49 protein-coding genes are annotated in these 52,203 nt (G+C 60.7%); 18 read left to right on the plus strand and 31 right to left on the minus strand.

Annotated features, from left to right (window positions below; translation table 11 throughout):
• The first annotated feature begins 537 nt into the window (after positions 1-537).
• From EKN06_RS15245 to EKN06_RS15255, 3 genes are all read left to right on the plus strand, one after another.
• Positions 538-2,904 (plus strand): TonB-dependent receptor, encoded by a 2,367-nt coding sequence (locus EKN06_RS15245; protein ID WP_127613766.1) that lies wholly within the window; start codon positions 538-540, stop codon positions 2,902-2,904.
• 132 nt (positions 2,905-3,036) lie between these two features.
• Positions 3,037-4,464, plus strand: coding sequence for an aromatic ring-hydroxylating oxygenase subunit alpha (locus tag EKN06_RS15250; RefSeq protein ID WP_127613767.1), 1,428 nt, complete (start codon positions 3,037-3,039; stop codon positions 4,462-4,464).
• Between the two features lie 611 nt (positions 4,465-5,075).
• Positions 5,076-5,777 (plus strand): IS6 family transposase, encoded by a 702-nt coding sequence (locus tag EKN06_RS15255; RefSeq protein ID WP_127613768.1) that lies wholly within the window; start codon positions 5,076-5,078, stop codon positions 5,775-5,777.
• A 163-nt stretch (positions 5,778-5,940) separates the two neighbouring features.
• Here EKN06_RS15255 and EKN06_RS15260 read toward each other — a convergent pair whose 3' ends face one another.
• The 8 genes from EKN06_RS15260 to EKN06_RS15295 form a co-directional block, all read right to left on the minus strand.
• Positions 5,941-6,912: a quinone oxidoreductase family protein gene (locus tag EKN06_RS15260; protein ID WP_127613769.1), complete on the minus strand. Its 972-nt coding sequence runs from the start codon at positions 6,910-6,912 to the stop codon at positions 5,941-5,943.
• 43 nt (positions 6,913-6,955) lie between these two features.
• Positions 6,956-7,624: a glutathione S-transferase family protein gene (locus EKN06_RS15265; protein WP_127613770.1), complete on the minus strand. Its 669-nt coding sequence runs from the start codon at positions 7,622-7,624 to the stop codon at positions 6,956-6,958.
• Between the two features lie 19 nt (positions 7,625-7,643).
• Positions 7,644-8,429, minus strand: a complete 786-nt coding sequence (locus tag EKN06_RS15270; RefSeq protein ID WP_127613771.1) for an SDR family NAD(P)-dependent oxidoreductase — start codon at positions 8,427-8,429, stop codon at positions 7,644-7,646.
• The gene (locus EKN06_RS15275; protein WP_164844109.1) at positions 8,426-9,178 is read right to left on the minus strand and encodes an SDR family NAD(P)-dependent oxidoreductase; all 753 of its coding nucleotides are present in this window, start codon (positions 9,176-9,178) and stop codon (positions 8,426-8,428) included. Before EKN06_RS15275 ends, EKN06_RS15270 begins: the two co-directional genes overlap by 4 nt.
• The gene (locus EKN06_RS15280) at positions 9,175-9,663 is read right to left on the minus strand and encodes a VOC family protein (RefSeq protein WP_205693930.1); all 489 of its coding nucleotides are present in this window, start codon (positions 9,661-9,663) and stop codon (positions 9,175-9,177) included. The genes EKN06_RS15275 and EKN06_RS15280 overlap by 4 nt, the downstream gene beginning before the upstream one ends.
• A gap of 279 nt (positions 9,664-9,942) precedes the next feature.
• The gene (locus EKN06_RS15285) at positions 9,943-10,725 is read right to left on the minus strand and encodes a ThuA domain-containing protein (protein WP_127613774.1); all 783 of its coding nucleotides are present in this window, start codon (positions 10,723-10,725) and stop codon (positions 9,943-9,945) included.
• 5 nt (positions 10,726-10,730) lie between these two features.
• A complete protein-coding gene (locus tag EKN06_RS15290) occupies positions 10,731-12,098 on the minus strand; it encodes an aromatic ring-hydroxylating oxygenase subunit alpha (protein ID WP_164844110.1) in 1,368 nt (455 codons plus the stop codon).
• A 16-nt stretch (positions 12,099-12,114) separates the two neighbouring features.
• Positions 12,115-14,265 carry a TonB-dependent receptor gene (locus EKN06_RS15295; RefSeq protein WP_164844111.1) on the minus strand — a complete coding sequence of 717 codons (2,151 nt, stop codon included), beginning with the start codon at positions 14,263-14,265 and terminating at the stop codon, positions 12,115-12,117.
• A gap of 242 nt (positions 14,266-14,507) precedes the next feature.
• Between EKN06_RS15295 and EKN06_RS15300 the strand changes: the two genes are divergently transcribed.
• Both EKN06_RS15300 and EKN06_RS15305 read left to right on the plus strand, forming a co-directional pair.
• The gene (locus EKN06_RS15300; RefSeq protein WP_164844112.1) at positions 14,508-15,140 is read left to right on the plus strand and encodes a TetR/AcrR family transcriptional regulator; all 633 of its coding nucleotides are present in this window, start codon (positions 14,508-14,510) and stop codon (positions 15,138-15,140) included.
• Positions 15,141-15,327: 187 nt separating this feature from the next.
• Positions 15,328-16,029, plus strand: coding sequence for an IS6 family transposase (locus EKN06_RS15305; protein ID WP_127613778.1), 702 nt, complete (start codon positions 15,328-15,330; stop codon positions 16,027-16,029).
• 33 nt (positions 16,030-16,062) lie between these two features.
• Here EKN06_RS15305 and EKN06_RS15310 read toward each other — a convergent pair whose 3' ends face one another.
• The 3 genes from EKN06_RS15310 to EKN06_RS15320 form a co-directional block, all read right to left on the minus strand.
• A complete protein-coding gene (locus tag EKN06_RS15310) occupies positions 16,063-16,722 on the minus strand; it encodes a DEAD/DEAH box helicase (protein WP_240655074.1) in 660 nt (219 codons plus the stop codon).
• 179 nt (positions 16,723-16,901) lie between these two features.
• Positions 16,902-17,642 (minus strand): glutathione S-transferase family protein, encoded by a 741-nt coding sequence (locus EKN06_RS15315; RefSeq protein WP_127613779.1) that lies wholly within the window; start codon positions 17,640-17,642, stop codon positions 16,902-16,904.
• A 23-nt stretch (positions 17,643-17,665) separates the two neighbouring features.
• Complete coding sequence (locus EKN06_RS15320) at positions 17,666-18,433, minus strand: hypothetical protein (RefSeq protein ID WP_127613780.1); 768 nt, start codon at positions 18,431-18,433, stop codon at positions 17,666-17,668.
• Between the two features lie 502 nt (positions 18,434-18,935).
• On the opposite strand from EKN06_RS15320, the gene EKN06_RS16215 reads away from it, so the two are divergent.
• Both EKN06_RS16215 and EKN06_RS15330 read left to right on the plus strand, forming a co-directional pair.
• Positions 18,936-19,058 carry a DDE-type integrase/transposase/recombinase gene (locus tag EKN06_RS16215; protein WP_420810802.1) on the plus strand — a complete coding sequence of 41 codons (123 nt, stop codon included), beginning with the start codon at positions 18,936-18,938 and terminating at the stop codon, positions 19,056-19,058.
• A 17-nt stretch (positions 19,059-19,075) separates the two neighbouring features.
• Positions 19,076-19,894, plus strand: coding sequence for an enoyl-CoA hydratase/isomerase family protein (locus EKN06_RS15330; protein WP_127613781.1), 819 nt, complete (start codon positions 19,076-19,078; stop codon positions 19,892-19,894).
• Here the strand turns inward: EKN06_RS15330 and EKN06_RS15335 are convergent.
• The 6 genes from EKN06_RS15335 to EKN06_RS15360 form a co-directional block, all read right to left on the minus strand.
• Positions 19,891-20,913 carry an alcohol dehydrogenase catalytic domain-containing protein gene (locus EKN06_RS15335; RefSeq protein ID WP_127613782.1) on the minus strand — a complete coding sequence of 341 codons (1,023 nt, stop codon included), beginning with the start codon at positions 20,911-20,913 and terminating at the stop codon, positions 19,891-19,893. The two genes, EKN06_RS15330 and EKN06_RS15335, sit on opposite strands and share 4 nt — an antisense overlap.
• 396 nt (positions 20,914-21,309) lie before the next feature.
• Positions 21,310-22,026, minus strand: coding sequence for an IS6 family transposase (locus tag EKN06_RS15340; protein WP_127613783.1), 717 nt, complete (start codon positions 22,024-22,026; stop codon positions 21,310-21,312).
• A 117-nt stretch (positions 22,027-22,143) separates the two neighbouring features.
• Complete coding sequence (locus EKN06_RS15345) at positions 22,144-22,860, minus strand: IS6 family transposase (protein WP_127613784.1); 717 nt, start codon at positions 22,858-22,860, stop codon at positions 22,144-22,146.
• Positions 22,861-23,492: 632 nt separating this feature from the next.
• Complete coding sequence (locus EKN06_RS15350) at positions 23,493-24,200, minus strand: IS6 family transposase (RefSeq protein ID WP_127613785.1); 708 nt, start codon at positions 24,198-24,200, stop codon at positions 23,493-23,495.
• 154 nt (positions 24,201-24,354) lie between these two features.
• Positions 24,355-25,323, minus strand: a complete 969-nt coding sequence (locus tag EKN06_RS15355; RefSeq protein WP_127613786.1) for an asparaginase — start codon at positions 25,321-25,323, stop codon at positions 24,355-24,357.
• Positions 25,320-26,579, minus strand: coding sequence for an MFS transporter (locus EKN06_RS15360; RefSeq protein ID WP_127613787.1), 1,260 nt, complete (start codon positions 26,577-26,579; stop codon positions 25,320-25,322). The genes EKN06_RS15355 and EKN06_RS15360 overlap by 4 nt, the downstream gene beginning before the upstream one ends.
• Positions 26,580-26,877: 298 nt before the next feature.
• On the opposite strand from EKN06_RS15360, the gene EKN06_RS15365 reads away from it, so the two are divergent.
• Positions 26,878-29,247, plus strand: coding sequence for a TonB-dependent receptor (locus EKN06_RS15365; protein ID WP_164844113.1), 2,370 nt, complete (start codon positions 26,878-26,880; stop codon positions 29,245-29,247).
• 305 nt (positions 29,248-29,552) lie between these two features.
• Here EKN06_RS15365 and EKN06_RS15370 read toward each other — a convergent pair whose 3' ends face one another.
• Positions 29,553-30,596 (minus strand): nuclear transport factor 2 family protein, encoded by a 1,044-nt coding sequence (locus tag EKN06_RS15370; protein ID WP_127613789.1) that lies wholly within the window; start codon positions 30,594-30,596, stop codon positions 29,553-29,555.
• A 58-nt stretch (positions 30,597-30,654) separates the two neighbouring features.
• Entirely contained in the window at positions 30,655-31,710 is a 1,056-nt protein-coding gene (locus EKN06_RS15375; protein ID WP_127613790.1) for a LacI family DNA-binding transcriptional regulator, read from the minus strand.
• Positions 31,711-31,840: 130 nt separating this feature from the next.
• On the opposite strand from EKN06_RS15375, the gene EKN06_RS15380 reads away from it, so the two are divergent.
• From EKN06_RS15380 to otnC, 5 genes are read left to right on the plus strand one after another with little or no spacing between them, the layout of a single operon-like run.
• A complete protein-coding gene (locus EKN06_RS15380; protein ID WP_127613791.1) occupies positions 31,841-32,962 on the plus strand; it encodes a cupin domain-containing protein in 1,122 nt (373 codons plus the stop codon).
• Between the two features lies 1 nt (position 32,963).
• A complete protein-coding gene (locus EKN06_RS15385; RefSeq protein ID WP_127613792.1) occupies positions 32,964-33,722 on the plus strand; it encodes an HpcH/HpaI aldolase family protein in 759 nt (252 codons plus the stop codon).
• The gene (locus EKN06_RS15390) at positions 33,719-34,411 is read left to right on the plus strand and encodes an alpha/beta fold hydrolase (RefSeq protein ID WP_127613793.1); all 693 of its coding nucleotides are present in this window, start codon (positions 33,719-33,721) and stop codon (positions 34,409-34,411) included. The genes EKN06_RS15385 and EKN06_RS15390 overlap by 4 nt, the downstream gene beginning before the upstream one ends.
• Positions 34,408-35,637, plus strand: coding sequence for a 3-oxo-tetronate kinase (gene otnK, locus EKN06_RS15395; RefSeq protein ID WP_127613794.1), 1,230 nt, complete (start codon positions 34,408-34,410; stop codon positions 35,635-35,637). Before EKN06_RS15390 ends, otnK begins: the two co-directional genes overlap by 4 nt.
• A complete protein-coding gene (gene otnC, locus EKN06_RS15400; protein ID WP_127613795.1) occupies positions 35,634-36,257 on the plus strand; it encodes a 3-oxo-tetronate 4-phosphate decarboxylase in 624 nt (207 codons plus the stop codon). The genes otnK and otnC overlap by 4 nt, the downstream gene beginning before the upstream one ends.
• Here the strand turns inward: otnC and EKN06_RS15405 are convergent.
• Genes EKN06_RS15405 through EKN06_RS15430 form a run of 6 tightly spaced genes read right to left on the minus strand, consistent with a single transcriptional unit; the run spans position 36,247 to position 43,015 of the window.
• Positions 36,247-37,143, minus strand: coding sequence for a bifunctional 5,10-methylenetetrahydrofolate dehydrogenase/5,10-methenyltetrahydrofolate cyclohydrolase (locus EKN06_RS15405; RefSeq protein ID WP_127613796.1), 897 nt, complete (start codon positions 37,141-37,143; stop codon positions 36,247-36,249). The two genes, otnC and EKN06_RS15405, sit on opposite strands and share 11 nt — an antisense overlap.
• 4 nt (positions 37,144-37,147) lie before the next feature.
• Positions 37,148-37,999, minus strand: a complete 852-nt coding sequence (gene purU, locus EKN06_RS15410; RefSeq protein WP_127613797.1) for a formyltetrahydrofolate deformylase — start codon at positions 37,997-37,999, stop codon at positions 37,148-37,150.
• Positions 38,000-38,031: 32 nt separating this feature from the next.
• On the minus strand, positions 38,032-38,562 hold the full coding sequence (locus tag EKN06_RS15415) for an aminomethyltransferase family protein (RefSeq protein WP_127613798.1): 531 nt from the start codon (positions 38,560-38,562) through the stop codon (positions 38,032-38,034).
• Between the two features lie 4 nt (positions 38,563-38,566).
• On the minus strand, positions 38,567-41,488 hold the full coding sequence (locus EKN06_RS15420; RefSeq protein WP_127613799.1) for a sarcosine oxidase subunit alpha family protein: 2,922 nt from the start codon (positions 41,486-41,488) through the stop codon (positions 38,567-38,569).
• The gene (locus EKN06_RS15425; protein WP_127613800.1) at positions 41,485-41,745 is read right to left on the minus strand and encodes a sarcosine oxidase subunit delta; all 261 of its coding nucleotides are present in this window, start codon (positions 41,743-41,745) and stop codon (positions 41,485-41,487) included. The genes EKN06_RS15420 and EKN06_RS15425 overlap by 4 nt, the downstream gene beginning before the upstream one ends.
• A gap of 10 nt (positions 41,746-41,755) precedes the next feature.
• Positions 41,756-43,015, minus strand: a complete 1,260-nt coding sequence (locus tag EKN06_RS15430; RefSeq protein WP_127613801.1) for a sarcosine oxidase subunit beta family protein — start codon at positions 43,013-43,015, stop codon at positions 41,756-41,758.
• Positions 43,016-43,122: 107 nt separating this feature from the next.
• Here EKN06_RS15430 and EKN06_RS15435 point away from each other — a divergent pair, with 107 nt between their 5' ends.
• Entirely contained in the window at positions 43,123-44,046 is a 924-nt protein-coding gene (locus tag EKN06_RS15435; RefSeq protein ID WP_240655077.1) for a GlxA family transcriptional regulator, read from the plus strand.
• Between the two features lie 108 nt (positions 44,047-44,154).
• Here the strand turns inward: EKN06_RS15435 and EKN06_RS15440 are convergent, their stop codons facing one another.
• A complete protein-coding gene (locus tag EKN06_RS15440) occupies positions 44,155-45,663 on the minus strand; it encodes a winged helix-turn-helix domain-containing tetratricopeptide repeat protein (protein WP_164844114.1) in 1,509 nt (502 codons plus the stop codon).
• A 12-nt stretch (positions 45,664-45,675) separates the two neighbouring features.
• On the opposite strand from EKN06_RS15440, the gene EKN06_RS16110 reads away from it, so the two are divergent.
• Together EKN06_RS16110 and EKN06_RS15445 are read left to right on the plus strand one after the other, a co-directional pair.
• On the plus strand, positions 45,676-45,798 hold the full coding sequence (locus tag EKN06_RS16110) for a hypothetical protein (RefSeq protein WP_276317293.1): 123 nt from the start codon (positions 45,676-45,678) through the stop codon (positions 45,796-45,798).
• A 120-nt stretch (positions 45,799-45,918) separates the two neighbouring features.
• Positions 45,919-46,143: a tautomerase family protein gene (locus EKN06_RS15445; protein ID WP_127613803.1), complete on the plus strand. Its 225-nt coding sequence runs from the start codon at positions 45,919-45,921 to the stop codon at positions 46,141-46,143.
• 340 nt (positions 46,144-46,483) lie between these two features.
• On the opposite strand, the gene EKN06_RS15450 is transcribed toward EKN06_RS15445, so the two are convergent.
• The 3 genes from EKN06_RS15450 to EKN06_RS15460 are packed head-to-tail and all read right to left on the minus strand — an operon-like array spanning position 46,484 to position 49,327.
• On the minus strand, positions 46,484-47,158 hold the full coding sequence (locus EKN06_RS15450) for a type II CBASS E2 protein (protein ID WP_127613804.1): 675 nt from the start codon (positions 47,156-47,158) through the stop codon (positions 46,484-46,486).
• Positions 47,155-48,294, minus strand: coding sequence for a nucleotidyltransferase domain-containing protein (locus EKN06_RS15455; RefSeq protein ID WP_127613805.1), 1,140 nt, complete (start codon positions 48,292-48,294; stop codon positions 47,155-47,157). The genes EKN06_RS15450 and EKN06_RS15455 overlap by 4 nt, the downstream gene beginning before the upstream one ends.
• Position 48,295: 1 nt before the next feature.
• Positions 48,296-49,327 (minus strand): CBASS cGAMP-activated phospholipase, encoded by a 1,032-nt coding sequence (locus EKN06_RS15460; RefSeq protein ID WP_127613806.1) that lies wholly within the window; start codon positions 49,325-49,327, stop codon positions 48,296-48,298.
• 119 nt (positions 49,328-49,446) lie between these two features.
• Between EKN06_RS15460 and EKN06_RS15465 the strand changes: the two genes are divergently transcribed.
• Together EKN06_RS15465 and EKN06_RS15470 are read left to right on the plus strand one after the other, a co-directional pair.
• Complete coding sequence (locus tag EKN06_RS15465) at positions 49,447-49,761, plus strand: helix-turn-helix domain-containing protein (protein ID WP_127613807.1); 315 nt, start codon at positions 49,447-49,449, stop codon at positions 49,759-49,761.
• Positions 49,758-50,600, plus strand: a complete 843-nt coding sequence (locus EKN06_RS15470) for an ImmA/IrrE family metallo-endopeptidase (RefSeq protein WP_127613808.1) — start codon at positions 49,758-49,760, stop codon at positions 50,598-50,600. The genes EKN06_RS15465 and EKN06_RS15470 overlap by 4 nt, the downstream gene beginning before the upstream one ends.
• 363 nt (positions 50,601-50,963) lie before the next feature.
• Here EKN06_RS15470 and EKN06_RS15475 read toward each other — a convergent pair whose 3' ends face one another.
• The gene (locus EKN06_RS15475; RefSeq protein ID WP_127613809.1) at positions 50,964-51,512 is read right to left on the minus strand and encodes a DUF5681 domain-containing protein; all 549 of its coding nucleotides are present in this window, start codon (positions 51,510-51,512) and stop codon (positions 50,964-50,966) included.
• The gene (locus EKN06_RS15480; protein ID WP_127613810.1) at positions 51,509-52,036 is read right to left on the minus strand and encodes a DUF5681 domain-containing protein; all 528 of its coding nucleotides are present in this window, start codon (positions 52,034-52,036) and stop codon (positions 51,509-51,511) included. The genes EKN06_RS15475 and EKN06_RS15480 overlap by 4 nt, the downstream gene beginning before the upstream one ends.
• Positions 52,037-52,203 lie beyond the last annotated feature (167 nt).

Consider the following 52,203-nt stretch of genomic DNA (forward strand, 5'->3'; position numbering starts at 1 on the left):
GCCAAACCGTCCCTGTCGGGACGCGGACAGGATCATTCCGCTATTGAAGCTGCACTTGCTATTTATCTCAGCAAAGTGCGTACAATACATTGGAAGATCTGGCCCACGAAGACCTATCCTGCGGCGGGCATGTCTCGACCGAGTAAACGACCATGTCCCGACAAACGGCATCGCCGGCGCTATCGAAACAGAAGGCGCTAACGACAACCTCGTTCACAACGCCAACTACGATGACGCCATCGTAGATCGAATTAAGGTGCCTCAAATCATCCTTGACCGGGCCACGATTAAACGACCGCACCCGACAGATCACATCAGCAACTCAATTTACCCCTTGCAGCGCAGGGGCCATCCAAAGATGACACTACCCCTACAACCTATTTACTCGGCGGCACCCTTGGCACAGCTCTGCCACACCTGTGATGTGTTATAGTTTGCAAGCTCCACAACCTGGCTCAAAACAGGCAACGTTTCCGCTTTTTGCAGATTGGCAGTTGAGACAATTCGCAGCGGCGTCAAGGGGAGGAAAATAACGACATGACTAGGCACGCTATCCGTTTGCTTTGCGGACTTTCGATCTGGGCGATGGCAACGCCCCACGCGCTGGCGGAGGACGCTCAGGATCCCGGGAGCGATCCGCAAGCAGTTGATACCTCCCTTGCGCCAGAGCAACGCTCTTTCAACGAGATCATCGTTACCGCTCAGAAGCGCACCGAAAACATCCAGGACGTCCCGATCTCGATCGCTGCGATTGGCAGCGAGACGATCGCCGACCTAAACGCCTCCACCATTCAGGGGCTTGAAGGCGCGATTCCCAACGTCGAGATAGGCACCTTCTCGAACACGCCTAACACCGCCGTATTCACGATCCGCGGCATCGGCGTGATCGAGCCCGATCCCTATGCCGGCAACACCGTGGGCATCGTCGTCGATGGCCAGCCCCAGTTCTTCTCGACCGGCGCGCTGCTCGACTTGTACGACGTCGAACGGATCGAAGTCTTGCGCGGTCCGCAAGGCACGCTGTTCGGTGCCAACACCACCGGTGGCGTCATCAACATCCTCAACAACCGACCTACAGACGAGTGGGGCGGCCGGTTCGACCTGGGCTACGGGAACTACGACCAGATTCAGGTAGGCGGCGTGATCAACGCACCGCTCGGCGAATCCCTGTCCGCGCGCTTCGCTGTCAATCATAACGAACGGGACGGTCATGTTTACAACGTTATCGACGGGTCCGACATGGGGCATCGCAGCGTCACGCTCTATCGGGGTATGTTGCGTTTCCAGAACGGGAACTTCGATGCTACGCTGATGGGCCAGTACGACCGCTCGCGCAACGGCTCTCCCATCGTGGTCGCCGGCAACGTGCCGAGCGATGTCGAGTTCGTGCCCGAAGGGTTCCTCGACATGTATGGCTCGCCCTGCCTGCCCGCGGGCAGCCGGTGCTCGGCGCCCGACACCTACTTCTCGGCGCAGGATGGCGGCATCCTCAATGACACGCCCGACCAGAGCGACATGAACAACTACCGCGCCGGGCTGGACATGAAGTTGACCAATACCGCGCTGGGCGACCTTACCTCGATCACCGCATATCGCGAGTTCGACCTGTTCGAATTTACCGACCAGGACGGTTCGCCCGTGTTCCTGATCGACACGCGGCGCGGCACCGAAGGCTGGCAGTTCAGTCAGGAACTGCGGACCGACTTTGATCTGGGCGGTATAGATTTCACCGTGGGCGGCTTCTATATGAAGACGCATTACGAACATTATCAGGACCTCCGCATCGACTTCGCCGGCGGGGTCAGCTACGATCTCGAAACCGGCGAAATCACCAAGGGCCTGCCCGGGCTGTTCCAGAAGAACATCCAGGACCAGGACAACCACTCACTTAGTTTCTTCGCTCAAAGCTACTTCGACCTGACCGAGCGCCTTCGCGCGCAGGCCGGCATCCGCTACACCTATGAAAAGACGAAGATGCTGGCATCGACCGCGACGAGTCTGTCGACGACCGGGGTCACTACGTTCGACGGCACCGCGCCCGATGGCACTCCGAACATCGCGCTCGGCACGGCGGCCCCGCCGCTGGGCGTTGAAAGTTGGAACAATATCGGGTGGAAGTTGGGCCTCGATTACGAGGTCGCCGATGACGTCATGCTCTACACCTACTGGGCCCGAGGCTTCAAATCTGGCGGGTTCACGGGACGCATCGGCATTCCGCAGGATCTTGGCCCCTACGATCCGGAAGAAGTCGATACCTTCGAGATCGGCGTCAAGGGCGACTTCTTCGGCGGAATCGCCCGAGTCAACGTCGCGGCCTTCTACACCGACTATCGCGACATGCAGTTGGCCCAGATCTATTTTATCGGATCGGGAGAAGACCTGATCCAGGGGAATACTATCATCAATGCGGCCAGTTCCTCGATCAAGGGCGTGGAAGCCGAACTTTCCCTGCTTGCAACGGAAGGTCTCATTCTCAACGGTGCGTTTGCTTATCTCGATGCGCAATACGAGAATTTCGATTTCCTGTTGCCCAGCGGCGAAGTTGTCGACTTGTCCGGCGAACGCCTCCAAAACGCTCCGAAATGGTCGACGAATGCGGGCTTTACCTACGAATTTGCTCTGAGGCCGAACGTCGAGGCGCGCCTGGGTGCGAACTATGCCTACAGCTCGGAGAAACAGTTGACCTCGATTCTCGACACGCCCCGGGCCCGCATGCAGCCGACGCACCTCGTCAATGCCAACGCCTCGATCAAGTTCGATGATGCCTATACGCTCGGCGTGTGGGCCACGAACCTGTTCGATGAACGTTACATCGCCTCGGTTTTCGATGCTCCGGGGACACTCGGCCTGACCAACTATGCGCCGCCCCGCATGTATGGCGTGAAGTTCTCGGCCGAATGGTGATGTCCGGCGCCGCCCTCTTTGTCGGGGGCGGCGCCATTAAGCAGGTAGCCGGCGGGGACGAGCCAGGCCTGTCGATATGGCGCAACAGCGATATCGGCCCGTTGTTGGCCAAGAACTTGGAGAAAAGGTGACATGACCAGCGCGGTTGTCGACCACGGTCTGCCGAGGGCCGATACGCCGCCCGGAAGGGCCCGTTGTCCCGGCCTCAACGTGCAGGAGATCGTCCAGAAGGACCTGATGCCTCCGCCGCCGGTGCTGTCGTTCGAGGAACACGAATACCTCGGTAGCGAGGACATCTCGCTCGATCGCTACTACGACCCGGACGTGTTCGCGCGCGAAGTTGAGAAAATCTGGAAGCGCACTTGGCAATGGGTCTGCCGCGAGGAGCACATTCCCGAACCCGGCGACTTCTACACTTACAAAGTCGCCCATCTTTCCTTCCTGGTCGTGCGCCAGAAGGACATGAGCGTAAAGGCGTTCGCCAACAGCTGTCTGCACCGGGCAACCAAGTTCAAGCGCGGCGAAGGGATGGGAAGCGGCGCCGAGATCCGGTGCCCGTATCACGGGTGGACCTGGGACAATGACGGCAGCCTCAAGTCTGTCCCCTGCGCCTGGGACTTCTCGCACGTCGAGCCCGGCCGGTTTCAGCTCCCAGAAATCCGGGTCGGGCAGTGGGGAGGGTTCATATTCATCAACCCTTCCCAAGGGGGGCCTGACCTCCTCGACTATCTGGCGCCCGTCCCGGAGCATTTCGCCGGCTGGGACATGGAGGACCGCTTCGTCGAACTGCACATTGCCAAGGAACTGCCCTGCAACTGGAAAACGGCGCAGGAGGCGTTTCTCGAATCCTACCACGTGCTGGAAACGCACCCGCAGCTCCTGCAGGGTACCGGCGACGCGAACGTCCAGTACGATTGCCACAGCGCGCACGTGACGCGCTTCTACGCCGCCGGCGGCGTCAACTCTCCGCACCTTGCCAATCCTCTGTCCGAGCAGGAACTGGTCAACACCATGCTGGTGGGCGATCGATCCGTCCTGCAGGACCTGCAAGTTGGCGAAGGCGAAACGGCTCGCACGGTCATGGCGCGCTTCCTGCGCAAAACGCTGGGCAAGAAATACCGCGTCGACCTTTCGCGCTTCTCGGACAGCGAGATGATCGACACGATCGAGTATCACATCTTTCCCAACATGGTCCTTTTCCCGGGCTTGTCCCTACCGATGGTCTACCGCTTCCGCCCCATCGGCAACGATCCGGAACGCACCCTGTTCGAATTGCTGTTTCTTCGCCCGGTGGCCGCAGGCGATCGGCATCCGGAGCCGCCCGACCCCTTCCTCGTGGCCGAACACGAAAGCTATGCCAGCGCGCCCGGCATGGATGCGTCGATGGGACACGTCTACGATCAGGACACCGACAACCTGCGCGCGCAGCAACAGGGGTTCAAGGCTAGCAGCAAGGGGACCGAGACGCTGGGCAACTATCAGGAGGCCCGGATCCGCCACTTCCAGCGCGTGGTGGATCAATATCTCAGAGCCTACGCGCTCGAACCGACTTGGCCCTGAAAGGAAACCAGCATGGATGACGTCGACCTCGCCCGCTGCCCCGGGCCCAGCGTCCAGAACGTGCTGCTGACCGACGGTGATCGTGGGCACCAGCCACAAACGGCGTTGTGAAGTTGTTCAAGTGATGGGCCATGTATCGGCCGGAAGCGGGATATCTTCGTCCCGCCAAAGCCGTTGCAGCGTCTGCGCCATAACACCGGTGAGCTCGCATTTTTCCGATTCGACGACGAGAGCTATAGATGAAAGGGGGCAATCAACAGAGCATGGGGGCATGACCCCCTTCATTTGATTGCCGGTCCGCCGATAGGCCTCCACCGGAATTCTCCGGCGACGCCTTGGCTCGGACGCTCCATCTGGTTCTCGCTGACACCCTTTGCCGAATGGGAGGCCCGGAGAACGTGCTCGCTATTCCGTCCATGATCCTCCCACTTCAAAGAAGTGATCATCGTATGTTGGACGCCTTTCTAGGCGACCATTTCCGGCCAGCGTCAGTTTCGCCGCGGGTGGCCTCCAGTGCGACCTCTGCTTCAAAATCCGCGCTGTAGTGGAAGCTGTCAGTCAAACGCTAAACCGTCTCCACCTGCGGCACCGAGCCGCGTAGTGAGAGCGACATGAATCCTATTTCGTTCAAACGACACCGCTTTCCTCCGGACGTCATCCGGCTCGGGGTTTGGCTCTATTATCGTTTCACCCTGAGCCTGCGCCACGTCGAAGATCTGCTCGCCGAAAGGGGGATCGACCTTTGCTACGAGACGGTACGGTGCTGGGCCAACAAGTTCGGCCCTGCCATCGCTGCCAATATCCGCCGCAAGCGAGGGCGCGCTGATTCCGTCTGGCACCTCGACGAGATGGTCGTCCGGATCAACGGCCAGCGGATGTACATGTGGCGGGCCGTCGACAAGGAAGGCGAAGTGCTGGACGTCCTCGTCCAGAAGCGCCGGAACAAAGAGGCAGCACTGAAATTGCTCAGGAAACTTCTGAAGAACCAAGGGGCCGTGCCGGAAGCCATCGTCACCGATGGACTCAAATCATATCCGGCAGCACTGGAGGTCCTCGGCTGCGTCGACATACATCGACCGGGCCGATTGCGGGATAATAATCGAGTGGAGAATTCGCACCTTCCCGTCCGACGAAGAGAGCGAAAGATGCAGCGGTTCAAGTCGCAGGGTCAGGCCCAGCGGTTCGTTTCCACCCACTCAGCAATCTACAACATCTTCGCCATCAAGCGTCACCTGATCTCCCGCAATATCATGCGCCATTTCCGATCCGCCGCCATGGCGGAATGGAATGCTGCGTCCGCTGCTGCAGCATGAATTTTCAGGATCGGGCACTCGCTTGTTCGTCAACCGATAACCTGACAAGCCCACGCGTATTATCCTCGCCGGCTCACTTTTCAATTAGGAGCGTTTGCTTTGACAGTGCCTTGGCATCGAAGGGCACATGACCGGAAAACCCTCTTCCAACCGGACGACGAAATCAGCGGGCGCCGACGCTCAACATGACCCGCCCGAACGGGTGACCGTTTGCGACAAACCGATGAGCTTCGACCGCCTCTGACAATCCGAAGACCCGATCGATAGGCATGCGATAGACACCCTCCACGAGTTTGGCGAGAACCGTGTCGACAAGATTCCGGACGCGGTCGGTGTGCATTTCCTGGCCCAAGGACACCCCATAGACCACCAGTCTTTCCCCAATCAGCTCGAAGAAGCTGAACGAGGGAATTTCGCCGGTTGAGGCCCCGACGGCAGCGTATCGGCCATGGGGCCGCAGCGCCTTGACCAGCAGGTCCTTGCCCTTGCCGCCCGCGAGATCCAGTGCAAGGTCGACACCCTTGCCGCCGGTGAGATCAAGGCAACGGGCCGCAATGTCCTCGTCGCGATAGTTGATCCCGTGATCGAGACCGTAGCTCCGCAATTCATCGAGCCGCGCCGCGCTGGACGAAGTTCCGATCACGATTGCTCCGGCTTCCTTCGCGATCTGGATTGCGGCTATTCCGACGCCTCCGGCCGCGCCCTGGATCAGAACGGTCTCTCCCGGCTGGACATGGCCATATGTGATCAATGCGTCGTGCGCTGTTCCAAAAGCGATCGGTGCAGCTGCTGCGACCAACGTATCGAGCGCGTCCGGAATGCCGTACGTGTAGTGCTCGGGCGAGGCGAAAAGTTCGGCGTGACTGCCGTTCCAGTTAAACGCCACGACGCGTTGTCCTGGCCGGAATCTGGTTACGTCCTTACCGACGTCCTCGACGATTCCCGCCGCCTGGTATCCTGGCACGAACGGCACTTCAGCCGGAGGCGAGAGCAGGCGGTTGAGCAGGTCGCCGCCTTCGATCGAAATCGCCTCGTTCCTGATGAGCACGGTGTTATCGCTCACTTGCGGGTCGGGATGATCACCGTAAGCCATTACCTCGGGGCCGCCGTTCTCGCTGTAGAAGACCGCTTTCATTTGCATACACTTTCTAGTTGGAATTCGATCGGTTTGCAGGCTCTTAGTCGAGTGAGCCTGCCTCGCCTTGCCAGGCGGTCGGACGGGATTTCATGCGATCGAAGAAGTCGCGGGCCCAACCGGCTTCTTCCGGGATGGGCTGACCATGGTGTTCCCCGAACTGAAGGTAGCAATAAAGGAATATGTCCGCGAGCGAGAAGCGGTCGCCGCAAACCCACTGTCGACCCTTTAGAAAGTCACTGATCCAGACAATCTTTTCGCGCGCCTTCGCTTTCAGCACCGGCGCGGCTTCGGCAGGCAGGACGGTCTTGGTGACTTGCAGGCCGTTGGCCTTGTCGGATTCGAAAAACTCGCGCCCTTCTTCCGTGGAGAAACCCTCCCCGAGCGGCTCGGCGATTTTCTGATCGATGCGACGCACCCACATCCTGGTTTCCACACGCTCCAACGGCGTCGAGCCGATCAAGGGCGGGTCAGGTTGTATATCTTCGAGATATTCGCAGATCGCGGTTATTTCGGTGAGCGCCGTGCCGTCGTCCAGCACGATGGCCGGAAGCTCGCCCAGCGGGTTCACATCGGTAATGAAAGGTGCCCGGCGGTTTTCGCGGGCGAGCAGGTCGATCACCTTGCGTTCGAACTTGATGCCCTTTTCCTGCGCGAACATCCAGACGACCCATGGGCTGGGCGCGAAAAGATCGAAGTCGTAGAAAATCATCGGATGGTCCCTGTCATTGCTATCGTGCGCTCCAGCCGCCGTCGACGGTCAGTTCCGTGCCGGTCATGAAGCTGCTTTCGTGGGATGCCAGAAACAGAATGGCATTTGCGATCTCTTCGGGCTCCGCGATCCTGCCCATCGGTGTTTCGGCGGCGAGAGCATCCAGCAGATTGCCGTCATCGCTCATTGCCGCGTTGCCGGCCTGCGTCATTTCCGTCCGTGCAAAGCCGGGGTGGATGGAGTTGACGCGGATCGGCTGTCCGGACTGCGCGAATTCGATCGCCGCAGTCTTGGTGAAGCTGCGCAATGCGCCCTTGCTGGCGGCATACGCGCCCGCCTGGGCAATCCCGACATTGGCCAGGATGGAGGAGACGTTGACGACACTGGCCCACCGGCCGTTTGCTCGTCCGGCCTGGCCAAGGGCGGGGCCGAGGTGAGTCAGCGCATGAAACGCGCTGGTCGCGTTGACCGTCATGACCCTGTGCCAGTCATGATGCTCCATGACCCCGATCGCGCCCGTGGGTGCGATGCCGGCATTGTTCACGAGGATGTCGAGGCCGTTCGGGAAATGCCGGGCCGCGGTTTTCCAGTCGTCCGGCATGGTCACGTCGAGCTTCACGTAGCGTATGGCCGGCGAAATGCCCCGCACTGCCGCCGATCGCTCGCTGTCTTCTCCGACAAGATCGGCCACCCAGACTTGCGCGCCTTCGCGGGCGAAGAGTTTCGCGACCGCCTGACCGATGCCGCCGAGCCCTCCGGTGACGAGCGCCGTGCAACCCGACAACCTGCCGGTACCGTCCTTCATTGTGCCGTGAACCCGTTGTCCACGACGAATTCGGTGCCGTTCACATAAGCGGCCGCATCGGACAGAAGGAACAGGATCGCATCGACCACAGCCGAAACCGGAATGAACTGACCCGAAGGTTGCAGGGCACGCATCTGCTTCTCGATTTCCTCGTCCCCGCCGAGCTGCGCGACAATTTCCTTCACCATCGGCGTTTCGGTCATGGCGGGGTGGACCGAATTGACGCGGACTCGCGTTCCGCCCCCGATCGCTTCGAGCGCGGCTGCCTTCGACATCAGGCGAACGGCGGCCTTGCTCGCGCAATAGGCCGACGCACCGGCCGCACCCGCGATCCCAGCAGTGGAAGATATGTTCACGACACTTCCGCTACCTTGCCGGTACATCACGGGCAGCGTGTGCTTCATGCCAAGGAACGGTCCTTCGACGTTGACCTGCATCGACAGCCGGAAATCGCCGAGATCCATTTCGGTGATAGGCCCCATACGGATAATACCGGCACAATTGACCAGTCCGTCGATCCGCCCGAACCGTTCGGTAGTTTCCGCAATCGCCGAAATCCACGCCGCTTCGTCGCTTACGCTCATGCGGATGACATGCGTCGCTGGCTGAGAGACCTCGTTGAGATCGATCGCGACAACTTTTGCACCGGCTTTGACCAAGGCCGCCACGCTTGCGGCCCCGATGCCCGATGCCGCGCCGGTCACGATCACCACGCGGTCGCAATGTCGCGCGACAACGTCGTCGCTCATGCCACGGCACTTTCGAACGGACGCACAGGCGCTGTCCTGCCGTCCCATCCGCGTGCGGCGGCCAAGGAAAGATCGAAGAAACCGCGACTTTCTTCGCTGTCGGTTATGAGTTCCACGAACAGGCCGAGCCTGTCGCGACAATCGAAATAGCGCAGCTCGGTGGTATCGGAGAGATCGGCCTGCGTGATCGGGTCGCCTTCGAGGCGGGCGGCTGCGGCATCGACATCAGATACAAGATAGCCGTGGTGATGCGCGCGGCAACCGCTTGGCAGTGCGTCGCCATAGACATTCGGCCAAGGGCCATTGGGCCGGATGAGTTCGACCATGAGATCGCCCACTTGTCCGAATGCAATGTCGAGCGTCATGTCCTGCGGCTGTCCGCGATAGCTCCAGTTTCGAAAACCCATGCCCTTGATGACAAAGAACGGGCCTGCGCCGGTGGTACGGAACCAGTCCATGGCCGCAGCCTCAATGTCGTCGGTCACGTATCCCAATTGCCTGATTTGCATGGCAATCATCCTGCTTCTCCGCTCATCTTTCTATACCATTGCCGACGGGCGCTGCCCTACCGCTTCGACCCTGAGAGCGGAATCTGCGCCGGCATCCAGCGCAGGGCCGAACCCTGCAGGATTGATGCTCTGATATTTCGGCAAGAGGTCATCACCGCTGACGATATCGAACCATTGCTCGTCGGATGCGATGCGCTTCCAACCAAGAACATGCGAACCCGGCGGGCATGGGCGCCCCAGCGCAATCATGGAGCCTCACTTGGACGCATCCGCCAGCCAGCCGATGCCGCGTTTCACGATCTCCAGGTAGTTTGAATCGTCCCATGGACCGCGCACGACCGGTGCCTCTGCCATCAGCGGGCGCATGTCGTATTTCCCGCAGGCATGGCCGAGCGGAGAGTAAAGCACGCCGCCCTTGCCGTGGTCCTTCACGTAAAGCTGTGGCCGGGGCGGATCGTCGGTAATTTCCCCGGTGACATATCCGGGGGTCGGCCCCTTGTAGCACGCGGAAAGAAGCGTCCGCAGTTCCCCCAGCGGCGTTGCGACATAAGGCTCGTCGACGATGGTGAAGTCCTGCAATCCGCGCGTGACGGGATGGTCTGCGTCCTCGACATGGATGCGGATTTCCTGCGCGGCCAGATGCGTGACGAACCGGCTACCGAGCAGGTTCATGAAAAGCGGAGAAACATCTTCAGCCGTCGACATGACGAGGCCGGGAATGCGCACGTCACTGGTTACGATCTCGGGCCCGTCGGTGAACTCGAGGTGCGCGTTCACCGCATGGAGCGCCAGGATGCGCCCACCGCCGCGCACGAAGTCGTCCATGGCTTCTGCTTGCGCGTCAGTCGGCATCAGGTCGCAAGTGTAGAGGACGAGGCCGGCATAGCCGTCCAGATCGGGAAGCCCGTCATAGTCCATCGAACACGATGCGCGGATACGCTCGTCCTCGGCCATCAGTTCGAGCACGCGCAAGCGCGCCAGGTCAAAATCGTGGTACTTGCCGCCGGTCACCACATGGATGCGTTTTACGTCGCCCATGCCGGTCACCGATCGCCACGCATGGGGAAATCGCCCCGCAGGTAGCGATCGATCGTCTGGTGAAAATGGCGCAACCGCACCTCCTGCTCGCCAAGGATCATGCCCTTGAATCCGCGCGACGCGGTGCCTTGTTGCATCGTCGGCATATTGGTGCCGTCCTGCTGCAGAACATTGGCAAGGACGGGATCGAAAGTCGCGTCAAAGGCCTCGGCGTAATTCGGCAATTCGTCGTGGCGATAGAGCCGATATTCAAACTCGGGCGGCAAGGTTCCGGGTGGGTCGTGCCGGGTGATCAGGAAATCGTAGTAGCAGTAATTGGGATCGCTTTCGTGCGGGCGATACCGAAAAACTATCGACATTTCCGGCGTCGAAGTGAACGTCGTACCCGGGAAGAACGTATAGTGGTACTGATGCGCCAGCTGCTCGTCGTTCATCTGCTTGTAGGGGATGTAACTCTCATCCTGAATGGATCGTTTGTATTCGACGATCGCCAGGTGGACGTCCTTGGCCGAACCTTCATAGCCTTCGGGAACGCCCAGCATTTTCATCCTGATCGGCGTCATGCTGTCACGATCAGACAGAACTTCGCTGACCGTATGGTTGAAATTGAGCATCCGGCTGTGAATGCCAAGCAATTCGATCGGCACATCGAACCCCTCGGCAAAGTCGAGAAACTCGGGGTGCAGCGCTTCGAAGTGGTAGCTTTCGTTGAAAGCGTCGTGGGCGTGCTTCCAGTTTCCTTTCCACTCGAAGCTCTTGTAGTCGATGAGGTTGTAGTTTTCGAGCTGGTAGGTTTCGAGATGCCGCCCCGCCTCGCCAAGGAAATCGCGCAAGGGGGCTGCGTTCTCGTCCATATTGAACCAGACCCAGCCACCCCAGGTGTCGGTCTTGAGCGGGACCATTCCGAGATCGTCCTTGGGAACGCCGTTCTTGAACTGGGGGAACAGTTGCGGGTGCATGACCTGCCGCAAGCTGCCGTCGAGATTCCATTCCCAACCGTGGAACGGGCATTTGAATCGCTCGGTGGCTCCTTCGCGCACCTGGCACAGGACGTTGCCGCGATGCTGGCAGATGTTGTAGAAACCGCGGATCACGTCGTCTTCGCCCCGCACGAACAGGAGCGACTCGCGACCGAAGCTGTGAACCCGGAAATCGCCGGGTTCTTCCAGTTCGGTCACGTGGCAGCCGATGTTCCACGTCCGGGTCCAGATCATGTCCCATTCGCGCTGCATGAACTCGCGCGAATGGAACCTCTCGCCGTCGATCTTCGCTTGCCCGATGTCGGGGATCGGCTTGCGCGGCAGGAAGGGGCGAGCCTGAAATTTACCGTTCGTGCCGCGCGCTTCGACGAATTCGTTTTCTATTTTTGCCACGTGCTCGCCCTTCCGATCAAAACGACTTTTCCATCGTGATGCCGATGGTGCGCGGATAGGGGACCTGATTCTGGCCACCCGGCTTGGAGATCGGACGCCCGGAGTTGCCGATATTGTTCGAGAAGATGGCGATATCGAAGTCGTCTTTGCCAAAACCGATCCGGGCCGAGCCGAATCCGTTCCACGGGGCATAGGCGCCGTTGAAAACGCTCTGCTGCTTCGAACGGTATGAATATCGGCCATTCACCTTGAGATCCCAGCCATTGCCGACGTCCGCGGTGTAGCTGGCCGTGGCGGAGAAGGTCTTCTTGGCCGTGCCCGGGAGCTGGCTGCCACTCGCCAACCACGGCAGGGCCGCCGCGACCTGCGGGATGACATCGCGAAGTTCGGTCTTGTTGATGTTACCTGCGGCCTGAAGCGTCAGCCCATCGAGCGGCGTGCGCCATGACAGTTCGGCATCGACGCCCCGCCCTTTGACATCCCCGATCGGCACGACGATCGACTGCAGCGTAGGCGACAATTCGATTTGCGCGTCCTTCCAGTCGAAATAGTAGCCCGAGAGCGAGACATCCATCAAACCGAACGACCATTTCAGGCCTGCTTCGTAGTTCCACAGCGTATCCGGCGGTGAACTGTTGTCGAAATTGGTCCCAAGCGCAGTGTTTGCCCCTGAGATGATGGACGACGATGTGATCGAGCCCGAACGGAACCCTTTTGCGACCTCTGCATAGATCATGCCGTCGTCAGTGGGGTGAATCGAGACGTTGAACCGCGGATTGAAGGTGTTGTTCTTCGCCCTGTCGGTTCCCACGGTGGGGACCTCGATGCCAGCTTCGATGAGCGTGATCGAGCTGTTTTCAATGAAGGTGCGTTTCTCTTCGAAGTAGCGCCCACCCAGCGTCAGGTCGGCAAGGCCGTCCAGTATCGAATAGGTCGCTTCGCCATAGACAGCCCAGGCTTTCGACTTGATCGTGTTGTCGTTGAAGGTGGCAAGGCCGACCTGGTTAGCAACGGTAAAGTCGGGGAGCGCCACGCTCTGCCCGCCCTTGGTCTCTCCATTCTGGTAAAAGACGCCGACGATCCAGTTGAGCGGGCCGCCCGGGTTGGATGCAAGGCGCAGGTCCTCGTTGAAGTTCTTCGTGACCAACGGCCAGAAATTCGTGAAATCGCCAATCCCGGGAATGAATCCGCCATTGTTCACGACGACGGTGTTCTTGATATGCCCCGTTGTCGACATCAGGGTCGCGAAACCCAGGTCGTATTCGATATCGCCAGTGAACAAGGTGAACTTGGAATCCGCGATGCCGAAGGTCTGGTTCAGCAGCGGCGGCTCCGCGATCGTGATGCGGTTTGAATAATCCTGGTTGGATCGATTGTGCCATGCCGCCAACTGGACCATCAGACGCTCGGTCGGCTCGGCGCGCAGCTTGACCCTGCCGGTAAAGGCATTTGCGTCGTTCGCGTCGTCCTTGTTCGTGGCGATATTGTCGGCAAAGCCGCCAATCATCTTGTAGGAAACCACGCCGCGCAGGGCGACCTTCCCGGTCGAAACCGGCACGTTGAACATGACATCACCGCCGCCGCCGGGTTCGCCGCCATCGGTGATGTTGGCCGATATGCGGGTGGATAGCTCGACTTCATCCAGATCGGGGTCGTTCGTCAGCAGCTTGATTGTGCCGCCCAGCGAGCCAAGACCATACAAGGTGCCCGACGGGCCACGCAGAACCTCGATGCGATTAAGGTCGTAAAAATCGGTTGCCGGGGCATAGGGCCGACCCGGCATGGAAAAAGCGAAGTTGTCGAGGTAGAAGCCCACGGTCGGGTCGCCGTCCGTTTCGGAAGCGGCGACACCGCGTATCTGAAACGTGTTTGAGCCGACCGAGATCGTCGAACCAATCGTTGCACTCGGGACGAGGGCGATGACGTCCTGGATCTGCTCGACACCCAACTCCTTCAACGCTTCACCACCGATTGCCTGAACGGCTTGGGGCACCTCGGTCAGGCTCTGCGCGCGGCGCTGGGCGGTGACGATGATCGCATTGGGCGCTTCGCCAACCTCTTCGCTGCCTGGCTCGTCCGGAACGGACTGGGCCAAGGCGGGCGCGGCAAGACACGCCAACGGCAGGATCAGGCCCATCGCCGAGGCCGTAAACAATTTTCCCCTCATTTTAAGCATCGTCTTCCTCTCCAGTAATGCGTGCCAATTTTCAGCAGGCCCGCTTTTTTTTGAAGATGCGCGAGGATGGGAGAATTGTCAATCATCCTTGATTTTTTTTGCAACGCGCTGTCATTGTCGAACTGTCAGGGTTAGGCGAAGATGTCGTCGCAACGAACGAATGGGATTTCCACTTGTCGGCCAATGGTAATGCTCCGGGCTCTGTCATGGCGGGAATCTCGCACTCATCCCCGATGACGGCTGCCGCGCCCAGACGGCGGGGCAGCGGCCAGAAACAGGCTGAAAAAGGCGCCCAGCTTCGGGCGCAAGTCATGGATGCTGCGATCGATTGTCTCGCCGAAATGCCATATTCTGAAATTTCAATGGAGGTCATCGCCAACCGGGCGGGCGTTTCACGCGGGGGAATGCAATACTATTTCCCCACTCGTCTTGACGTACTGCAGGCCACGGTGGGACATCTTCACCGCGAACGCCTGGACATATTCCGAAACGATCTTTCTTCGCTCCGCCACGGTGACGATGCGATAGACCATATCATCGATTCGCACTGGCGACACTTGAACGAGCGCGAATTTCGCGCTTACCAGGAGTTGATCCTCGCGGCACGGAGCGAACCGGAACTCGCCGACCTCCTTTCGCGCAGCTATTCGGCATTCATCCGTGAATGGCATGAAATTGCGCGTGAGCTGATCGGTTGGGACGCGGACAAGCCCGGAATGGCCCTCGGCGGCAATGTCGCGCACTACCTTCTTGAAGGAATGGCCTACGGCCAGATCGGCGGCCAGATCTCGGAGCAGGAGATCGAGACCCTGCTCGATTACGCCAAGTCCGTCATGCGGCGCGAAATCAAAGAGACGGGCCGTTAGAGAGCGCGAGGGTGCTGTCAGTCTAATTACGGTCCCGGTCAACTCCCTGTCTCCATGTCCGCGCAAAATAGAGAAGTCACAAATTCTGCCAAATAGAGATGTCACTGGTTGATGCAGCGGGGGGGTGCTGTCAGTCTAACGCTAAACCGTCTCCACCTGCGGCACCAAGCCGCGTAGTGAGAGCGGTATGGTTCCTATTTCCTTTAAACGACACCGCTTCCCGCCCGATGTAATCCGGCTCGGGGTTTGGCTCTACTATCGCTTCACCCTCAGCCTGCGGGACGTCGAGGATCTGCTTGCCGAACGGGGGATCGATCTCTGTTACGAGACGGTCCGGTGCTGGGCGAACAAGTTCGGTCCCGCCATCGCGGCCAACATTCGCCGCAAGCGCGGACGCGCCGATTGCGTCTGGCATCTTGATGAAATGGTCGTCCGCATCAACGGCCAGCGGATGTACATGTGGCGGGCCGTCGATAAGGAAGGCGAAGTGCTGGATGTACTCGTCCAGAAGCGCAGGAACAAAGAAGCAGCACTGAAATTGCTCAGGAAACTTCTCAAGAAGCAAGGGGCCGTGCCGGAAGCCATCGTCACCGATGGACTTAAATCATATCCCGCAGCACTGAAGGTCCTGGGCTGCGTCGACCGACATCGACCGGGCCGATTACGCGACAACAACCGCGTCGAGAATTCGCACCTTCCAGTCCGACGAAGAGAGCGAAAGATGCAGCGGTTCAAATCGCAGGGCCAAGCTCAACGGTTCGTTTCCACCCACTCAGCAATCTACAACATCTTCAATACCCAGCGTCACCTGATCTCCCGAAACACCATGCGCAATTCCCGATCCGCCGCCATGGCGGAATGGAATGCCGCGTCCGCCGCTGCAGCATGAATTTTCGGGCTCGGGCGCTCGCTCGCCCGGCAGTCAATTAAGCTGACAATACCCCACGTTGACCAGCATCGCGGATTCCCATTTGCGGGCAAGCAGCGTGGCTGATGTCCCAGCCATCGCGATGTCGAGAATCCCGCCCGCGTCGATCTGGGTCATGTTCGCGCCGTCGTAGGCCAGCACTGGCAAGAACGACACAAGGTCGCGGACCGCATTCTCCGGGTTTGCTTCGCCCGGAGACAGGCCGATGCCATACTCCGACAACTGCCGCAGTGCGCGGGTTGGGGCGAAGTCGAACACGAAACAGATCGGCTTGAGGATTTCCTCTTCGTTAGGATTGTCGCCGTTAGGATTCTTGATCGACCAAGGCGACTGCACCCGGAACGCGGCCTGAAAATAAGTCTCCGGAGACTTGAGGTTCCGGAGCATCAGGATTGAAGACCATTGCGCCACCGTCACGCCAGTCGTGAGCTTGCCGCAGGATAGCGTGATGGTCTTAGTGTCAAATCCACTTCCGATGGCCTTACGAACGGGCGGTAGGGCTTCCAAACCGATCCCTGCGGATGTGCCCGCCGAAACGACAACCTCGTAGTCGTGCCAATAGGTATTGTGCTTCTCGGCCAGCAGGTTCGCCATCGCATGGCAGGCGGCGACATTGGGCAAGAACCAGAAAGAATGTTGCAGGTAGGGCAGCAAGCGCACGTCCGAATAAGGGAATGGTGGCCGGGTGCCAGTTTTTAGGCTCTCAATCGTCTGGGGCGCATAGCAGTCCGCCCCCTACCCGCCATCCTTTATGACAATGCCATGTAGGTGCACCGCGTCATACTTGCTCTGCAACCAGACCGAACTCGGCGCTTTGGATAATACCGGCTAATTTACTGCGCTTCGGATGAAGCGGAGGTTTCGTGCGCCGACTGGACATAGCTAACCTGCGCGCCCTTGTCGGCATCCCCCTGATAAAAAGGTCCGTCGAAGATTGCCTGCACACTATCGGGAAGTCGATTGACCGCCAAAGCACGCGCCCGCTGCACGGCAGGCCGGCTAGCCATTGCGAAAAACCAGCGCGAAACATCAGGAAAGTCATCGAGCGACTGTCCATGCATCCGATGGAACCAGACCCATCCCCAACTGGCCATATCAGCAATGCCATATGCCTCTGCAATCCATTCGCGCCCACGCAAGCGCCGGTCGAGGACACCGTAAAGCCGGGCGACCTCTGCTTGATAGCGTTTTACTGCGTATTCGTTGCCTTCGGCCTTGTAGCGTATGAAATGATGGGCTTGCCCGGCCATCGGACCAAGGCCGCCCATCTGCCAGAACAGCCACTCCATTGCCGCGATCCGGCCAGGACCTGATCTAGGCAAAAACATCCCAGTTTTTTCGGCCAGATATACAAGTATCGCACCCGACTCGAACACCGCTTGCGGCCCTCCATCAGCATCAAGGTCGACGATCGCCGGGACCCGCCCGTTAGGGCTGATCGCTTGGAACTCGTCGGTCAATTGCTCGTCCTTGGTGATGTCGACCAACCGCACTTGGTACGGAAGGCCGCATTCTTCCAGCATGATCGCCACTTTCCAGGTGTTGGGCGATGGGAAAAAATAAAGGTCGATCATTGGCAGATGGCTTTCCTTGGACCTTAATAGTCGAGCGGGATGGCGATATGTGTCCCGTATATCCGATCGCGATGCTCGATCAGAATCGGATTGATAGCCGCATCGACCTTTTCACTGACAGCGCTGTACAGCGGGCGCAGCCAGTCCGGCATCGGGTTCAGATCCTGCGGCAACGGGCTCAGCATCATCGAGAAACAGGCCCAGTAGATGTCCGTCACCGTCACGGCGCCCCCGATGAAATAACTGGAGCCGAGAGCTTTTTGCCGTTCGAGCTGTTCAGCAAGCCCGAGAAGGATCGACACTATCCGTTCTTCCGAATCAACCTCGCTACCCGGACGCACGCCGTACTTGCCTAAAATGGCGCGTAATTGAGTGCCCGTCGTCTCCGGCTCGTCGAGTATAGCCACGGTCATCTCGATGCGGCGATGCCAGCCCAACCCGTCCGGCCCGGCAATGGCCATGGCTAAACCAAGAGACAGCGCGCGGTCGGCCTCTCCATCGGGTAGAAGCGAAGGGCCGGAGCCGAGCCGCTCGGACAGCAAGACGATGTCCAGCCAGTCGGTCAGCGGCGGTTCTTCGTCGAGGCAGGCAATCGGGGCATTGCGATGCCCGGTCCAGTCCCGCAGTTCCTCGTTCGGCTGCATCGCCTGCTGTTCGACCGGGAGGTAGGATACGTTGCGGGCGGCAAACACTGCCTTTGCTGCTTCGCCCCAGGGGCCGGGTACCCCCGCTGTCAGCACCAGCCGCAGGCCGGATCTTGTGCGGGCGTCTGCAACGCTAAGATATTCCATCAAGCCTCTCCATGCTGGCCAAAGTCCCTTAGGGATGAGCGAATGTCCAGACACGACGGCAAGGCTCATAAACATGAGGTCGCATCATTTTAATTAGGGCCACGTATTTATCACGCTTCGTCGTGACGTAGCTTTCCAGCCCCTCGCCTTCGTGATCGACGGCGCCGCAGTCACACCATCTCGCCGTTCAGCTTCACGTCCATCTCGTCGAAGTGCCAGATGGGGACAGCCCCTTCCCTGCAAGGCGGCGTGCTGAATCTTGGTCAGATCGGTTGCGCCAAATGTCCGGCCTATTGTTGCGGTCGCATAGCCGCGCTCGAAAACCAGGGTTCTCCACGTTCCGGAACGACACCGAGTACCGCACGTAAAGCATCGCCATCATGCGGATGACGTCGGGTGAGGAGCGGAAATATCTGAACGGATTATCGACCTTTCTCCTCTCGTCCGGCTTGCAGTCCGCCCCGTGCCCGCTGATCCTTCTTGACAACGCCGCGTCTGGCATCTGGACGAGATGGTCATGCGCATCAACGGGCAGCGCATGCACATGTGGTGGGCCGTCGACAAGGAAGGTGAAGTTCTGGATATCCGACCGGCGCGACGCGCTGTCGAGGGCGTTCGAACCTAATTGAGCTGAGGCTGAAGATGATGAACTTTGAAAATTTCGAGATCGAGATTCGCGACGGTGTCGTCTTCGCGGTTAAGAACAATCCGAACATGCATTACGGCATTTCGCTCGGCATGTGTGAGGATCTGTCCCGCCTCATCGATGAATTCCAAAGTGACGAAAGCGCCCGTGCGCTGGTGATCTCCGCTGGCGGGCCGGGTTTTCACCGCGGCGCCGTGATGGTGCAGGAGATGCGGCCCACCCTAGCAGACCTTACCGAGGCAGATTTCCGGGATCTCGTCCACAAGGGACAGGACTTGGGCAGAAAAGTCGCCACCTGCCCCAAGCCTGTGATTGGCATTGCCCTGACCGGAGCGCTGGGCGGCGGGCTCGAACAACTGCTTCGCTGCGACTTCGTCTATACCCTGGACGACGCCAGGTTCACCTGGCCGGAAGTAACGCTCGGCTTTGTCGCAGCATGGGGCGGAACCCAGTTCGGCGGCAGGATGCTACCCATGCGGAAAGCGCAGGAGATGTTACTGCTCGGCGACAGCATCTCCGGCGCGGAGGCGTCCGCACAAGGGTTGGTCACCCAATCATTTCCCGGCAAAGAGGCGCTGGAAGCGCATCTGGATAACGTGCTCGATCGCCTGAAATTCTGCTCGCCCACCTCCTATGCGCAGACCAAGCGCTGCCTCGCCGCAGTCTGGGCCGGCCCACTTTCGTACGGTGAGCAGGTCGAGGTCGATGCTGAGGCGGTCACGATGATGACCGGCGACTTTCTGAAAGCCTATGCGGCATGGCACGACGGCAAGGTCTATAACTACGTTACCGGCATCGCGGAGGAACGAACTTAGGGGCGAACCATGATCTTGCAGGCACTCTTATCCCTGCGCAGTTCTTCGAATTTGGCCGGGAGATCATCGATCTCGACGACACCGTCGAACATGGGCATCGGCTTGATTGCCCCTTTCGCGATCAAATTCGCGGCGAGCTCGAATTCCTGCCGCGAATAATAGACCGCAAAGGCGATATTCACCTCCTTCACTGTCGGCGCGATAGGCAGGTAGGTATCCGGCTGCATGCACGCTCCGGCCATGACGATCGTGCCGCCGTATCCGGCCAGTCCGGAGGTAAGCGCCGTCATGCCGGGCGCACCCGTGCACTCGATGACGATATCGGGGGTATCTCCCGCAGCGATCCGAAACCGGTCTGCAAGTTCGTCGTCCGACTGGAAGAATTCGTCGGCGCCCATCTCGACCGATAGGTTTGCGCGACGGTCGGTCCTGGCTGCAACACCGACGAACGCCGCCCCGGCGACCTTCGCCGCTGCCGCAGCGGCAAGACCAACCGGTCCGGCTCCAAGGATGAGCACTCTGGCGCCCGTACGCATGCCGGATCTGGCGACGGCGTGAAGGCCGACGGCAATCGGTTCGATGAAAGCCCCCTCCTCCCAACTCATCCCCTCGTCCAGCTTGACCGAATTCATCGCACTTACGACGGTATATTCGCAATATCCGCCCATCGCGCCGCCGCTTGCCTGGCTAACGCCCGAAGCACAGCGGGTGGGGCGGCCCGAGAGACAGAAAACGCAGTAGCCGCAGCCAATGTACGGCAGTGCCGCAATCCGCATGCCTTCGCGCCAACGATCTTCGTTGTCAGGCCCGCACTGCACAATCTCACCGGCAAATTCATGACCAAGCACCGAGCCTGACGTCGGATTAAAACAGCTATGGATGTCGGTCATGTGCAGATCGGTCCCGCAAATGCCGCATCGATGCACATGGATCAGCAATTGGCCCGGACCCGGGTTGGGCATCGGCCGATCAACGATGACAAGCGGCTCGCCCGCACTCCGAAACTCCGCAACTTTCATGGCACGCCCACCGCATATCTATTGATTGGAGCACTGTGCCCTAAGTGTCGCGCGCATTCCACGCTTTGTGCGAGCAGCAGCGCATCATCATGGCAAGGCGGTCGATGGACGGACTGCGAGGTGCAGAACGACCGCCTACCGGCCGACCTGTCATGCCTCGAGTCTCGGAGGTTCTGGGGATGACCTTGCTGCCGGAATCATTTTCAAGCACCGCGTGTTTGATCTACTCAAGTCTCTCTAGCCCGTGGTGCTTCCCGACCGGGACACTGGCGATATCCTGACGAGATGCACGTGAAAATGAACGACCATGTGGTCCATCCTTGGCGCGCTGTGGTGGTGTCAGTCCGACGCTAACCTCTCTCCACTTGGCACAGAACAACCCAAGATTTGCCGCAGTTATGCCGCAAGGTTCTGCCACTCAGCCAGCGCGGCTGAGCGTCGTTCCTTGAATGTCTGTCGATCGACGAGGTGCCGTTCCTGGTTGAAGTGATTGGAGATCGAGGCGTGCACTGAGGCGAACTTCTGTAGCGACTTCATTCGCCGAAATCGCTGCATCGCCCGCTCTCGTCTTCGGAATGGCAGATGCGAATTCTCGGCGCGATTGTTGAGCCACCTCCCCATCTCGCGACGGTCCTCGTTGCCGAGTTCCTTCATCGCCGCAGGGTAGGAACGCAGCCCATCTGTGACGATTGTCTCGGCTTTGCCATGGCGTTTCAGCGCCTTCTTCATGAATGCCAAAGCCGCAGATTTATCCCGTTTCTTCGTAACGTAGGACTCGAGAACCTCGCCTTCGTGATCAACCGCGCGCCACAGATAGACCATCTCGCCGTTCAGCTTCACGTACATTTCGTCGAGGTGCCAACGCCACTGGCGAAACCCCTTCATCCGGTTGACCCGCTGGCGCCGGATGTCGGCAGCGAACATCGGTCCGAACCTGTTCCACCAGAGCCGAACCGTCTCGTGGCATAGGTCGTAGCCGCGCTCGAAAAGCAGGTCTTCGACGTTCCGAAGGGACAGCGGATATCGCACATACAGCATCACCACCATGCGGATGATGTCCGGCGAAGAATGAAAATAACGGAACGGCGACGCGGGCTTTCTGGGACGTGGCATAGCCCCGACCTACCCCATGCAGCTCACGGTGCAATCCTTCTGACAACACCTCCCGGTGGTGTCAGTCCAATGCGAACTCGTCTCCAGCTGGCGCACAAAGGGTTAAGCGCCCCCGCATTATGCCGCGAGATTTTGCCACTCGGAGTACGCAGCCGAGCGACGGGTCTTGTAAGTCTGGCGATCGACGAGATGGCGTTCCGAATTAAAATGGTTGTAAAGGGAGGCATGGACCGAGGCGAATTTCTGTAGCGATTTCATTTGCCTGAATCTCAGCATCGCTCGCTCTCGTCGCCGGAACGGGAGGTGCGAATTCTCGGCGCGATTGTTCAACCATCTTCCCATCTCGCGACAGTCCTGGTTGCCGATTTCCTTCATGGCGGCAGGGTAGGATTTCAGGCCATCCGTGACAATTGTTTCAGCCTTGCCATGACGCTTCAGAGCTTTCTTCAAGAACGCCAGCGCCGCGGATTTGTCCCGTTTCTTGGTGACATAGCTTTCGAGCACTTCGCCCTCGTGATCAACGGCACGCCACATGTAGTGCCGCTCGCCATTGATCTTCACAAAGACCTCATCCAGATGCCACCGCCATTGGCGGAAGCCCTCCATTCTACTGACACGCTGCCTGCGAATATCAGCCGCAAACATCGGCCCGAACCGATTCCACCACAGCCGCACCGTTTCATGGCAGATGTCGATCCCGTATTTAAACAGCAGATCCTCGACGTTGCGTAAGCTCAACGGGTACCGGACATACAGCATCACCGCCATGCGGATCACTTCAGGCGATGAGTTGAAATACCGGAATGGGTTGGCTTGCTTGCGAGGTCTGGGCATGGCGGCACCCTACCCTAACCGAATCAAATTTCCATCAGGTGCGTTTGCTTTGACAGCACCCACTGGACGTATCGAGAAGAACGCGAGTGCGCTTGCGAACAGAGGCAGTCCTGGGCATTGTATAACTCCAGCCCGGCAGCTGGAACGGAGAGCATGCGCCGAAAACGACGTCTGCTTCATTCCTGCTGCCTCCGGACCTGGAACTGACCCTGGATGCTGCTGCTCCTGGCTGACGGGGTCGCCAGGTGCGAGGGCCTTTTCGCAGATCGCCCAGTGCGCTGTCAAGCCCGATTTTATCACAAGTCATTGAAATCGTTGACGAAGGATCTGCATTCTGGTCCTGCTATTGCCCCCGTTCTTCCCTGCTATCCGGAAACAGGGAGGCGCCTATGCGCATGCAAGTGGTTCATTCTCTTCGGTAAATGCGGCGCCGGGACGTGACACGCTGCGAGTAGATTCCCTGTTTTTGCGGGAATAACAGGGAGAACTGACGCCCGAATGGGTCCGAAATGCAATCCCGTAGTGGCTGACAGGGTCGCGGAGAAAGCCGGCTGAAATCGCCTTAAACGGTGCTGTCAGTCCGGCGCTAACTTCTCTCCACTTGACGCAAGAGCAGCTAGGCCTTCAATCAGTTATGCCGCAAGCTTCTGCCACTCGGCGAGCGCCGCCGAGCGTCGTACTTTGAATGTCTGTCGATCGATGAGGTGGCGTTCCTGATTGAAATGGTTGGAGATCGAGGCGTGGACCGAGGCGAATTTCTGCAGTGACTTCATCTGCCTAAATCTCTGCATCGCCCGCTCTCGTCGCCGGAAAGGCAGATGTGAATTCTCGGCTCGATTGTTGAGCCACCTCCCCATCTCGCGACGGTCTTGGTTGCCGAGTTCCTTCATCGCCGCCGGGTAGGATTTCAGGCCATCGGTAACGATGGTGTCCACCATCCCGTGGCGTTTCAATGCTTTCTTCATGAAGGTCAAAGCCGCAGATTTGTCACGTTTTTTCGTGACGAAGGACTCCAGGACTTCACCCTCTTGATCAACGGCGCGCCAGAGATAGACCATCTCGCCGTTCAGCTTCACGTACATCTCGTCGAGGTGCCAACGCCACTGGCGAAAGCCCTTCATTCGACTGACGCGCTGCTGTCGAATGTCGGCCGCAAACATCGGCCCAAATCTGTTCCACCACAGCCGAACCGTCTCGTGGCAAAGGTCGTAACCGCGCTCGAAAAGGAGGTCCTCGACGTTCCTGAGCGACAGCGGATATCGCACGTACAGCATCACGACCATGCGGATGATATCTGGTGACGAATGGAAGTATCGGAATGGATTCTCGGCCTTGCTCATCCCGTCCGGCTAGCAGGCCGTTCTCTGACCGGCCATCCTTTTGACACCACCATGTCCGGCGATGAATGAAAGTATCGAAACGGATTATCGGCCTTGCTCATCCACTCTGGCTAACAAAGTGTCCCCTGCCCCGCCATCCCTTTGACAATGCCAGTCAGACTGGTAGGCGCTCGAGCCGCTTGCCCTGCCTAATCAGCAGCTGCAGCAGGATGCGCGCCTGCGTTGGGCGCCATCGCCCGCCGTTGAGGATGCCGCGCTTGCCGAGATCAATGTCACCGCCCTCGTATGCGTAAGTGTTCTTGAGCGTCGGACCCATACCCACCCGGCTGGTCATGACGACTGGTTTCAAGCGAGCTAGCCGCTCCAGCGCCTGTGCCGCGCGAGCCGAGACGTGGCCGCCGCCGACCCCGCTGATAACTATCGCGTCAATCTCGGGCGCCTCGAACAGGCGGATGGCTTCGGGCTCTAGATCGAGGCCCGCCTGCAGGATAGGCACGACCGGAATGCGGTCGCCGAGCGTCAGGTGCGGCAGCTCGAGCAGCGAGGCCATCTCGAAACGCACCACGTCTTCGGTCACATGGCCGAGCGGACCATAGGGTTCGGAAGAGAAGGCATGTGGCCGCCCGCTGTGCACTTTGCGCACGAGGGGACCCGCGTGGATCTCGTCGCCGAACACGACCAGGACACCGTAACGTCTCGCCTGTGCATGACTGGCAACTAGGATGGCATTGGCGAGGTTGGCAGGCCCGTCCGCTCCGATTCTGTCTGCGCTGCGCATCGCACCGGTAACGACGACCGGGATCTTACCGCGCCACATCAGGCCCAGGGCGAAGGCGGTTTCTTCCAGCGTGTCGGTGCCATGCGTGACGACGATACCGGCTATGCCCTCAGCCTCGGACCTCTCGATTGTTCGGCAAAGCGCAGCGACATCGGTCAGCGTGACGCTGGCACTGGGCTTCAAAGTCAGGTCTTGCTGCTCGACAACGACGCCTGCAGGCAACACCGTGCTGGCTATCAGTTCGTCGGCTCCGTCTTCGAGAATTGAGCCCCAACCGTCCCGCTGGCGCATGGCGATGGTTCCGCCCATGGCGATCACAAGGATGCGGACAGGTTGGTCGGTCATATTCTGGGCTGGATAGCCGCCTCTGCGACGACGGCTCGAGGCGATGGTACGTAGCGATGCGTTTCGGGCAAGCGCATCCAGATAATCGCAGCGAGCGCGAACACGACGCTGGCCAGCGTCATGGTAAGCGACAATCCGAACGCCTCGGCCATCTGCGCGGTGATCAGCGGGGCAACGAAGCTGACGATTCGCCCCCAGTTGAAGATAGACGCCGCGGTCGACTTCAGGTGGTGAGGATAGAGTTCGGCCAGCCAAGGCCCCCAGACCACGCTGCATGCCAAGCATGCGCCATAACTGAAAGCGACCAGATTCAGCACCATCTGCGAAATGGGCGCGTAGAGATAGACAAGGATAAGCGCCGCGGTCACGAAGAAGCCGATTGCCGCTGACCGCCGACCAAACCTGTCGCCGACCCATCCCCAGAAAAAACCGCCAAGAAGACTACCGGCAAACATCCACGATACCGATACTCCGATGGCGCTATCGCTCCATCCGCGTTCGTCGCGCAGATATGTCGTCGCCCACCCCGTGAACGCTTGATATGCAAAGAAGTTGAGACCCGAGACAAGGGTCAACATGATCGTCCGCTTGCGCAGGGCGGGAGAGAAAAGCTCCTTGATCGGAAATCCGCTAGCCCGTTGCTCGTCATGCGCCGCCGCCCCGTGGGCGATCATTTTCCGGTCGTTCGGCACGACTAGCGGCGCGAACGCTGCCATCACGATTGGAATGACCCCGACCCAGAGCAGGAGGTGCCAGTCATATCCTAACGAGAATACGGTCGCGGAAGCGAAGCCAAGAAGCGATACCGCGAGGTATGACGACCCCATGATCACCGACGCCACCCGACCACGCACAGCCGGGCCGAACAAGGATGCGTAGATGCCGACCGTGATCGGATACATCGACCCGGTGAAATAACCGAGAAGGAAACGCTGGCCCAGCACCTGCATATAGCTCGTGACCAGCGTGCCGAGCACAAGCATCGTGCCAAATCCCACCATCACCGCCATCAACGCGTTACGGCGGCCGAACCGGTCCGCCAGCTGGCCATTGATCACGGCGCCGGCAAGCGCGCCCAGCGCCTGCGCGCTGTAAAGCGAGCCTGCCTGCGTGAGGGAGAGGTCCAAGTCGTCCGCGATGTACGGGCGCAAGACGTCGACGGTATTCCACGACCAACTGTAGAGGATATAAGCCGTTGCCAGGAAAGCGAGTGCTCCGATCCTGCGGCCTATGCTCATGTCTTCCGCGCGCTGCATCCGTCTATCCTTACGACTTTATCGGGGGCTGTCACGGTGATTGCCAACGATTGAAATGGGATGCAATCATATTATCAGAATAGCACATAAATTACGCCGATAAATTCAATGATAAAATCTAATATCTTGATTTCGCGTAATTTTTTTTGATTGCTCATTTTTGCATTCGGAGTACATTCTGAGTCCGAGGCATTGCAATGCCCGCAGATAATCCGAACAGGGGACCACCTTCATGAGCCGCAGAAATTTCCGGAACAGCACTGCCAGCATCGCTATTCTAACGGCGCTCCTGCCGGTAATGGCACTTGCACAGGAAGCACCCGCTCCCGATGACGGCGCCCCAAGCGAGGGTCTGACCGAAATCGTTGTTACCGCGAACAAGCGGGCGCAAAATCTTCAAGATGTCAGCGCCAGCGTGCAGGCCCTGACCGGCGAAGATCTCGCAAAGGCCGGCATCAACGATGTGTCGCGGCTCGAACAGATGGCCCCCGGCCTGGTTTTCGCCAAAGGCGGCAACGACGCGAAGATCGCTCTCCGCGGTGCCAACTCGAACAGCACTTTCGGGGACAACTCTTCGATCGTCGGTGTCTTCGTCGACGGCGTCTACAAGCCCCGCGCCTCGCAACAGACACGCGCTTTCTTCGACGTGGAACGCGTCGAAGTGCTGCGCGGGCCGCAGGGTACGCTCTATGGCCGCAACACGCTCGGCGGCGCGATCAACCTCTACACCAAGGCACCCGACCTCTCGATTCCGGGCATCTCGGGCGGGATCGACAGCCGGTTCAGCCGCTTCAACCAGTTCCGCAACGAGATGTTCGCCAATGCCGGCATCTCCGACAGCTTCGGCGTGCGGGTTGCGGTAATGACCGACAACAGCGACGGCTGGGTCAAGAACCTTGAAGGCCGCAATCTCGGCATTGCGGACACCTTCTCGGTCCGCGGTTCGGCCCGCTACAAGCCGAGCAGCGATCTCGACGTCATCCTGCGCGTGTCCTCAATTTCGGAAAAGGGCAATCCGGCCGGCATGTTCGCCATCAACGGCGCTTGCCGCACCGTGCAGCCGAACGGCCTGACCGACCCCTTCGGTCCTGAATTCGATTGCCAGAATCCGCGTCGCGGTTCGGGCGGAACGGTCGATTTCGACATGCTCGACGGCCAGCCCGGCATGTCGAACAAGGACCGTCGCACCGTGTCGCGCGACTTCGTCAACAACGACAGCCTGCGCGAAACCAATGCAACGCTCGACGTGACTGCCGGCCTTGGCACCATGCAGCTGCGCTCGATCAGTTCCTATACAGAATATACGTCGCTGCTCGGCAACGACGCCGACTATAGCTCCAATCCCAACGCACGCGAATGGGTGGAAGAAAACAACAAGTCCTATACGCAGGAATTGCAGCTGATCTCGCAGTGGGATGGCCCACTCAGCATGACGGTGGGCGGTTATGCTTCCTATGACGAGTTGTTTTTCTCATATTCCTCGCTGCGCCACACGCAGGACAATCTCGCCGCCCGGCCGACTGCCACGTCGACCAACGGTGTGACGCTGCCTGTTCTGACCGGCACGCCGCTGCTCTCGCTCGACAACGTGATCAACAGCATGTCGAACACCACGCAGATGATCAATTCGCGCTACCTTGGTGCATTTGGCGAACTGACCTTTGCCGTGATGCCTGAATGGCGCGTCATCGGCGGCGTGCGTTACAACAACGAGCGCAAGCACGCGAAGAACGGCAATGCGGTCTATGTCGGCGACCTGACCCCGAACAGCCCGCCGACCGACCCGCGGGAAGTATTTCCGTTCGACTGGTCGACCGCGACTGCGAAAAGCGACGTGCGCGCCACGTTCGAGAACGTGACCTGGCGTGCGGGCACCGAATATGACGTGGCCGACGACGTCATGGCTTATTTCACCGCCTCGACCGGCTTCCTGTCGGGCGCGATGAACCAGAACGGCACGGTCACGCAGCCGCAGAAGTCCCGTTCTTTCGAACTCGGTCTCAAGTCCCGCTTCTGGGATCGTCGCGCGGAACTGAACATCGCACTGTTCAAGGCGCGCTATTCGGATCTGGCGACCACTTTCCAGGTAGCGAACCCCGCCAACCCCGGATCGTTCATCACGATGTCGTCGAACGGAGGCGTCCTGAACGCAAAGGGCGTCGAAGTCACCGGCGCGCTCTTGCCGGTCGACAGCTGGAAGATCTCGTTCGGTGCGGCCCTGCTCGATGCCAAGTACGGCAAGTTCGGCATGAACCTGCCAGGCGGCTTCCAGGTGCTCAACGGCGCAGTCCCGGCCAGCCGCTTCATCGACCTGTCGGGTTATCGTCCGCCCTACACCCCGAAGTTCAGCTTCACTTTCGGGACCAGCTACGACATCGACGTCGGCTTCGGTTACCTGACGCCGCAGGCGCAGATGCGCTATTCGAGCAGCTACTTCGCCCATGGCGGCCTGCCGTTCGACCTGTCGGGTTACCAGCCGAGCTTCACGCAGACCGACGTGCGCCTTGCCCTGTCAGACTACGAAAGCCGCTATGGCCTCGAATTCTTCGTCGAGAACATCGAGGACGAGATGCTGAACCAGCGTACGCAGACGGGCGGCGACGGCTTGCAGCAGGCCAACTGGGGCATGCCTCGCAACTATGGCGTGCGCACCCGGATCACGTTCTAAGGTCCCTCGACACCCCTGCGTCGGACAGGGCGACGGCCCGACGCCCGGCGCAGGAGTGGCAATACAAAAGGGAGGCGGTCCGAGCGGATCGCCTCCCTTTTTCATTTACGCGAGGCCAGTCGCGTTCGCTGAATTACAGGCTGGCGAGGTCGCAGATTGGACAGCCTTGCCGCGGCCGCCATGGCCGATTAGCTCAGGGTGCAAGGCATATGCCAGTCGAGCACCACGCACCTTTCCCGTCGACTACAAATGAAAAGGGGCTGGCCCTGCGGCCACCCCCCCTGCACTTTATCCAGTCTGCTGCGTCATGCGGCGGCGGGGCGGGCACCGATGATCTGGGCCATCACGGCGATCTCGTCGAAGAGGCGCCATTCGCGCAGAATCTTGCCGTCTTTCATCTCGAAGTGGGCCGCCCCCATGATCTTCACTGGCTTGCCCGTCGTCGGGCCATAGAGCGGAACGCCGCTGTATGTGCCGTGCAGTGTCCATATCGCGGCGATGCGCATACCCAATTCGTCCGACTGGCACACGACCAGGTCGCGCACCTCAATCCGGCCGTCGGGGAACGCGGCCAAGAGGTCGATGATCTGCTGCTGGTAGCCGTCGATCCCCTGTGCGCGATGCATGCGGACAGTGTGGCAAACGACCTTGGAATCGCAGTACGCCGACACTCGGTCGAAACGCTTGCGGTTCCATACCTCGTTATACATCGCCACAATGGTGTCGCATTCAGGCTGAAAACGATCGGGCCGCTTGCCCGAAATCCCTTCCTTCGCAGGCTCTGGGTAACTACCGGCGAAGGCTGGCGTGTCGTCGGTGATCGCGAGCGTTTCACCCGTCACGGGCGATGCGCGCACCATGTCGGCCGCGACTTGCTCCGGATCGATGCCAAGCGACTGGAGCACGGCGTATTCGTCACGCACCAGCCACTCTTCGACAACCTTGCCATCCTGCACGACGCAGTGGGCAATCGTACGCGAGATCCAGTTGCGCCCGGTCGGCGGGCCGTATGTCCAGTGACCGAGATTGGTCCCGGTCTTGAGCACACGGTGCGAACTGATGAAGCCCATCGGCCCGCGCTGTTCCCACACGACATCTTCGCCAGAACCGCCACCGCCATTTGGAAAGGCGCTCATTTTCTGGACGCTGTTCGTCAGGACATGCTCGAAATCATATGTCTCGCCATAGGCGGTATGGACCTTGATATCGTCGGCATAGTGTTCGCCCAGCCGGCCAAGGCCCTTTTCGATCCAGATCTGGTCTGTCCAGCTTAGAATGTAATCGCGAGGGTCGCGGAACGGAGCGTAGGCAGCCGGATCAAGATCGGCGAGAGGATCGAATTTTTGCATAAGGATCTTTCACAAATTTTGCATCCCAATGCTAAGCGGATGCAGATTTTGGTCAAGCCTAATCTATGCGGGCGCTGCTGCCTTCGACCAATTCGCCGGAGAACACGCGCTTTTCGGTCGCCATCGAAGGCTCCTCGATTCGAGCGACGAGCATGTCGACGGCCGCCTTGACCATCGATGCGACGGGCTGGCGCACGGTGGTAAGCTGATAGCCGCCCCACTGACCCGGCGCGTAACCGTCGAAGCCGACGACCGAAACATCGTCTGGAACCTTGAGGGAAAGGGCGAGCCGCGCCTCGTCGATGCAACCGATCGCCATCAGATCGTTTGCGCAGACAATGGCATCGGGACGCTTCTTGCCGCCGCACAGACCGCGCATAGCCTCGCGCCCGCCAGCGTAGGTGAAGTCGCTGTGCACGACCTGCGGCGCAGCGCAGCCAAGTGCCGCCAACTTGTCGAGCGCACCGCGCAGGCGCATCCGGCTGACGACGGATGCTTCGGGTCCGGCCACAATCCCGAACCGCGAATGTCCGGCACTGACCAGCTTCTCGATCAGCCAGCCCTCCCCCTCCGCGTGATCGCAGCCGACGCTATTGGCTCCCATAACATCATATAATCTATTGATAAAAACCAGGGGAATGCCGCGCTCTCGAAGCACACCGATCTGCTCGACCGAAAGCTCCGCCGCCGAGATCACGCCATCCACCCGGTACTGCCAAAGTTGTTGGATCGCCCTGTCGGCATCAGCGTCTTGGTCGAGCGTGAAGAACAGCAGGTTGAGCCCTCGCTCAATCATATGCTGACTCAGGATTGAGGCGAAGTCGGGATTCACGCTAAGGTTCGAAACGATGACAGCGATAAGGTTTGAACGCTTGGTGATGAGCATACGAGCAATGGCGTTGGGCTGGTAGCCGAGTTCATCTGCCGCGCGCATGATCTTGGTACGCATGCGCTCGGAAACACTCTTGCCCGGTGTGAAACAGCGAGAAACCGCAGACTGCGACACCCCCGCCAGTTTCGCAACATCGTAGGAAGTGACCATCCGGCCAATGGCTTGCGGGTCTCCGGACGAAGAAGATGCGTCGTGGTGTACGGCGGTTCGAGTTTTGGTCATCCGCGATCCATAGCAAAGCCGATGCAAAATCGCGCATCGAAAATCATCGGAAATCACCCTATTGATTGCATTCGGATGCACTGATATGCCGGTCCGGCTTCCGCAAGTGTATTCTGAAAGCTGGATCCCGATGCCTGATACCCATTTCGCCGCGACCGACCGCCTGATCCGTTACGAAGATCTGGTCCCGTGCACGCTGGCCTTCATCGACTGCAAGATTCCCGGCTCCGATCGAAAGGTGAACTATTCGATCATCGGGGCCGGGGTGACGCAGTCGAACGAACAGTTCGTCAACCTCACCGAACCGCACGGCTTCGCGCTCGGTGTCGCAGCCATGCCGCATGGCGTCACCAATAACCTGCACATGCATTACACCGCCGAAGTCTTCATGATCTATCGCGGCGAATGGCTCTTTCGTTGGGGTCCGGAGGGCAGGGACGGCGAAATCACCGGACGCGCGGGCGACGTCCTGTCGATGCCGACCTGGATGTTTCGCGGCTTCACAAATACCGGACCCGACGATAGCTGGATCTTTACCCTGCTCGGTCGCGACGACAGCGGTGGGGTCGTATGGCACCCGTCGATACTTGAGACAGCGGCCGAACAGGGCCTTTACCTCACCCGCGACAACATGATGGTCGATACTGCGACAGGTGCGGCGAAACCCGATGATGCGGAACTGATCCAGCCGTTGAGCCCCAGCGATATCGCAGCGATGCGGCGGGCCACGCCTGAGGAGATGGCTCGCCGCGTCGTCCGTTTCGACGACCTCGCGTGGTCGCCCGCCGCCCTGCTCGACAGCGTGTTGGCCGGCCACGCCTCGTTCGTGGCACCGGTGATTGGGGCGGGCATGACCGAAGATCGCAACGCGGTTGCCCCTATTTCGGACCCGCACGGCTTCATGCTCGAATATGTCCGCCTTCCTGTTGGTAATAAGATCGGCGCTTATCGCATCGCGCCCAAGCAGGTAGTGATTGTCCGCAAGGGCAAGCTGGAGATCGAACTAGGTGAAGGCGAAAACGCGACCCGCGCCCTTGCCGAGCCTTGGTCGACCTTCTCGGTGCCGGCGAACACCTGGCGCACTTTCCGCTCGTCAGGTGACGAAGAAGCACTCTTTACGCTTACCACGGCCGGCGATGCCCGTCCGGAGATCGAATGGTCGAACGAAATCGTGGCAGAGGCCAGGGACGCGGGCGTTGGTCGCGATCCCAACGGCAATCTTGCGCCCGCGCACCTGTTGCCGGCCGCCTGACATGCGCCCCAACACGCTTCGCAGGCTGAAGGCCGAGGGCAAACCCATCGTCAACGCATGGCTTTCCATCGGCGCGCCTTATGCCGCCGAAGCGATCGCGCATCAGGGCTTCGACGCCGCCACCATCGACTGCCAGCACGGCATGATCGGTTTCGACACCGCCATCGCGATGCTGCAGGCGGTGTCGAGCACGCCGGCGATCCCGATGGTTCGCCCCTCCGGTCTCGCCCCGGCGGAAATCATGCGATTTCTCGACGCGGGCAGTTACGGCGTCATATGTCCAATGATCTCGACAGCCGACGACGCGGCGAGGCTCGTTGCCGCGTGCCGGTATCCACCGAAAGGGGTACGCTCGTTCGGCCCGGCACGCGGGATGCTTTACGGCGGCGCGGACTACCTCGATCATGCCAACGACGAAATCCTCGTCCTTGCGATGATCGAGACGCGCGAAGGGCTCGATAACCTCGACACGATCCTTGACGTTGAGGGACTGGATGGCATTTATGTCGGGCCTAACGATCTTGGCCTCGCCTTAGGCCACCGCCCGCTAAACGAACCTGAGGACGGCCCGGTGGCGGAAGCGATCGAGCACGTTCGCGCCGCAACAAATGTCCGCGGGCTCATCAGCGGCATTTTCTGCAGCAACGGTACCGCCGCGGCGATGCGCGTTGCACAGGGCTTCGATCTTGTCACTCCCGGCAACGACGCGGCCTTGCTGCGCGCCACAATGGCGGATGCGGTAAAGGCCACGCGGCGGTGACCAAAAGCGCCGTCTTTCTCGCGGGCACCTTGTGCGACGATCGGGTTTTCGGCTGCCTGCCGCACCGATTTCAGAACTCAAAGGTCCTCGACCATTCGGCACTCGGCGATGCCCGGATTGCAGCACTAAATATGGTCGAGGCGATCCCACCCGGCACGCTCGGCATTGCGTTTTCGCTAGGATCATGGGTTCTGCTCGAATTGGCCCGGCTTGCGCCTGATCGGTTCAGCGGCATCGTCCTAATCAGCGGCAACGCCTTTCCCGATGCGCCGGAAAATGCAGCCAAGCGACGCGAACGGGTCGCGCGGGCGCGGGAAGAGGGCTTTGCCGCGCTCTTCGCCGACGATTGGGATCACATAATCGGGCGGGAGCGCAGGTACGATCCGGCGGTGCGGTCCCTGATCGTGAAAATGGCAGAGGCGATCGGCCACGACCGACATGAGCAGCAGACCGAGATGAACATCAGCCGCCCCGACTTGCGCACCATGGTGGAGAACCCGCCCGTACCCATCCACGTGATCGCCGGCTCGGATGACGGCCTTTGCCCGCGCAATCGTTACGAGCAGGCCGCTGCCGCCCCCGGCTCAAGCCTGACGGTTCTTGAGGGTGTGGGGCATTATGTCCCTCTCGAAGCCCCCGATGCACTGCTTGGAGTGATCGATCGTCTGTTTCCGGAGTATGCGGCATGATCCTGGGCTGCATTGCAGACGACTTTACCGGCGCGGGCGACATCGCCGGGCTGATCGCTGCAGAGGGCATGCGGACAAGCCTTTTCACCAGCGTCGATGATATCGGCAGCCGGTCCTGTGAGGCGGGTGTCGTCGCGCTGAAAACGCGCTCGCTCCCGGTCGAAGTCGCGGTTCAGCAATCGCTGGCCGCGCTGGAACTGCTGCTGCAAGCCGGGTGCAGCCAGATCGTCTTCAAATACTGCTCGACTTTCGATTCGACGCCGAGGGGTAACATCGGCCCCGTCGCCGAAGCGCTTGCCGCCCGGCTCGGCGTCGAGACCGCAATCGTGTGCCCCTCATTCCCCGCAAACGGCCGTACGGTCTATCAGGGCAACCTCTTCGTCGGCGACGTGCCTTTAGCCGAAAGCGGCATGCGCGATCATCCGCTGACTCCGATGACCGACAGTGACCTGCGCCGATGGCTCGCTCCGCAAACCTCGCTTGCCGTGGCGCACATTCCGCTCCAACGCGTGCGGTCTGCCGGACTGGCCGACGACCTTGCCATGGCGCGCGGACTCGTCGTCGTCGATGCCGTGTCGGATCAGGACCTGCGTATCATTGCCCGCGCTGTCGCCGATGCACCGCTGGTCACCGGCGGTTCGGCCATCGGCATGGGCCTTCCCGCCAATTTCCGTGCGCGTGGCCAGATCGGCGATACGCCGGTGCCTGCGCTGTCCCGCCACGGTCCGACCTTGATCCTTTCGGGAAGCTGTTCGGTGGCATCGAACGCGCAAGTCGCCGCCTATCGTGCATCGCGTCCCGCTATCGCCGTCGATGTCGAACGACTACTCCACGGGTATCCCGTGCTGGAGGAAGTCGATGAATTTCTCGTCCGCAACGCCGCAGATAGTCCACTCGCCTATTCGACGGCACCGCCAGAACTGTCGCGGACCTTCATCGAAGCAAATGGCGGCAATCGCGCGGCCTTGGCAGTAGAGGAGCTATTGGCCGAACTTGCGACGAGGGCGGCGGCACGCGGCATCGCAAAGTTTGTGGTTGCCGGCGGCGAGACTTCGGGCGGAGTGGTCGAAGCGCTGCAACCGGGGCCGCTGCAGGTCGGCAGGATGATCGCACCCGGCGTACCTCTGCTGGCCAACGAAACGCAGACATTCGCACTCAAGTCGGGCAACTTCGGGTCTGAGAACTTCTTGCACGAGGCAGTTGCCGCAATGGAGCCGACCACATGACCGAAAGTCAGCTGAGGGAAGCGATTTGCGACCTGGGCCGTTCGCTTTTCGAGCGCGGCTATACCCACGGTGCGTCGGGCAACCTCAGTGTCAGGCTGGATGACGGCAGCTTCCTTGTGACCCCCACGAACGTGTCGCTCGGCATTCTCGATCCGACCTGCCTTGCACATCTCGACGCCACCGGTCGCCACCTTGAAGGTCCTCTACCGACAAAGGAAGTGGCCCTCCACGCTGCGCTCTATCGTACGCGCAGGGGCAGCGGCGCAGTTGTGCACTTGCATTCCACGCACAGCGTGGCGGTCTCGATGTTGCCGGATCTAGATCCCGCAGACGCGCTTCCGCCTTTGACGGCATACCAATTGATGAAGGTAGGACGGACGGCGATCCTGCCCTATTTCCGACCGGGCGATCCGGCGATGGGCGACGCAGTCGCGGATCTGGGTGGCGTCTATTCGGCCATTCTGCTCGCCAATCACGGGCCAGTGGTCGCCGGGGACACGCTTCTGGAAGCGGGTTATGCGATCGAGGAGCTTGAGCAGACGGCGAAACTGCACCTCCTGCTCCGCCACGAAAGACCCAGGCTTGTACCCCAGACCGAGGTCGACTTCTTCAACGAGTAGCAATCAGGGCGCTAGCAATCACGATGCCGCGCCGCTCCAGGGCGGCCTGAACAGTGTTGATCATCAGGCACGCTATAGTCATCGGTCCGACGCCGCCTGGAACCGGAGTAATCGCGCCGGCCACTTCGACCGCTTCATTAAAGGCGACGTCACCAACCAGACTGCTTTTCCCACAAGGCGAAATCGCGCGGTTGATGCCGACGTCGATGACGATCGCACCCGGCTTGATCCAGTCAGCCTTGACCAGCCCGGCCTTCCCCACAGCTACGACAACAATGTCGGCGCGGCGGCAGATGTCGGGTAGACCGACCGTCTTGATGTGGGCAGTAGTCACGGTACACCCGGCCGCCAGCAGCAGGTCCGCCATAGGCTTGCCTACGATGTTCGACGCGCCGATGACGAGAGCATCGAGGCCTTCCACGTTGGCCGCAACGGAGCCGATCAGCAGCATCACGCCCTTCGGAGTGCAAGGGACAATGCCGCCACTGCCCGTCACCCTCTGGCCGACATTGGTGGGGTGGAACCCATCCACGTCCTTGGCCGGGTCGATTGCGCGGATGACCTGCGCAATGTTGATTTGCGGAGGGAGTGGCAGCTGGATAAGAATGCCGTCGGTCTCCGCATCGGCGTTAAGCCGATCGATGAGTGAGAGCAGATCGCCTTGCGTGGTAGCCGCGTCCAGTCGATGTTCGACCGAGCGAATGCCGATCGACCGGGCGGCGCGGATCTTGCTACGCACATAAGTCTGGCTAGCCGGATCTTCGCCGACGAGGATGACCGCAAGCTGCGGGACGACGCCCCGCTCCGCCAATCCCGCAACCTGTTCGGTCAGGTCTTTAGTTAGGCCGCGAGCAAAGGCGGTGCCATCGATGACATCGGCTGCCACCGCATCAATCCCGGAAAACGACCGTCGTTCCGCCGTTCATCAGCGCGCGACCTTCGAGGTGAAAACCGATAGCGCGTGCCAGCACGCGGCGTTCGATGTCGCGGCCCTTGCGGACGAGATCGTCGGGGCGGTCGCTGTGGCTGATACGCTCCACGTCCTGTTCGATGATGGGCCCTTCGTCGAGGTCGGAGGTGACGTAGTGCGCCGTGGCGCCGATGAGCTTCACGCCCCGCCGATGTGCTTGGTGATAGGGTTTCGCACCCTTGAAGCCGGGCAGGAAAGAGTGATGGATATTGATGCAGCGACCGCTCAGGAAGACGGTCATCTCGTCCGACAGAATCTGCATGTAGCGGGCCAGCACGACTAGGTCGGAACGCGTCTCATCAACCAAAATGCGAACCGCGGCTTCCTGCTCCGCCTTGGTTTCCTTGGTCACCGGCAGGTGATGGAACGGGATGTCGCCGAAATCGGCGCCGAAGCAATCGCGCGGATGATTCGACACGATGCCGGTGATGTCCATGTGCAGTTCGCCGATCCGCCAGCGATAGAGGAGATCGACGAGGCAATGATCGAACTTCGATACCATCAGCAGCACGCGCTTCTTCACGCTCATACGGTGAAGCTGCCACTGCATGTCGAGATCACGGGCAATGATCGTCATGTCCTGGCCGAGCGGTTCGCCCATCGCGGTGGGGAGCGAGAAGACCACCCGCATGAAAAACAGCCCGGTTTCGGGATCGTCGAACTGGTCCGCTTCGACGATGTCGCCGTCGCGATGGAAGATGGCAGCGGAAATGCGTGAGACGATGCCACGTCGATTACCGCACGACATGGTGAGAACGTATTTTTCAGTCATTCTGTCATCTTTTCCGAAACGTTGAGCGGGTTTCAGCCAAGGGTGCTGAGCGGGATCGCATCGGCTGCTGCGCTGGCTTCTAGCCAGTGCCAGAAGCTGCCGGCGTAGCTGCGTGGCACGGCGACTCCGAAACGGTCGCTTGCGATGCGCCACACGGTGACCGGAACATGGGCGATCACGCTCACAACGCAGCTGGTGTCGCTGTCGAATGCTCGCGAAAGATCGACGAAGATGCCTTTTTGTAGCAGCCGAATTGCATCCCGCCCGTCGAGGATGAGGATGCCGAAACCAGCTGACTGGTCGAACAAGGTAGCAAGACCGTCGAGGCGAGAAGGGAGACTGTTGAGATCGGAAGCCTGACCCAGCACGAGCCAGTGCCCGATGCCGGTATGCAGGACGTGCGTGCCATCGGGTAGATCGGCAAGCTGCGTTCCAGCCTGTTGAGCAAAAGAGGCCGACGCCATGACGGCAAGTGCCGAAACGTCGACCCATTCGGTGACCGCGAGGGACGGGAGCACCGCGTTCGGCAGGGATGCGATGTATTGGCCGAAGGCTCCGATCATTCGATTATCCACGCAATCTCTCCCCTTCCGGATCGACGAATACGGGACTCGATACGATCATCTCCATGCTGGTCTCGCGCACCGGCGAAACGACATTGACGACCTCGCCGATGCGGTCTGCGCCCCGCGCCAGAAGGCCGAGCGCGATCCAGCGCCCTTTGGTCGGAGAGAAAGCGACCGACGTGACGTGGCCTGCGTCATGCACCGCTGAAACCGGCACGCCGACCGGCAGGATGTGCGATCCTCCCGTAACCCTATGTGAGGGGTCGACCGGGGCTAGCCCGACAAGCACCTGTCGGTCGGAATGGGCCAGGGCAGGTCGTTCGGCGAGTGCGCGGCCAATGAAGTCTTTCTTCTTCGACACCATCCGGCCAAGACCCAGATCACCGGCCGTGACCTGACCGTTGAGTTCGCCGCCCGCGGCATGGCCTTTTTCGATTCGCAGAATGCCCAGCGCCTCCAGTCCATATGGCGTGCAGCCAAGGTCGCTGCCGAGTTCGGTAAGCATGCGCATCAAGGCATCGCCGAGGCCCGTCGGCACGGCGATTTCGTAAGCAAGCTCGCCGGAAAACGAGATGCGGAAAAGCCGCATCGGCGCACCGGACCAGCGCCCTTCGAGCGCGCCCATGAACGGGAAGGCCGAATTGGAAAGGTCGATGTCGGGTAACAGGCGTTGCAGCAGCGCGCGCGAGTTCGGTCCTGCCACCGCGACCTGTGCCCAGTTCTCCGTGACCGAGCACGCCTTCGCATCGAGATCGGGCCAGATAACCTGAAGCGCGTAATCGATGTGCCGCATCACCGCGACGGCATTGGCGGTGGTGGTGGAGATGACGAAGCGATCGTCGGCGATGCGGGCGACAGTGCCGTCGTCGAACACGAAGCCGTCCTCGCGCAGCATCACGCCGTAGCGGACCTTGCCGGCGGCAAGGCTGGCCATCGCGTTGCAGTAGAGCCGGTCGAGCAGCAGGGCTGCATCGGGTCCCGCGACCTCGATCTTGCCGAGGGTGGAAACGTCGCAGATGCCGACCGCCGATCGCACCGCCTTTGCTTCGCGCACTGCGCTGTCGATCCAGTCGGCGTCACCGGGGCGCGTGTACCATTGCGCCCGCTTCCACAGCCCGGCGTTGACGAAACTGGCGCCCTGCGATGCGGCCCAGTCGTGCGTGGGGGTCAGCCGCGTGGGCTTCAGGTGCTCCCCGCGATGGATGCCGGCAAGTGCGCCTATGCAAACCGGCGTGTGCGGCGGTCTCGCAGCGATGGTGCCCACGGCGGCAATGCCCTTGCCCTGCTGCCGAGCGAGAAGGGCATGGCCAAGCACCTGCCCGATCTTTCCCTGGTCCGTCGCCATGCCCAGCGTAGTGTACCGCTTAAGATGCTCGACGGAGGCGTAACCTTCCTGCTCTGCCAGAACGACGTCGGAAACCGTGACGTCGTGCTGAAAATCGACGAAAGCCTTCTTGTCGCAGCCCGACACCACCAATGGTGGGGCAAGGCTCGGTTCTTCGAATATTGCCGCAACTTCGCCTTCCCGCCCAAACAGAGCAGCAACCTTGCCGCGCGCATCGTCGATGGCAGCGCTGACACAATAGCGGCCTGCCGCCGCGCCGACGAAATGCATGCCGTCCGGCGGCGTGTCCTGTACGAAGGCTTGCAATGGTTCCGACCATGCCGGACGCTGACCGAGATGGCTGGCGAAGCCGATGTTCGGGTTCCATCCGCCTGCAACCGCGAGCAGATCGACTTTCAGCTTTTCCGTTTTACCGTCCATATTACGAACGGTGATCGTTTTAAGGCACTTGCCATGGGTCCCGACGACTTCGCCATGGATAACTGCAGCGGTCGCATCGACACCGGGTTTGTCGCCTGAACGCGGATCGATGATGGCAACTACCTCTACGCCCGCGGCAGCGAGGTCGGCGGCGACCGCGTAGCCGCTGTCGCATTGGGTGAAGACGGCGGCCCGACGCCCAGGCAAGGCTGCGAAGCGATTGACGTAAGTCTGGACCGCCGATGCCATCATGACGCCGGGCCGGTCGTTGCCTGTGAACGCGATGGGGCGTTCGGTCGCACCAGTGGCAAAGATCGCCTGTTCGGCCACGATTTTCCAGTAACGCTGGCGGGGCATGCCGCTTGCAGGATCGGGCAAATGCTCGCTGACCTGCTCCACCGCGCCATAACTGCGCCCATCGTAGGCTCCGAACAGCGCGGTGCGTGTCAGCACCGTGACCTTGTCATGCTCCGCCAGTTCAGCGATCGCTGCGGAGGCCCATTCCGCACCCGCCCTGCCATCGATCTCGCAGCGCTCTGCCAACAGGCGGCCACCTGGCCGGGAATCCTGATCGACAAGAATGACCCGCTTACCAAGTCGGGCCGCCGCCAGCGCCGCCGTCAGCCCGGCGGCACCGGCCCCGACAACCAAAACGTCGGCAAAGGCGTGGCTGCGATCGTAAGTGTCGGGATCGGGCCTGTCGCTCAGCTTGCCCAGACCCGCCGCGCGCCGAATCAGCGGCTCGTAAACGCGCTCCCAGAACGCTGCCGGCCACATGAAGGTCTTGTAATAGAAGCCCGCCACGAAGATCGGCGAAAATAGGCCGTTTATCGCCATGAGATCGAAGCGCGGGCTCGGCCAGCAGTTCTGGCTGAATGCCTCCAACCCCTCGACCAGTTCGACCATCGGCGCCTTGCTGTTGGGCAATGCGCGGGCGCCGCGGTGCAGGGTCAAGAGCGCGTTGGGCTCGTCCGCTCCATCGGTCAGGATGCCGCGTGGGCGATGATATTTGAAAGAGCGGCCAACGATCTTCACGCCGTTCGCGATCAGGGCCGAAGCGAGCGTGTCGCCGGAATACCCCTGCATCGGGCGACCATTGAAAGTAAAGCTGATGGGGAGCGCGCGGTCGACCAAACCGCCTTGCGATTTGCGCGTCATGCCACGGCTTTTCCGGCAATAGCAACCGATCCGACGACGTGGCTGCGCGTATCACGCTCCACGACGAGCCACGAGCGGCAGCCGGCAGCATGATACCAATGCTCGCGCTGCATCCCGGCAAGGTTCGTCCGGTCGTAGACGTAGACCGCGAAAGCGTCCTGACCGTCGGCGTATTCGGGGCGCGGTCCGGCCGCTTGGCCGCGCATGAAAAATTCGCCGCTGTCGCGGGAGCCGCAATGGGGGCAGTCGATGATCATCTTGCGTCCCTCACTGCAGGTTGGGCTGAGGGCCGGAGCCCTTTTCGTCGATAAGTCGGCCCGTCGCGAAACGATCGAGCCGATAGCTGGCGGCCACGGGATGAGGCTCGTCGCGGGAAAGGAGGTGAGCGAAGCACCAGCCCGAGGCGGGCGTCGCCTTGAAGCCGCCGTAACACCAACCGCCGTTGAGATAGAGGCCCGGCACCGGCGTGCGATCCATGATGGGCGATCCGTCCATCGTCATATCCATGATGCCGCCCCAAGAGCGCAGAAGCCGGGCACGGCCGATCATGGGCATCAGGGCCATCGCCTCTTCGCAAACGTCTTCGACGATGGGCAGGTTGCCGCGTTGGGCGTAGCTCTTGTAGCCGTCGAGATCGCCACCAAAGACCAGCCCGCCCTTGTCCGACTGGCTTATGTAGAAATGGCCGGCCCCGAACGTGATCACGCCGGGGATAACCGGCTTCAGACCTTCGCTGACGAACGCCTGTAGTACGTGGCTCTCGATCGGAAGGCGAAGATCCGCAAGCGCCGCCACGCGAGAGCTGTTGCCCGCCACCGCCATGCCCACCTTGCCGGCACCAATGCGGCCCCGCGTAGTGTCGAGCGCCACGACGCGCCCGCTGGCGTCGCGCACCATGCCCGTCACTTCGCAGTTCTGGATGATGTCAACGCCTCGTGCAGAAGCCCCCCTCGCGAAACCCCAGACGACCGCATCGTGGCGCGCCGTGCCAGCCCGTTTTTGCCGGAGCCCGCCAAAGATCGGGAAACGCGCGTTATCGAAATCAAGGAAAGGCGCCATTTTCCGCACCGCATCCGCATCGAGAAGTTCGGCGTCGACCCCGTGCAGGCGCATGGCGTTGCCGCGCCGTTCATGGGCATCGCGCTGTTCGTCGGAATGGAACAGGTTGATGATCCCGCGCTGGCTGACCATCGCGTTGTAATTCAGATCCTGCTCCAGCCCTTCCCAAAGCTTGAGTGAATGTTCGTAGAACGGGATGTTGCCGGGCAGCAGATAATTCGACCGGATGATCGTAGTGTTGCGCCCGGCGTTGCCGCCACCGATCCAGCCCTTTTCAAGCACCGCCACCGACTTCTCGCCAAACACCTTGGCAAGGTAATAGGCAGTCGCGAGCCCGTGGCCGCCGCCGCCGATGACGACGATGTCATAGCGGTCGCGCGGTGTCGCATCGCGCCACGCGGGCATCCATCCGCGATGGCCGGAAATGGCCTGTCGCGCGAGTGAAAGGAGTGAATAGCGTTTGGTCATGGTTGAGGGCCTGACTAACTGCTGATACGAAAGATTTCATGCCTGAGAACGACATTATCATGCCCCAGATCGACAAATCGCGAAGACCAATCCGGCTTGGCTACCTGATGATCGACGGGTTCGCGCTAATGTCCTATGCGCCGGTTATCGAACCGTTCCGCGCGGCCAACCGCCTCTCTGGAAAGACCCTGTACGAGTGGAAGCATTATTCGCCGGCCGGACGTGAGGCGATGGCGTCTAATGGGATCTCGTTCAACGTCGACGCGGCCATCACAGCGATGGAGCCTACTGATATCCTATTCGTCTGCGCGGGCGGGAATCCGGCCCTGTTCAGAGGCGCCGGAACGCTACAGGCTTTGCGGCGGGCTGCCCGTTTCGGGACGATCATTGGTGGCGTATCGGGTGGCCCCTTCATCCTGGCGCGTGCCGGCCTGCTGGACGACGTACGGTGCACCATCCATTGGGAGCACGAGGAAGCCTTCCTCGAGACCTTTGATCGACCGATGCTCGAACGCGGACTGTTCGTGATCGATGGCGACCGTGTGACCTGCGCTGGCGGCATTGCGGGACTGGACCTGGCGGCCGTCCTGATTGGTCGCGATCAGGGAGCCGAATTAGCCGACAAAGTCAGCGATTGGTACATCCAGACCGAGCAGCGCCAAGCCGAGCGGCCCCAACGCCATTCGATCATTCAGCGCTATCGCATCACCCATCCCGGATTGGAGAAGGTTCTGGCCGCGATGGAAGCGAACGTTGCTGAACCTCTGCAGCGTGATGCTCTGGCAGTCACCGCCAAGGTCTCAGTCCGGCAATTGGAAAGGCTGTTCAAGCGGTACGTCGGGACTTCGATTGCAGCCCATGCCCAGACGTTGAAACTGAACCTCGCGTACAAGCTGCTTGTCGAAACAACTGGATCGATCACAGAGATCAGTGCCGCCAGCGGGTTCGCCAGCCAAAGTCACTTCTCCCGGTCGTTCGCCAAAAAGTTTGGTGCCAATCCATCGGATCTCCGAAGATACGGACGAACATGAGTGATAGACTATTGTTGGGCCGTTATGAGACGGTCCGCTCCCAGCGCGGCAACGTGGAAAAGCAGACTATTTGGTGCCCCCTATTCGATGCGCACCCAACACTCTGCTCTATAAATTTAGGTCGCGCAGGCCCTTCTCGATGACCTCGCGTGCGGCGGTGTGTGCGAAGGGGAAGGAGGCGAAGAACTCATCTGCCTTCAGCGCAGGGTCTTCTCCTTTCGCCCGCGCCAGCCAGGTCTGTGCATCCGCGTCTATGCCGGCGAGGTGCGACGTCAAGGCGGCAATCAGGGCGATGTGTTTGTGTGCGCCGGGCATCATTGCGGCCTTGACGCCGAAGTCGGCGGACTTTTCGTGCTCGCCAAACTGGAGATGCGTCAACGCCCGTCCGGACACCATGGCATAGGCCAGCGGGTCGAACGGGCTGAGGTCAAGCGCCAGCGCCAGATCGGCATCCGCCTCCTTCGCCTTGCCGGCCATCATCCCCACCAGTCCGCGATTGTAGATGCCCTGCGCAAAGCTGGGGCTAAGGCCTGTCGCCTGGTCGAACCAGGCCATGGCCTCGTCGAGATGCCCCTCCAACCAGAAACAACGCCCGATATTGAAATAGCCGAAAGGGTCGAGCCGGTCTGTCTCCACCGCTCGATGGGCGAGCGTGCGCGCCGCCTCCATCTCTACCTCGCGGTCGTCTTCGAAGCGCAGGAATGCGTTCTGAAAGTGAGTGAACGAAAGTCCGCCCAGTGCTCTTGAAAACCACGGATCGCGATCGAGCGACTGTGTGAACAGTCGAGCTGCAAGGTTGTTGTCCTCGCGGGTAAACCGGAACATGTGGTCGATCCCGAGGTGAAAGCTCGACCACGCATCGAGGTCGGAGGCAGGCCGGCCACGAGCCAGCCGCACTTCGTTTTGCGGGATCTGGACTTCCAGGCTGGCAACGACATGCGTTTCGATCTCCGGTCGCAGCTGCTGCATTTCATCAAGCGACCCGCGAAATTGCTCCCCCCAGATTGTGCCCCCGCTCGTCGCATCGACCAACGTGACCGATATGGTCACCGCATGGCCCGTCAGTTCCAGAGTGCCGGAAAGGCAGTAGCGCACGCCGAGGTCGCGGCCAGCGATCCGCGGATCGACATCTGGGCCGCGAAACCGAAAGCTCGAGCCGCGCGCAATGACGAACAGCCATTGCAGGCGCGCCAGGTCATTGATGATGTCGGCGGGCAGCGCATCGGCCACGATGGCGTGCGGCCCTGGCTCGCCAAGAAGCTGGAACGGCAGGACGGCGATCGAAGGCCGCCCGTCGCGGGCCGTCCGCAAATTCGCGACATGGCTGTCGTCGGAAGTCGCGGGCACACAGGGTTCTGCGGCCCGGCCCTGTGCCACCTTGCCGGCGCGATCGCGCAGAGCCGCCGTGTCCGCTACGAAGCGAAAGCCCTTACCGTGGATTGTGCGGATCACTCCTTGCACGCTGCCATCGTCGCCTACCGCCTTGCGCGCGGCCTTGATACGGGCCGAGACCGCGGATTCAGAGACGATCCGCCCATCCCAGATTTTGTCGATCAACTCGTCCTTGCCGACCATGCGGTCGCGGTTTTCCACCAACAGCAACAACAGCGACAGCACCTGGGGTTCGACATGCACGCGAACCCCATCGCGGCGCAGTTCGAAGCGGTCCGCATCGAGCTCGAACCCATCGAAAACGTAGCTGCATGGTCCGAATTGCGCCAAGTGGCCCCCCTCTGCGCCAAATCTTCATGAAAAGGTCAGACATCTTCACGCCGACGTCAAGCATCGCGAAGCAAAGGTGCGTATCTCCCGAACATCGGAAAACAGCCGATTCTGCTTTGAAACAAACGCATTTGCACAAGGAGAAACAAAATGCCTCTCGTAACGATCGATGTCATCAAGGACGTTTTCACCCCTGACCAGAAGCATGAGCTGATCGAAAAGGTCACCGAAGCGATGGTACGGGTTGAAGGCGAAGCCATGCGCCCGGTCACCTGGGTCCGGATCATGGAGGTCGAGCAAGGCGACTGGGCCATTGGTGGCCAGCGTCTGGGCGCGGCGGATGTCCATGCTCTTGGTGGCAAGAAGGCCGCCTGACACGGCCAACCGCAAGCTCAAGGAATGGTCGCACCGCGAGGTGCGGCCTTTTCTTCGATTGAAGTGAATTTGGCACGCCAGTTCTCGACTTGTCGGCGATGTGCAAAGCCAAAATCACGAAGTAGAACCCAATCACCTGGATAAAGCCGGAAATAAAGATGCTACCTGCACCGTTTGTGACCTAACTGTCCTTCATCGGCTCGACTAGAGGGGCCGGTCGGATATTGGGCCGGAACCCGACTGGCAGCTTCCGAGTCACAAATCGCGTTGAACGGACATTCGTGCAAAAGTCAGTGAAGAAGCCAAGACGGTACTTCGGCCTCATTGACGCCTCGGCTGGTCAAGCCGCCTTCGCCATCACGTCCTCTCGGACCGGATGCTGTCGACCGACGACGAAGCTCATCGATCTCATCACCGGATCGTCGAGTTTCCTCAAGACACTGGCAGACGCGACTTTCTCGAGTGGACAGTTGGGCAAGCTCGGCCTATCGCCGGGAGCGTGTGGCGCCTCGGGCCCGGACCAGGTGCCAGTGACCAGCCACATCTCATAGTAGTAGAGCCATTCATACGCCCACGGCAGCAGCCTCTCGGCAACCTCGTGGCCGAGCGGCAGGGTTTCGTCGGGCGGGTAGTAGAGGCACAGGTCGGCACCTCGCGGATCGTCCCATGGCCCGTAAAGGTGGGGCACCCATGCACCGCCTGGCGCAGGCCTGATCGCACCGTCAAGCACGCGCACTGACGCGGCGCGCCATGGATAGACCAGATGCGCGTCGGCGCATCCTAGGGCCATCTCGACGCGAACCTCGTAGGTCTGGGCGATCGGGCGCAGTTGGCCGCGCCATACGCCGCCCCCGTGAAGTTTGGGGAGCCACCTAAAGCCTGGAAAGTGCTTCCTGACCCCCTCATCCTCGGTCGCGATGAGGGCGTTGGCGAACCCGGTCCGATAGAGGAAATCGGTCCTGCCTGCGGCATGGATCGGTCGAACCCATGTCATCGTGCCGGGTCCGATGGTCATTCCGGGTCGCCGTAGAACCGGTGCTTCGGTGCCACCGTCGACTTGGCCGAAGTGCCCGCCCCGGCAGCGCCACCACCGGCGGCGATACCGAACGCGCCCTCGCGGCTCTTCGCGGCCGCCCTCTCGGCGGCGAGCCTATAACCCTCAGCCGCGGCGTTCTCACCGAAAAGATCGCGAATGATCTGCTTCTTCTCGAGCTGAGTGCCCTCAGCAAGAAGGTCGTCGAGCTTCGTCACCAAGTGGTTCAAATCCTCGGCCAGCATCCGCTGCGACACCGCCTTCTTGGGCCAGCGATCGGACAGCAAATCTTCGCGGCACGCCGGGTTCTCAACATGGAGCGGGCGACCGACGATCGGCGCCATATACTGGGCCGCCGAGCGCAGATTGGCAAGCAGCCCGCGGCCCGGGGGAGCCTCCGCGGCGATCTTCGACAGCAGCACCGACGGCATGCGATCGTAGTCCCGCGCGTCGCACCGAATGTCGCGGAAGCGCTTGAGCAGCTGAACGGTGAGTAGCCTGGTGGTCTTGAGCTCGGCCGGCTTCTGCTGGGGGACCGGAACCGTCGACGCGCGCACCTTAATCGAGTCCATGACGACTCCCGGGCGCACCATGTCGTCGAACCAAATCGCGAAACCCTCGGGGTTGGCGAGCGCGTGATCAGGGCGATCGGGGTGGGTGTCGAAGATCCCGATTACACGAGCCTGACGGCCCGGGATCAGCACCGCCGGGGTGATGTCGAGGTGCATGTTCTCGTACCAAAGCGTCACGCAGCGCTTCTTCACCTCGAGACTCTTGAACTTCAGCCGGCCCTGCGCCTTGCGGAGTGCCGACGCGATCGTCTCCAGCACCGCTTCGGGGGCCGCGAACCGATTGATGTCGAGCTCGAGAAGCAGGTCGATGTCGTAATCTTCGCGGTCATCGTAGGCCGAGATCGTCGACGCCATGCGAAACGACCCCTGCGGGTAGATCACCGGGTCCAGGTGAGAGAGGCCGCTCGTCTCCTCGTGGATGAAGGCCGAGACCACGTTGAAATGCCGGACCGCCTCCTCGTATGCGGTTCGACTGATTTGGATCTTGCGGGCCACGTCGCCCAGAAGATCATCGTAGAACTGGCGCAGAATATCACCGTGGATCACGCTACTTCTCCTCAAAGGCGGCGGGATGACACGGAATGAATGGCTCCCGCCCGCCGAGCAGGAAGCATTCGTTGATCCTGGGCATCGCGGCCCTCGCGTTCGAGCGCCCCATCCTGATCAGCTCATCCATCCGGCGAGCGTCATCCAGCGCATAGTGGCCAGGCGGCACCTGCGGGGAAATGCGAATCAGGTGGGGGTTCGTATGGGGGTGGCCGAGGAGCAGCTTGGCAGTCGCGTGACTGAACCGATCCTGCCCGTCGAAGAGCGTCTGGATCAACCACTTGACGTTGCGGAAACCGATCACGCGGCGAGCCGGATTGATCGACGAAGTGCAGCCGAGCGACAGAAGGCGCGCCTGGGACATGTCCCAACCAAGCACCGTCGCGCCCTCGAGCGCCGCCACGCCCATCGGGTTATTCGCCCAGACGCCACCATCGAGCAGATGGGCGGCGCCGGCGAAGCTATGGGCGGGGAGGTACGTCGGTGCCGCCGCGGTCGCGAGCGCGGCCTCGACCATCGGCACCCGCCAGTCCACCGCCAGACGCTCGTGATGGGCGGTCTTAAAAACGTATAGGCCACCGTTGGCTGAGTCGTAGGCGGGTATGACGATCCTGGTGAGGGCATCACCAATCCGGCGATCACCGAGCACGGCGCCTAGCTCCTGTCGCAGTATCTCTGAATTATACTTGGCCGTGCCCAGCCGCCGAACGGATCGTGCTGCACGCCTGATCACCCCGATCACGGCGGCCAGCACCCCCTCCCCCGGTTCCTGGTCGAAGATCCGTGGGCCTCGCGTCAGGTAGAAGTCGAGGATCTCAGCACCGGTCAGGCCCGCAGCCAGCCCAAGCGCGATGATGCCGCCAGTCGACGTGCCCGCAACCAGATCGAAGTTGTCGACGACCCGTTGACCCGAGATCGCCTCCATCTCGGCGATGAACGCAGCGGGCATCGCGCCCTTCAATCCGCCGCCGTCGATCGTCAGAATCCGCTTCGGGAAGGACGCGTCCTTAGAACTGGCGTCGAGACTCGTCATATGGCCACCGTGAACATATCGGCAGATATAGTGAACGATAAACCACTTGTAAACCCCGGCAGCCGTGACGTAAGCTACATCTTACGCGGCGAGCGGGTTCGTCGCGAGGAGAAGTCAACTTGCCACTGTCCACAAAACTCAAGGAGCTGCGTGCGCGTAGCCGCGAGTCCTTGCAGCAGGTGGCCGACGCCGTCGGCGTCTCCAAGGCCCACATCTGGGAGCTCGAACGCGGCACCAGCTACAATCCCGGCCTTGACCTGCTGAAGAAGCTCGCCGAGCATTTCAAGGTGAGTATAGCGTTCCTATCGGATGACGAAACCGATGAGGATCCGGCCCAGCAACAGTTCTTCCGCGAGTTCGGCGGTGAGTTATCGACGCGCGATTGGGAAACGCTTCGAACCGTCGCCGCCAGCCTGAAGGGCAAGGTTGGTTGAACGAAGAGCTCCTCATGGAGCTCGCGGACTGCGGGTCGCCGGAAAGGTTGCTGGCGGTCATTTTCCAGCACCACCCGCAATGGACTCCGCCGATCCAGGTAGAGGAGTTCGCCCTATCCGTGGGCATCATCGAGTTCCGAGACCTCGAGGTCGACGGATTCGTCGGCGCGTTGATGACCAATCTCGAAAAGACGATGGGAGTCATTTTGGCGGCGAAGGGGATGGGCCGCCGTCGGCGCCGCTTCACCATCGGACACGAACTCGGACATTACCTCATCCCAGCGCATCGTGGCGACAAGAACTGCACCTCGGCCGATCTCGCCGAGACTCGGCGCGACACGCTCCACCGACAGGAGGAGGCGCAGGCCAACCGGTTCTCGGCGGGGCTTCTGATGCCCAAGCCGTCGTTCAAGGCGCAGCTCGAAACAATGGGGACGCCGGAGGTTAGCCACATCGGTCAACTGGCCGAGAAGTATGACGTGAGCCGGGAGGCCGTGGCGAACCGCTATGTCGAGCTGACCGCCGAGATGTGCGCAGTCGTGTTCACGAAGGACGGCAGGATCAGGTACGGGCGCGCCAGCAAGGATTTCCCTGCCCTTTCGGTGCGGCCTGGTGACGCGACACCAAGTCCGATCCCGCGCAGGTCACTCGGGCCCGTCCCGGCAAGCGATTGGCTCAAGCCGGTGTGGGGCAGCCGACCTCCGACGCTGCTGGCTCACCAGTTGGACCAGTCAAATGGTCATGGGACCGTCCTGCTGCACATCGATACGCATAATTTCGAGGCCGATGAGGAAGAGGCTGAGCTCATCGAATCCTACACACCGCGGTTCAGGCGATAGTCGAACCGGAACGTCCGCCTCGCTGGACCACGTCTCCAGTTCACATGGTTTGAAATGCTTCGAAGCGATCCTATCGACTTCGTCTCGCAGCGCCTCGATGAGCACGGCGAAGCCCGACGAATGCTGTCGCCGGCTCAGATAATAAAAATCATAGTCGTGGAATGGCGGGCACCAATCCTCCAGCGCCCGCCTCAGCGTGCCCTTCGCGACGAGCGACAGCACCTGATCTTCCAGTAGATATGCGATCCCAATCCGAATAGCCCGGCGGCCAAACCCGGGCACGTGCGTTGCCTTGCGAACGGCAGCTTTTGAGACCGCGTCCGGGCGAGCCGAATGACCAGTGTTGGGGCGCAAAGCCGACCGTCACTCCCGCACCGTCCACCACTCCGGCCAGCGAACTTTGTGCGGTGTACGCGTGTTGCTCCAGACCTCGCGCTGCTCTTCTTTGGACAGCTGCCTGTCGCCAAGGCGGGATAGCGCAGCTTCGACGATCCATGGATTGAGGACCCAACGCACGCGTGCCTTGTCGGTGGGGTATTTCTTGATCGCAAAGCCCAGCGTGTCGAGAATAATGGAATGACCGGTGCCAACGACGTTGATGATGATGTGCAGCGGATCGTCCTGCACGGTCTGCTTTGCCCGCGCCGCCTCGATCGCTTCGAGCGAAGAGCGAGCCGCGGCACTGTCGCCGGCAAGACCCTTCTGGGTAAGCTGGAGCAGGAACGCCTCGGCGGCGGTGACGCGCCGTGTTCGCCCGTCCTCGCGGATCGTGACCATCTGACCAAGGACGCCATCGTAGGGGATCTCGGTATGGCGGTTCTTCGGTCGTCCCTTGGGATTGCCCGACTGCCCCTTGCAGAACTGCGTCGATGTCGGCGGCTTGCCGTAGCCGACCGGCTGGCCTTCCATCATGCGACCCTCCCGCGCGGCCACTTCAGCTTGTCTGCATCCATGGTGAACTTTCTGATATCGTCGATCTCCTTCTGGTCGAACTTCTTGCGGCCCGGTCGGGAGAGCGCGGCCTGCGTCGCCCAGGTGCCTACCCTGTCGCGCGGATGCTCGTCGCCCCATTTGGGATCGCGTTCGATGATCCCGAGAATGCGCATCGCGGCATCGGCATTGTCGGCATGGTGATGACGGCTGACGGTTACCGGTGCGCGCGGTGACGTGTCCTTTTTGGCTAACGCCGCCTCGCGCTTCTCGATCATCTTGAGGACCTTGCGGACCGCCATGCGACTGCCCTTGAGCGCGTCCTGGTAGGTCTGGAGCTGCAAGGCCTCGTCAATGGTAAGCTCGCGCTCCCGCCCGCCCTGCGTCACGGTCAGGGTCTTGTCGAACACGATGTCGAACGCCGAGATGTGTGGACGGCGCTGCCTGGGGCGGCCCCTGGGATTGCCGGACTGTCCCTTGCGGAACTGCGTATCGCCGCCGCTCATGCCGCGGCCTCGTTGGCAGAGCGATGGACCAGCGTCGGCTCCTTGCCGGTGATCTGCGACCAGCGGGTCATGGCAAGATCGACATAGGCAGGATCGATATCGAGACCGCGGAAAGCACGGCCGACGCGCTCGGCGGCAATCAGGCTGGTGCCCGAACCGAGGAAGAT

Source organism: Croceicoccus ponticola (genome assembly GCF_004004515.1).
Lineage (GTDB): Bacteria > Pseudomonadota > Alphaproteobacteria > Sphingomonadales > Sphingomonadaceae > Croceicoccus > Croceicoccus ponticola.

Coding starts and splice junctions, on each gene's coding strand:
- EKN06_RS15245 (WP_127613766.1), top strand. CDS start 538: ATGACTAGGCACGCTATCCGTTTGCTTTGCGGACTTTCGATCTGGGCG.
- EKN06_RS15250 (WP_127613767.1), top strand. CDS start 3,037: ATGACCAGCGCGGTTGTCGACCACGGTCTGCCGAGGGCCGATACGCCG.
- EKN06_RS15255 (WP_127613768.1), top strand. CDS start 5,076: ATGAATCCTATTTCGTTCAAACGACACCGCTTTCCTCCGGACGTCATC.
- EKN06_RS15260 (WP_127613769.1), bottom strand. CDS start 6,912: ATGAAAGCGGTCTTCTACAGCGAGAACGGCGGCCCCGAGGTAATGGCT.
- EKN06_RS15265 (WP_127613770.1), bottom strand. CDS start 7,624: ATGATTTTCTACGACTTCGATCTTTTCGCGCCCAGCCCATGGGTCGTC.
- EKN06_RS15270 (WP_127613771.1), bottom strand. CDS start 8,429: ATGAAGGACGGTACCGGCAGGTTGTCGGGTTGCACGGCGCTCGTCACC.
- EKN06_RS15275 (WP_164844109.1), bottom strand. CDS start 9,178: ATGAGCGACGACGTTGTCGCGCGACATTGCGACCGCGTGGTGATCGTG.
- EKN06_RS15285 (WP_127613774.1), bottom strand. CDS start 10,725: ATGGGCGACGTAAAACGCATCCATGTGGTGACCGGCGGCAAGTACCAC.
- EKN06_RS15295 (WP_164844111.1), bottom strand. CDS start 14,265: ATGAGGGGAAAATTGTTTACGGCCTCGGCGATGGGCCTGATCCTGCCG.
- EKN06_RS15300 (WP_164844112.1), top strand. CDS start 14,508: ATGACGGCTGCCGCGCCCAGACGGCGGGGCAGCGGCCAGAAACAGGCT.
- EKN06_RS15305 (WP_127613778.1), top strand. CDS start 15,328: ATGGTTCCTATTTCCTTTAAACGACACCGCTTCCCGCCCGATGTAATC.
- EKN06_RS15315 (WP_127613779.1), bottom strand. CDS start 17,642: ATGATCGACCTTTATTTTTTCCCATCGCCCAACACCTGGAAAGTGGCG.
- EKN06_RS15320 (WP_127613780.1), bottom strand. CDS start 18,433: ATGGAATATCTTAGCGTTGCAGACGCCCGCACAAGATCCGGCCTGCGG.
- EKN06_RS15330 (WP_127613781.1), top strand. CDS start 19,076: ATGATGAACTTTGAAAATTTCGAGATCGAGATTCGCGACGGTGTCGTC.
- EKN06_RS15335 (WP_127613782.1), bottom strand. CDS start 20,913: ATGAAAGTTGCGGAGTTTCGGAGTGCGGGCGAGCCGCTTGTCATCGTT.
- EKN06_RS15340 (WP_127613783.1), bottom strand. CDS start 22,026: ATGCCACGTCCCAGAAAGCCCGCGTCGCCGTTCCGTTATTTTCATTCT.
- EKN06_RS15345 (WP_127613784.1), bottom strand. CDS start 22,860: ATGCCCAGACCTCGCAAGCAAGCCAACCCATTCCGGTATTTCAACTCA.
- EKN06_RS15350 (WP_127613785.1), bottom strand. CDS start 24,200: ATGAGCAAGGCCGAGAATCCATTCCGATACTTCCATTCGTCACCAGAT.
- EKN06_RS15355 (WP_127613786.1), bottom strand. CDS start 25,323: ATGACCGACCAACCTGTCCGCATCCTTGTGATCGCCATGGGCGGAACC.
- EKN06_RS15360 (WP_127613787.1), bottom strand. CDS start 26,579: ATGCAGCGCGCGGAAGACATGAGCATAGGCCGCAGGATCGGAGCACTC.
- EKN06_RS15365 (WP_164844113.1), top strand. CDS start 26,878: ATGGCACTTGCACAGGAAGCACCCGCTCCCGATGACGGCGCCCCAAGC.
- EKN06_RS15370 (WP_127613789.1), bottom strand. CDS start 30,596: ATGCAAAAATTCGATCCTCTCGCCGATCTTGATCCGGCTGCCTACGCT.
- EKN06_RS15375 (WP_127613790.1), bottom strand. CDS start 31,710: ATGACCAAAACTCGAACCGCCGTACACCACGACGCATCTTCTTCGTCC.
- EKN06_RS15380 (WP_127613791.1), top strand. CDS start 31,841: ATGCCTGATACCCATTTCGCCGCGACCGACCGCCTGATCCGTTACGAA.
- EKN06_RS15385 (WP_127613792.1), top strand. CDS start 32,964: ATGCGCCCCAACACGCTTCGCAGGCTGAAGGCCGAGGGCAAACCCATC.
- otnK (WP_127613794.1), top strand. CDS start 34,408: ATGATCCTGGGCTGCATTGCAGACGACTTTACCGGCGCGGGCGACATC.
- otnC (WP_127613795.1), top strand. CDS start 35,634: ATGACCGAAAGTCAGCTGAGGGAAGCGATTTGCGACCTGGGCCGTTCG.
- purU (WP_127613797.1), bottom strand. CDS start 37,999: ATGACTGAAAAATACGTTCTCACCATGTCGTGCGGTAATCGACGTGGC.
- EKN06_RS15415 (WP_127613798.1), bottom strand. CDS start 38,562: ATGATCGGAGCCTTCGGCCAATACATCGCATCCCTGCCGAACGCGGTG.
- EKN06_RS15420 (WP_127613799.1), bottom strand. CDS start 41,488: ATGACGCGCAAATCGCAAGGCGGTTTGGTCGACCGCGCGCTCCCCATC.
- EKN06_RS15425 (WP_127613800.1), bottom strand. CDS start 41,745: ATGATCATCGACTGCCCCCATTGCGGCTCCCGCGACAGCGGCGAATTT.
- EKN06_RS15430 (WP_127613801.1), bottom strand. CDS start 43,015: ATGACCAAACGCTATTCACTCCTTTCACTCGCGCGACAGGCCATTTCC.
- EKN06_RS15435 (WP_240655077.1), top strand. CDS start 43,123: ATGATCGACGGGTTCGCGCTAATGTCCTATGCGCCGGTTATCGAACCG.
- EKN06_RS16110 (WP_276317293.1), top strand. CDS start 45,676: ATGCACGCGAACCCCATCGCGGCGCAGTTCGAAGCGGTCCGCATCGAG.
- EKN06_RS15445 (WP_127613803.1), top strand. CDS start 45,919: ATGCCTCTCGTAACGATCGATGTCATCAAGGACGTTTTCACCCCTGAC.
- EKN06_RS15450 (WP_127613804.1), bottom strand. CDS start 47,158: ATGACCATCGGACCCGGCACGATGACATGGGTTCGACCGATCCATGCC.
- EKN06_RS15460 (WP_127613806.1), bottom strand. CDS start 49,327: ATGACGAGTCTCGACGCCAGTTCTAAGGACGCGTCCTTCCCGAAGCGG.
- EKN06_RS15475 (WP_127613809.1), bottom strand. CDS start 51,512: ATGATGGAAGGCCAGCCGGTCGGCTACGGCAAGCCGCCGACATCGACG.
- EKN06_RS15480 (WP_127613810.1), bottom strand. CDS start 52,036: ATGAGCGGCGGCGATACGCAGTTCCGCAAGGGACAGTCCGGCAATCCC.